The following is a 55,719-nucleotide window of genomic DNA, read 5'->3' as shown; positions in this document are numbered from 1 at the left end:
GGGCTCCATCTGAGCAATGATCACGGCGTTTTCGTCCAGCGCCCGCTGCATCAGCTGACGCTCGTCATCGCTGATCTCGTGGCCTTCGGCCAAACGCTCTTCCAGCGTGCCATACCCGGTGACATCCAGCGGCGCGGTTTCCGCCTGCTTCAGCACCGCGACCGTCTCGCGGACAGCCTCTGCCTCATCAATGCCGCTGGCAAATACCACCAGTCCGGCGCCTGTAGCATCCTTTGGCAAACCGTCGTTTTCCCGGCGCCCGATCTGGACGACCAGCGTGTAGATCTGTTGCTTTGAGGGTTTTTTTGCAGAAGCCATGCGGATCTAGTTAGTGCCTGGCGAAAGGCACCACAACGGCTTTTTCAACCAGCTCCTCGGGCGACCAGCCACCATAAGGTTGCCAGTCAAAAAACATCTCGTGCAGATGGCGTACGCCGGCAATGATGGGGACGCGGACCTCCGGGCGCAGTTTCAGGTAGCGGTCTGCCTGTTCCTGCCAGCGAAAGGCCATCCTGGCCTGGGCGTCGCGGGTTTCAATAGCATCCAGCAATATCAGAGCGGTACAGCCCGAATAACCGCAATGCTGCGGATCGAGCGACGCTTTCTCCACAACCTCGCATGGAAACCAGTCGCCGAATTCGGACAACACACAGCTGCCTTCAAGACAGTTTTCGAGCGCCCGGCGATGCACTCCTGCGGTTTCGGGCCCGGCAAAAGCGCATATTTCATCGCGTATCTCCGGCGACATTTCCCGGGCAATGCGGCGCAGCAGACGTTGCAGGTCGTCCCCGTCATAGGTCATCATTTTCTGGGCGGGTACGGGCTGTTCAGGTCCACTTTTGTGCAGACCCTGCAGCCGGCAAAACCCCTGCATCAGCGTAGCACGCACCGGAGACGGTCCTTCAAGATAACGATCGCGCAGGTTTTCCCAGTTGGTGGACAGGTCATCCGTCCCTGCGCCATTTTGCAAACGGTCGGCGATGAGCAGCGCGGTCGCCGTCAGAAACGGGCCAAGCGCCCGGTCGGGCGCATTTGCACATGCGACCAGGTCACGGTGAATGGCCCGAGCGTCCGAGGGCTTCATCCTGCAATTCTGATCAAAAACCACCTTGCGCAGCACCGCTTTTCCGCCCGGTGGCATGAGCTGCGACAGCTCGCCGAAACCGGTGCCTGCGACCGTTCTCAGATCTGCGAGAACCTGAAGAACCGGGAAAGACATCCGAGGCTGTGACTGGCGCATGTGATCCGACCTGATTTTGTTGTCAGGTCCGTGTAAAACAGCCATCCGGCGTTTTTCGGGAAATCCCGGGGCAATCCTGCCCCAGGTTTTAACGCCGGTTTACCATCAATCGCGCAGCAGCTCGTTGATGGATGTTTTGGAGCGCGTCTGTGCGTCCACTTTCTTAACGATCACAGCGCAGTAGAGGTTCACACCGTTTTTCGACGGCATGGAGCCTGCCACGACGACCGATCCGGCAGGAACCTCGCCATAGGTGAACTCGCCGGTTTCGCGGTCGACGATCTTGGTCGATTTGCCGATAAACACGCCCATGCCCAGCACAGAGCCTTCGCGCACGATGCAGCCCTCGACCACTTCAGAGCGAGCACCGATAAAGCAGTTATCCTCAATGATTGTCGGACCGGCCTGCATCGGCTCCAGAACGCCACCAATGCCGACACCGCCGGACAGGTGCACATTTTTGCCGATCTGTGCGCAGGAACCAACAGTGGCCCAGGTATCAACCATTGTGCCTTCGTCCACATAGGCGCCCAGGTTCACAAAAGATGGCATCAGCACCACGCCCGGCGCGATGAAAGCTGATTTGCGGACCACACAGTTCGGCACCGCGCGGAAACCGGCGGCCTTCCACTCGTCATCGCCCCAACCTGCGAATTTGCTGTCGACCTTGTCCCACCAGCCGGACCCCTGCGGGCCACCTGACTGCATTTCCATGTCCTTGATCCGGAACCCCAGCAAAACGGCCTTTTTCGCCCACTGGTTCACGTGCCAGTCGCCGCCGTCCTGCTTTTCGGCGACGCGCAGCGTGCCACTGTCCAGAGCAGCGAGCGTGTCTTCGATCGCGTCGCGGGTCTCGCCCGTTGTTGCCGGCGTGATGGTGTCGCGGGCCTCCCAGGCAGATTCGATCGCGGCTTCAAGCTGTGCGTTGGACATGGGCGGTCTCCGTTTTATGAAAATTTCAGGTTGTCGGGCCTATACAAGGCCGGAACCCGCTGTGCAATCGTTCGCGAAAAGCACAGGACTGTGAAGAATGATCCCGGCCCATTGCATAAGACGGCCTGACATGCGCCTCTGCAGGCAACCGGAATTTCGGAGAATACGATGACGAAACGACGCCACAAACACCCGCTGCGCGATGCGCATACCGACCGTGATGCAGCGCTCACGGTGCCCGATACGCCGCAGACCCGCGCCTCTGCATACAGGCTCGCCTTTACCGACCAGGACTTTATGTGCCGCGAGGAGTTACGGCCCGTCCGGCTGCAGCTGGAACTGCTGAAACCCGAGATGCTGCTGGACGCCCATAAAATCGCCAGCACGATTGTTCTTTTTGGCGGCGCACGTATCCCCCGGCCCGCGGACAAAGAAAAGGCGCGTACAAAAACACTGGCAGAACTGTCGCATTTCTATGATGAGGCCCGCGAGTTTGCGCGCCTGATGACTGTAAAAAGCCTCGAGAGCATGGGGCGCGAGAACGTTGTCGTAACCGGGGGCGGACCGGGCGTGATGGAGGCCGGCAACCGGGGCGCGATGGATGCGGGCGGTCATTCCATCGGGCTCAACATCGTGTTGCCGCATGAACAGGCGCCCAACGAATATGTCACGCCGGACCTGTGTTTTAACTTTCACTACTTTGCGATCCGCAAGATGCACTTTCTGATGCGCGCACGCGCGATCTGTGTCTTTCCGGGCGGTTTTGGCACGCTGGACGAGTTGTTCGAGACGCTGACACTGATCCAGACCGGTCGCATGCAGCGCGTGCCTGTCCTGCTCTTTGGCAAGGCGTTCTGGGACGGTATCCTGAACTGGGATGTTCTGGCAGACGCCGGGACGATTTCAGACGAAGACCTGGATCTGTTCCGCTTTGTGGAAAGCGCCGCCGAGGCGATGGATCTGATCGAAAACTGGGGAGAAGCGCCCGCCCGCGACAGCATTCCCGGTCGCGACTGAGAGAGGTCAGGCGCAGGCCAGCGGGCCTTCTTCCAGCTCTATACCGATCAGGCGTCTGAGGTCTGGCGGGCGGATCGCACCTACCACCAGGGTACGGCCCACCACGGTGCCCGGCGTGCCCGGAATTCCGAGCCGTCCGCCCAGATCGAGACCCTCCGCCAGTTTTTTCGCTACCCGGGCGCTGTCAAACTCCCGCCGCAGCATGTCGGGCAACAGCTCCAGCGCTTCTGCCATACGTCCGAGTGCTGCCGGGCCAGGCCGCAGACTGTACTGCCACAGATACCTGCGTGCGCGCTCCCCGGCACCCAGAAAACCAGCCGCAATTACCGCCTTGGCCGCCCTGTAGGATCCCGGACCGAGCAACGGCATTTCGTGCCAGATCAGCCGGACTGATGCGTCGTCAGCCGCCAGCGAGATCAGCCGCTCGTCCAGTGTTTTGCAATAAGGGCAGTTGAAATCGCTGAAAACTGCGACAGGCACTGTGCCTGGAGCCCAGACTGATGGCCCAAACAGAGCCTTGCAGGGGTTGCGCAGTGCAGGAGGGGCCGGATCAGCAGGTGCTGGCAGCCGGTCATCCAGACCCAGCAAAGCCACATTTCCAGATGACACCGCGCCGCCACTCATGCGTCGGAAGCCCGGAAAATCCGGAATCGGCGCAAAATCCAGGTCAGAGGGCAGACGGCGCAGGATCGGCGGCAAGGCAATCGCCGCAGCCATAGCCCCTCCGATCACCAGCGCGTCGCGGCGGCGCATTATTCGCCTGCCAGACCCGCGTCGGCCTCGATCTGACGGCGGGATTTCCGCGCCCGTTCGGTGGCGGATTTCAACTGTCCGCAGGCCGCCATAATGTCCTCGCCGCGCGGGGTTCGGATGGGCGAGGCATATCCTGCCTTGTAAATGATGTCTGCAAAGGCGCGGATGCGATTGTTTGAAGACCGCTTATACGGCGCGCCAGGCCATTCATTGAAAGGGATCAGATTGATCTTGGCAGGGATGCCGTCAATCAGTCTGATCAGACGCCGGGCATCCTCGTCACTGTCGTTCACCCCGTTGAGCATCACGTATTCAAAGGTGATCCGCTCGGAATTCCGTCCGCGCGGATAGGCTCGCAAGGCTGCCAGCAGCGTCTCGATGTTCCAGCGTTTGTTGATCGGCACCAGCCGGTCGCGCACCTCGTCCGTCGTTGCATGGAAACTCACGGCCAGCTGACAGCCGATCTCTTCTGCCGTGCGTTCGATCTCGGGCACCACGCCAGAGGTGGACAGCGTGATCCGGCGGCGCGAGAGCTGAATGCCCTGATCATCCATGGCGATTTTCATCGCGTCGCGCACGTTCTCAAAGTTGTAAAGCGGCTCGCCCATGCCCATCAGAACAATATTGCTCAGCAGGCGTGTTTCATCCTTTGGAGCACCGGGTTCGGGCCATTCGCCCAGATCGTCCCGCGCCACCAGAACCTGTCCGATAATCTCACCGGCGGTCAGGTTGCGCACCAGCTTCTGCGTGCCTGTATGACAGAACGAACAGGTCAGCGTGCAGCCGACCTGGCTGGAAATGCACAGGGTGCCACGCCCTTCTTCGGGGATGTACACCACCTCGACCTCATGGCCCCCGGCGATGCGCACCAGATATTTGCGCGTACCATCATCACTGACCTGACGGGTCACAACCTCCGGCACTTCGATCACGAACTTCTCTTTCAGATCAGCGCGGTAGGTTTTGGCCAGGTTGGTCATGGCATCGAAATCGCGCACGCCCCACTGGTAAATCCACTGCCAGATCTGACCTACCCGCATCTTTGCCTGCTTTTCGGGTGTGCCGGCCCCGATCAGCGCCGTGCGCATGGCATCGCGCGTCAGACCGACAAGGTTGACCGGCCCTTCCGGCAGTTTGCGCGGAATGGTGTGTACGTCCTGTGTGATCGGCGCGCTGGCAGACATCCTGAAAACCCCGGATTGCGTGGATGCGCCTCTATATAGAGGTTTCAGCGCGATTCAAAAGGAAAAGCCCGCACACAGGTAAATGTGACGCGGGCCTGTCCTGTGAAGTCTGACCAGAAAATCAGGAGCAGCGCTTCTCCGCATCCTCGACCGCAGCCGTAAACCCAAGCAGCGAGAAAGTATCTTTGGTTGTTGTGCCACGGCTTGAGACACCCGTCACAACCGCATTGGCGCCGCGCTTCATCGCGCTGACCAGTTTGGCGTCGTCGGACGGGCTCGCAGGCCAGGCCCATTCACCTTCGGTAAACATCGAGAAATCTGTACCACCGATGTTGATGCTGACCTGGCTGCCGTCCCGGAACGGATAACCGCCGGTAAAGGACACCTGTCCCGCCACATTGGACCCGGGCTGATACGACACCATCAGCAGGATCTGCCCGCGGTTGGCCGCGACAACACGACCGTCCCGTGTGTTGACCGTTTCCGTCGGCACCGAAACGCCCCAGCATTCCTTTGGATTGTCTTCGACAAAGACATTCCAGTCCGTCTTGGTTGCTACACGGTTGCTGCTCTGATCCTGAGCGGTCGCGGTCTGTGCGATCATCGCAAACGATGCAGCAAAACCTAAAATAGCAAATGAATTTCGCATGTTTACAGCCTCCAGCCGTATCTGACCTCAAGTGTTTCTGGATCTGGCGGCGTCCCTTTTTTCGGACACTCTCTTGCCAGTCCGGTTATTCTTCCCGACAAGGAGCACAATAACGCGAATTGCGCAGCCGCTGAAAGACCGATCAGCAGCTTTTCGCTGGAAAGTGAAGGAAAATATGACTCAACCTGTCGCAATGACCGAAATCTGGCGCGGGGACTTCCTCGAAAGTCTGCACACCGGCCACGCTGTGGTCTGTGATGCGAGCGGTGATATCGCCCGGGCCTGGGGCGATCCTGACCGTATTGTCCTGTCGCGCAGTTCGTCCAAAATGATCCAGGCGCTGCCGCTCATTAACTCCGGTGCGGCCGACAAGGCCGGCCTGACCACCGAGCACCTGGCGCTGGCCTGTGCCTCGCACAATGGGGCTGCAATTCACACGGACCGGGTGGCAAAATGGCTGGCGGCGCTGGAACTGGATGACGACGCCCTGCGATGCGGCCCCCAGGAGCCGGCGGATCTGCCTGCACGCGACGGGCTGATTAGTGCAGGTGACACGCCCTGCCAGAAACACAACAACTGCTCGGGAAAACACAGCGGCTTTCTGACGCTCAGCCGTCATCTGAAGGGCGGACCCGAGTACATCGAGACATCGCATCCGGTTCAAAAGGCCGTTCATGAGGCGTTTGAGCGCGTGACAGGCGAGACTTCTCCGGGATATGGCGTCGACGGGTGCTCGGCCCCGAATTTTGCGGGCTCTCTGCACGGCATGGCCCGCGCGATGGCGCACTTTGCCGCGAGCCCAGAAGGCAGCGCCGAAGCGCGCCTGCACGAGGCCATGCGCCTGCATCCGGAGCTTGTGGCCGGAGAGGGCCGCGCCTGTACCGGGCTGATGCGCGCGATGGGCGGCAGGGTCGCCATCAAAACCGGTGCCGAAGGGTTTTTCACCGCGATCATCCCGGAGAAAAAGATGGGCGTCGCGCTCAAGATCACCGATGGCACCACCCGCGCGGCGGAGTGCACGATGGCGGCCATTCTGGTGAAACTGGGCGTGTTAGAGCCTGATCATCCGGAAACCAGACGTTTCATGGATGCCCCGATCACCAACCGGGCGGACCGGCAGACAGGCTGGATCAGACCGGCAACGGCGCTGCGCTGATCACATCTCGATGACTTCGGCGACCTCGACAGACCCGGAACCATCGGCGACCATCGGGCAGCCTTTGGCCATGGAAACCGCATCCTCGACGGTGTCGGCGGACACCACGGTGTAGCCCGAAAGCGGGTTCGCTCCGCCGTGGTCCTCGACGCCATCCGCAGTGACCGTTTTTGACATGCCGACCGGATTACCCGGGATCACGACCGCTGGCCCCATGCCCTCGAACCAGGACTGCCAGGCGGCCATGGCCTTTTCGCCCGCTTCTTTTGTCTCGGGTATGGTGCCGCCGTGATAGGCGAAAATGTACTGTGGCATTTTGTTCCCTCCCTGTTTGGCTGCACCAACCATACCACAGATCGGGTGAGTCGCGGCTCAGGGGGTGATGAAATCCGCCTGGGCATAGCCCTGCAGGTACAAAAGCGCGGTCAGATCACCGTGATTGATCCGCACATCGCACTGCGCCGCGACGCTGGGTTTTGCATGCAGCGCAACCCCCGTTCCAGCGAGGCCAAGCATGCCCAGATCGTTGGCGCCATCGCCCACGGCGATCACATCTGCAGGCGTAATGCCCAGACGCGCGGTGATCTCGTTCAATGCGTCGACTTTGGCCTGTTTGCCCAGGATCGGCATGCCGACCGCGCCACTCAGAACGTCACCATCGGTCAACAGCGTGTTCGCGCGGTTCTCATCAAATCCCAGTTCGGCCGCCACAGCGCTGGTAAAGGCCGTGAACCCGCCAGAGACGAGTGCCGCGTGACCACCATGCGCCTTCATCGTGGCCAGTAATGTGGGGCCGCCCGGCATGAAGTCGATCCGCTCGGCCAGGACCTTGTCGATGATGCTGACAGGCAGACCTTTGAGCAGACCGACACGTTCGCGCAGCGCATCATTGAAATCCAGCTCTCCGTTCATTGCGCGGGCTGTGATGTCTTTGACCCGCGCGCCGACACCAGCCTCATCCGCCAGCTCGTCAATACATTCCTGCCGGATCATCGTGCTGTCCATATCCGCCAGCAGCATCCGTTTGCGGCGGGTTTCGGTTGGCTGGACGATCAGATCAACGCCCATCTGCTGCAGGTCCGTCCAGACGTCCCACCGGTTTGACGGCACCTCCGCGATGTCGAATTCCGCCGCAACATCGGGTGCGAGCCAGAGCACATCGCCCCCGCCCCAGGCATTGCGCAGGGCATCAACCGCCTGGGCGTCCAGCGCACGTGCATCAGGCGCGGACAAAAGAGTGACTGTGTACATCTGTGAAGTTTCCGATCCGCAACCAGCATGTCGCAAAAACACGACCCGGCGACGTATTAGTCCCCTTTTTGTGATTGCACCAGACAGCAGCGCCCCTTAAGTCCGAACGCGGGACACCCTTCCCCAACGAAGGGCGCTTATCTGGAAGGATAGCATCAATGGCTACTCAACAACCGGTCACGCGGCCGGCAAATCCGCGTTTTTCGTCAGGCCCCTGTGCCAAACCCCCCGCATATGATCTGAGCCGTCTGGCATCTGCCACCCTGGGCCGGTCACACCGTGCCGCCCCCGGCAAGGCAAAGCTGCTCGCCGCGATTGAGACCACACGCGAGATACTCGGCGTGCCTGCGGATTACAAAATCGGCATCGTACCGGCCTCCGACACCGGCGCCTTTGAAATGGCGATGTGGTCTCTGCTCGGTGAACGCCCGGCAGAGATGGTCGCCTGGGAAAGCTTTGGCGCGGGCTGGGTCACGGATGTGGCCAAACAGCTGAAAATTGAGCACAGCGTGCATACGGCAGACTACGGCGAGATCGTCGACATGGCCGCGCTGAACTATGACAACGACGTCTGCTTTACCTGGAACGGCACGACCTCGGGCGTGCGCCTGCCCTCGGGCGATGTGATCCCGTCGGACCGCGCGGGTCTGACCCTGTGCGACGCGACGTCTGCCGCCTTTGCGGTTGATCTGCCCTGGGACAAGCTCGATGTGACGACGTTCTCCTGGCAAAAGGTGCTGGGGGGCGAGGCCGCGCATGGCATGCTGATCCTCAGCCCGCGCGCCGTGGAACGGCTCGAAAGCTATACGCCACCCTGGCCCCTGCCCAAGATTTTCCGCCTGACCAAAGGTGGCAAACTGATCGATGGCATCTTTAGCGGGGCGACGATCAACACCCCGTCGATGCTCTGTGTCGAGGACTATCTGCTGGCGCTCGACTGGGCGAAATCGGTGGGTGGCCTGCAGGGGCTGATCGCACGGGCAGATGCCAATACGGCAGCCATTTCCGCCTTTGCAGAGACACATGACTGGATTGATTTCCTGGCTGTGGATCCGGCGACACGGTCCAATACGTCCGTCTGTCTGAAGTTCACCGATGACCGGATCACCGATGGTGCCGCCTTTGCCAAAGCTGTGGCGAAACGGCTCGCGGACGAGGACGTGGCCCTTGATATCGGTGCCTATCGTGACGCACCCGCCGGTCTGCGGATCTGGTGTGGTGGCACGGTCGAGACCGCCGATATCGAGGCGATGCTGCCCTGGCTGGCATGGGCGTTTGAGACCGAGATCGAAGCCCTCGCGGTGTCGGCGTAATCCACCGACGCGATACCGACAAAACACCGACGTAATACCGACATTCAGAAATGGAGCCCCAAATGGCCCCCAAAGTACTCATCTCCGACAAACTTTCGGAAGCCGCTGTTCAGATTTTCCGCGACCGCGGCATCGACGTGGATTTCCAGCCCGACGTGGGCAAGGACAAGGAAAAACTGGCCGCGATCATCGGCGATTATGACGGCCTGGCGATCCGCTCGGCCACCAAAGTGACCGAAAAGATCATCGCCGCCGCCACGAACCTCAAAGTCATCGGTCGCGCCGGTATCGGCACCGACAACATCGACAAGGATGCCGCCTCGCAAAAGGGTATCATTGTGATGAACACCCCCTTTGGCAACATGATCACCACTGCCGAGCACGCCATTGCGATGATGTTCGCCGTCGCCCGCCAGATCCCCGAGGCCTCCTCTTCCACCCACGCCGGCAAGTGGGAGAAATCAAAGTTCATGGGCACCGAGCTTACCGGCAAAACGCTGGGTGTTATCGGTGCTGGTAATATCGGTGGGATCGTCTGTGACCGTGCGCGTGGTCTGAACATGAAGGTTGTTGCCTATGACCCGTTCCTCGGGCAGGAGAAAGCCGACAAGATGAAGGTCGAAAAGGTCGATCTGGATGAGCTTCTCAAACGTGCTGACTTTATCACGCTGCATGTGCCCTTTACCGATCAGACGGCAAACATCCTGAGCCGTGAGGCCATCGCGAAAACCAAAAAGGGTGTGCGGATTATCAACTGTGCCCGCGGCGGTCTGGTGGACGAGGAAGCCCTGGCAGATGCGCTGAAATCGGGCCATGTCGCCGGTGCTGCATTTGATGTGTTTGCCCGGGAACCGGCAAACGAAAACCCGCTGTTCAACCTGCCCAACGTGGTCTGCACGCCGCACCTGGGTGCCGCAACGACCGAAGCGCAGGAAAACGTAGCGCTGCAGGTGGCCGAGCAGATGTCGGACTATCTGCTGACCGGTGCGGTCACAAATGCCCTGAACATGCCATCGGTCACCGCCGAAGAGGCCAAGGTCATGGGCCCCTGGGTCAGCCTGTCGGGTCATCTGGGGGCGTTCATCGGCCAGATGACGGACGAGCCGATCAAGGCCATCAACATCCTTTACGATGGCACCGTCGCCGAAATGAACCTGCAGGCGCTGAACTGCAGCGTGATTGCGGGCATCATGAAAAAGGTGAACCCGGACGTTAACATGGTGTCTGCGCCAGTCATCGCGCAGGAACGCGGCATTCAGGTCTCGACAACCAACCAGGCAAAGTCCGGTGCTTTTGATGGCTACATCAAAGTAACGGTGGTGACGTCCAAACGCGAACGCTCCGTTGCGGGCACCGTCTTTTCGGATGGCAAACCGCGCTTTATCCAGATCAAAGGCATCAACATCGACGCCGAAATCGGTGCGCATATGCTTTATACGACCAACACGGACGTACCAGGCATCATCGGGGCCCTGGGTCAGACCATGGGCGACAACGGTGTGAACATCGCGAACTTTACCCTGGGCCGTGCAGCAGCCGGTGGCGAGGCCATCGCCCTTCTTTATGTGGACGAGCCTGTCCCGGCAGAGGCGCGCGCGAAACTTGCGGAAACGGGTCTCTTTACGCAGATCAAACCGCTGCAGTTCGACGTCGCCTGACCGGGCAGCCATCTGCAGATCAGAGGCGTCCGTTTCACTGCGGGCGCCTTTTCATTTTTGCGCGTATGCGGCATGACGCCCACAAGGAGCCAGATTATGCCCAATCCTGTCTATGCCATCGGTGACATCCACGGTCAGTTCGAAGACCTGCAACGCGTTCTGGCGCTGATTGAGGCGGACGGCGGCAAAGACGCCGAGATTGTTTTTGTGGGTGATTATGTGGATCGGGGGCCGGACAGCAAAGCAGTGGTTCAACTGCTGCTGGACGCGCAGACGCAGGGCCGGCCCTGGCGCATGATCAAAGGAAACCATGACCGGTATCTGACACGGTTTCTGGATTTCCGCATCGTACATGACCCGGCCACCCGGCCCGATCTGTTCTGGTTGAACCCGCGTCTTGGGGGTGACAAAACCCTTGCCTCATACGGGGTGCAGGCCGAAGACGGTGGCCCTCTGGTCGAAATTCAGCAAGAAGCGATCGCGGCTGTGCCCCAGGCGCACCGGGATTTTCTGAACAACCTGCCGCTGACACATGCGCAGGGTGATCTGCTGTTTGTGCATGCAGGCATCCGCCCGAAAGTGCCGCTGGAGCGTCAGGTCGAGGATGATCTGCTGTGGATCCGCCAGCCGTTTCTGGAGCACCGCAAGTCATTTGGCCCGCTGATCGTGCATGGACATACGGCGCTGGATCATCCCGAACACGCGGGCAATCGGATCAACCTTGATGGGGGTGCGGGTTATTTCCGCCCGCTGCATGCCGCCGTGTTCGAGGGACGCGACTGCTGGCTGCTGTCAGACGACGGGCGGGTGCTTCTGACGCCATAAAGCGGTGAGAATCATCGCCCACCCCAGCAGCCCCTGGCTGTGCGCACTGAGGTTTGCCCGCCAGGAGAATGTCATCAGTTGTGCCAGCCTGCCGGGCCCCGGCGGATCACCAATCACGAGCTGTCGCGGCAGATCCTCAAACAGGAAACCGTAGTAGGTGTAGTAAACCTGCGGCGATAACCAGACGAACAAAACAAACAGAACAACCGCCGCACCCAGCCGCAACCACCATTTCCGTCCACGCGTCACCCGGCGCGTCGCCCACAGCATGAACAGACACAACAACGCAGACAACAACGCCAGGCCCACCTGACCCGTCTGCGTCAGCGAGAAGAAACTGTCCTCGGCGTATGTGGTCAGCGGGTCCAGTCCAGCACCACTTTCCCAGATTGTCCGGATCGCATCGTGGCAAATCCAGCCTCAAAATCATCGGCGGCAAAGCGGTGGGTGATTACCCTGCTGACGTCCAGCCCGTTTTGCAGCATCGCAATCATCTTGTACCAGGTCTCAAAGATTTCACGTCCGTAGACACCTTTGATCGTTATCGCCTTAAAGACAATATCGCTCCAGTCGACCGGGCTTTTGCCAGGCGGAATACCCAGCATGGCGATCCGCCCGCCCATCGTCATGGCCCCGACCATCTGGTCCAGCGCGCGCTGGTTGCCAGACATCTCCAAACCGACGTCAAAGCCCTGGGTCATCCTCAGATCAGAGACTGTTTGCGCCAGATCCTGTTCCGCCACGTTAACGGGCACCACGTCGGCGACCTCAGCGGCCAGCGCCAGACGATCTGCGTTGATATCTGTGATCACCACGTTGCGCGCACCGGCATGGCGCGCAACTGCTGCCGCCATGATCCCGATGGGCCCGGCACCTGTAACGAGCACATCCTCTCCGATCAGATCGAAACTCAGCGCTGTGTGCACGGCATTTCCCAACGGATCGAGGATTGCACCGATATCGTCAGAAATATCGTCGGGCAACGGCACCACGTTAAACGCAGGCAGGCACAGGTATTCCGCAAATGCCCCCTGCTCGTTCACACCGATGCCCCGCGTCGCCGGATCGAGGTGGAACTTGCCTGCACGGCTCTGGCGCGAGGTTTTCCCGATCAGATGGCCCTCGCCCGAGCACCGCTGCCCAATAGCAAGGTCGGTCACATCCCGACCCAGCTCGACGATCTCGCCGGCAAATTCATGGCCGGTGATCAGCGGCACGGGCACTGTTCCTGAGGCCCAGTCATCCCAGTTCCAGATGTGAATATCGGTGCCACAGATGCCCGTCTTTCTGATCCGTATCAGCACATCATCAGGGCCGGGTTCCGGCACGGGCGCATGGGTCATCCACAGCCCTTCGCGGGCGTGCAGTTTGCTCAGTGCTTTCATTTCATTGGTCATTTTATCACTCCACAGGCTTTGCCCGCGACCTCAAATGCAATCAGCGCCCGGTCCAGTTCCGCTCTGCTCAGGGCTGCATTCATCTGTGTGCGGATGCGTGCCTGACCACGCGGGACGACCGGGAAAAAGAACCCCGATACAAACACGCCTTCCTCGAACAGCCGTGCAGCCATATCCTGCGCCAACTGCGCTTCACCCAGCATCACCGGCACAATCGGGTGCGACCCGGGCAACAGGTCAAACCCCAGACGCTCCAGCCCGGCGCGCCAGTATGCAGTGTTCTCAACCAGACGCGCCCGCAGGTCGTCGCCCGCTTCCACCAGGTCCAGTGCTTTCAGACCCGCCGACACAATTGATGGGGGCAAAGAGTTGGAAAACAGATAAGGCCGCGCGCGCTGCCTCAGCAGGTCGATCACCGGTTGCGGGCCTGCGATGTAGCCACCGATGGCGCCGCCGAGGGCCTTGCCAAGAGTGCCCGTGACGATATCGGCCCGAATACCTGCCGCCGCCGGGGTGCCAGCCCCTTTCGGCCCGATGAAGCCTGTCGCGTGGCAGTCATCGACCATCACCATCGCGTCGTATCTGTCAGCCAGCGCCCGGATGTCCTGCAGCGGCGCCAGCGTGCCATCCATGCTGAACACGCCATCTGTCGCGATCAGGATAAACCGGGCACCTTCCTCGCGCGCGAGCTGCAACTGACCCTCCAGGTCGGTCATATCCGCATTGGCATAACGGTATCTTTTCGCTTTGCAGAGCCTGATACCATCGATGATGGAGGCATGGTTCAGCGCATCCGAGACCACGGCATCCTCTGGCCCCAGCAGCGGCTCGAACAGACCGCCATTGGCGTCGAAGCAGGCCGCAAACAGGATCGAATCGTCTTGGCCCAGGAACCCTGCAAGCCGCTGTTCAAGCTGGCGGTGAATATCCTGCGTGCCGCAGATAAACCGGACAGAGGCCATACCGAAACCGCGCGGTTCCATCGCATCACGGGCGGCAGCGATCAGATCGGGGTGATCCGCGAGACCAAGATAGTTATTGGCGCACAGGTTGATGACATCGCGATCGCCAACGGCAATCTGCCCGCCCTGCGGAGAGGTGATCATGCGTTCGCGTTTCATCATACCGTCGGCCTCGATCTGGCCGAGCGTTTCAGTGATGTGGTCGATATAGCGTTGCGTCATGACAGACTCCCTTCACAGGGACATCTAACATGACGGACAGTATTCCGAAATAGAAGAATTACACTTTAGCGGAAAAATTCCTGTTTACCGGAAATTCACGCATCCTGAACCACCAGAAATGCGCGGGCCGCGCCATGTTCGGCTGCAATGCGATGCGACACATCCGCGGCATAGCGGGCAGTGTCACCGGCACTGAGCGTGCTGGTACTTTCGCCACTGGTGACCTGCAGCTGCCCCTCAATCACTGTCAGATGCTCGCGCGCACCGCGTGTGTGTGGCTGACTGTCCAGCAAACCACCTGGTTCGAAAGACACCTCATAGACCTCGTGTTTACCGGCCTCTTCTGGCGGCGACAGAATACGAATGCGGCAGCCGGACCCCAGGTTATCAATGGTTGGTACCTCGCTGGCGCGCAGCGTTTCGATCTGAGGTTTCGCCACAGCACCATCCAGCAGACCCGCAAAATCCACCTGCAACGCGCGGGTAAGGTTCCACAGCGTGGCAATCGTGGGGCTGCTCTCTCCGCGTTCAATCTGGCTGACCATCGAGCGCGAAACGCCGGACAGTTTCGCAACCGCATCGAGGGAAAGGCCCTGATTGCGTCTGGCTTCTTTCAGGCGGGCGGGAAGGTGATTGAGTATGGCATCTGCAGAATCCGTCATATGAGCGGTTTCGCCGATATGGCGGAACCTGTCAACGCAGGCCTGACGGCACGTCGCGGCTGACATTGCCAGCGGCTTGACCCATAGTCGCTGCAAAAGCGGATGGAGAGACAGATGACCAACGATATCGTACTTCTGGACGGCGCGCGTACGGCGATCGGCACTTTTGGCGGATCTCTGGCGGGGACCACACCGATTGATCTGGGCACCGTGGTGGCGAAAGCTGCTCTGGAACGCTCGGGAGTCGACGGCGCACAGATCGGGCATGTCGCCTTTGGTCATGTCATCAATACCGAACCGCGCGACATGTACCTGAGCCGCGTTGCGGCCATGCAGGCTGGCGTGCCGGACACGACACCGGCCATGAACGTCAACCGCCTCTGTGGCTCCGGGGCCCAGGCCATTGTGTCGGTCATACAGTCCCTGATGCTGGGGGATGCTGACTTTGGTCTGGCCGGTGGTGCCGAGAACATGTCCCGCTCTCCCTTTATCATGCCGCAGCAACGCTGGGGCGCGAAGATGGGTGATGTCAAAAGTCTCGACATGATGCTGGGCGCGCTGAACTGTCCCTTTGGCACCGGTCATATGGGTGTGACGGCGGAAAACGTCGCGGCGGAACACGGCATCAGCCGTGCGGATCAGGATGCCTTTGCCCTGCAAAGCCAGGAACGCGCCGCCAGCGCCATCAGTGCCGGCCATTTCAAGAGCCAGATCGCACCGGTTGAAGTGCGTGTGAAACGCGACATGGTTGCCTTTGACACGGACGAACACCCCAAGGCCACCACGCGGGAAGCCCTGGCCGGGCTGCGCGCGGTGTTCCAGAAGGACGGGACCGTCACAGCTGGGAATGCCAGCGGTATCAACGACGGTGCCGCAGCGCTTGTGCTGGCAACAGCCGATGCGGCGGAAAAGGCCGGGCTGAAGCCGAAAGCGCGTATTCTGGGTTATGCCCACGCGGGCGTGCGCCCTGAGGTTATGGGCATCGGTCCGATCCCGGCAGTGGAAAAGCTGCTGGAAAAAACCGGGCTCAGCGCTGGTGATTTCGACGTGGTTGAAAGCAACGAAGCCTTTGCGGCCCAGGCATTGGCTGTATCGGGTGCGCTTGGCTTTGACGGGGCGCGCGTCAACCCGAATGGCGGTGCAATTGCGCTTGGTCACCCGGTCGGCGCGACCGGTGCGATCATCACGATCAAGGCGCTCTATGAGCTGGAGCGCACAGGTGGCAAACGCGGGCTGATCACCATGTGTATCGGCGGCGGACAGGGTATTGCCATCGCCATCGAGCGGCTCTGAACAGCATCTGCCCCTAGAAAAAGGCCAGATCGACCACAATCAGTGTCATGGCGCCGGAAATGCCGATCATGGTGCCCAGAACCACGGCACCGGCGACCCAGCGCAGCACGCTGCGGTCTTTGGCCGGGGGCTCCGGGTTGCCCTGGCGGATAAGGGCATTCTCGACAAGCGCGGGCAGGCGCGGACCAAACCGCCCCATGACACGTGCGGTTTTGGCAAAATCCATCAGGGCGGCTTTGGGGCCGATCGCCTTGGCGATGTAATCTGAAACGATGGGGCGCGCGACCTCCCAGATATTGATCTGTGGGTTCAGCGACCGCGCAACCCCCTCAACAACGACCATCGTACGCTGCAAAAGGATCAGCTCTGTGCGGGTCTCCATCCCAAAGCGCTCGGTCACCTCAAACAGATAGCTCAGCAGGCGACCCATAGAGATTTTGGTCGCATCCATGCCGAAAATCGGCTCGCCCACAGCGCGCAGAGCGCGGGCAAACTCATCAACATCCTTGTCAGCAGGCACATAGCCCGCTTCAAAATGAACCTCGGCTACACGTTTGTAATCGCGCCGGATAAAACCATAGAGAATCTCGGCATAGACACGGCGCGTATATTCATCGATGTGCCCCATGATCCCGAAATCATAGGCGACAATGTTTCCATTTGGCGCGACCTTGAGATTGCCCTGATGCATGTCCGCGTGGAAATAACCGTCCCGCAGCGCATGGTTGAGAAACAACTGCAGTACCCTGTCGCCCAGCACGACGCGGTCGTGACCGGCCGCATCAATCGCGTCGTTGTCGCCCATCGGCGCACCATCGGCCCAGTCCATCGTCATCACACGGCGCGCGGAATACTCCCATTTCACACCCGGCAGCTGGAAACCCTCATCACCGGCAGTGTTGGCGGCAAACTCGGCGGCAGAGGCGGATTCAAGCCGCAGGTCCAGCTCTCCCTGCACAACGCCGTCAAAGTGCTCGATCACTTCAATCGGGCGCAGACGGCGTGATCCGGGAGAGAAGAAATCAACCACCCAGGCCGCCAGGTAAAAGGCGTCGATGTCCTTGCGGAATGCCCGCTCGATTCCCGGGCGCAGCACCTTGACCGCAACAGATGTCCCGTCAGAGGCAAGCGTTGCCCTGTGCACCTGTGCGATGGAGGCTGCGGCCACCGGCTCGCTGAACTCTGAAAAGAGCTGATCAACCGGCATGCCCAGTTCGCGCGCCACCTCTGCCTTGGCCGCACCGACAGAAAAGGGCGGCAGTTTGTCCTGCAACACACGCAGCTGCAGCGCCATTTCGTCGCCAACCACGTCCGGGCGGGTCGATAGAATCTGACCAAATTTGATGTAGGCCGGGCCCAGCGCCGTCAGAGCACGGGTCACCGGCGGCATCGATACATCGCCCTTGTACCCCAGAAAGGTAAAGGGCAGCGCCAGAGTGCGGGCAACAATCCGCACAGGTGCCGGCGCGTCAAAGGCATCCAGAACGGCACGCATCGCACCCGTCCGCTGAAAGGTCGCACCGGTACGGATCAGCCGCCAGAGATTATGCGGGCCCCGCATGTCTCAGAGCTTCCAGCCAGAGTGCAGACAGGCAACGCCCATCGTCAGATTGCGGTACTTTGCATTCCCGAAACCTGCATCCCGTACCATGCCCAGAAACGTTTCCTGATCCGGGAAATTGCGGATCGATTCCACCAGATACTGATAGCTATCACGGTCTCCGGCAATCACCTGCCCCATGCGGGGAATGACGTTAAAGCTGTACAGGTCATAGGCTTTCTGCATCGCCGGGTTCGGCAGCTGGCTGAATTCCAGCACCATCAAACGCCCCCCGGGTTTCAGCACACGGAAGGCTTCGTTGAGGGCTTCCTGAGGCCGCGTCACATTCCGGATGCCAAAAGAGATGGTGTACACATCGAAGGTATTGTCAGCAAACGGCAGCGCCATCGCATCACCAGTGATCCAGTCCAGCTGATCCGCCATCTGTTCGGCTTCGGCACGTTTGCGCCCTTCGACCAGCATCGATTCTGTCAGGTCCAGAACAGTGGCATGGCCATAGCCCGCCCGCTTGAGAAACCGAAAGGAAATGTCGCCTGTGCCGCCTGCTACATCGAGCAGTTTCTGCCCGGCGCGCGGGGCCAGCCAGTCCATCATGGCGTCTTTCCAGATCCGGTGGACACCGCCGGACATCACATCATTCATGATGTCGTATTTGCTGGCCACAGAAGAAAAGACGCCCTGAACCAGACCTGCTTTGTCATCCTCTGACACAGTTTCAAATCCGAAATGTGTGGTTTTATCGTTCTGGTCAGCCATCTGGTCTTGTGATCCCTGCAATTCGCCCTTTGTTATAGAGCGCCAAAGGACAGGCACAATGCGGCCCTTTGGTCACACCACATAAACAGAGGCATATGGCAGCGTCAGACACAGAAACCTGGAACGAAACCCGGCTGGCAGGCTGGGGGAAATGGCTGCGGCTTATCCTGTCGTCCTGCCTCATTGTGCTGGCGCTGGCGGCTTTTTCCTTTGCGGATGAAGACCTGCGGGTTTCTGCCCTGGGCATTGTCATTTTCGGCGGGCTTCCGGCTGTAGCGCTCTGGCAGATACTGCGGGTTTTCCGCGGGCGCGTGATATGGAATGAAACGGGCATCCGGCAGGATGGTGTGTTTCTGCGGGGCCGCGTCTGCCAGTGGTCGGATTTGACAGCAACCGAGCGCAGCATGCACGAACGCGCGACCATTCTGGTGTTTCGTCGTCTGCGCCGCATGAGACTTTACTGGGCCTATGACGCCCACCAGGAACTGCGGGACCTGGCCGAAGGAAAGCTGAACGATGCCTGAACTGCCCGAGGTCGAAACTGTCCGCCGTGGCCTGACCCCCGCCATGCAGGGCGCGGTTATCACCCGCGCAGAGGTAAACCGCCCCGATCTGCGCTGGCCGTTTCCCGAACGGATGGCCGAGCGGCTGACCGGTGCGCAGGTTCTTGGGTTGCGCAGACGCTCCAAGTATATTCTGGCGGATCTCGACACCGCTGAGACCCTGCTCATTCATCTGGGCATGTCGGGCCGGATGCTGATTTCGGGTGATCCGCTGGGGCAGTTTGTGCATGAACACCCCGCCCCTGAAAAACACGATCACGTTGTCCTGCACATGGACAATGGCGCCCGCATTACGTTCAACGACCCCAGGCGTTTTGGCGCGATGGACCTGATGCAGACCGCAGGCGCTGAATCGCACAAGCTGCTTGCCGTGCTCGGGCCCGAGCCGCTGGGCAACGATTTTCATGAATCACATCTGATCGACGCCTTTCGCGGGCGCATGACGCCCGTCAAATCCGCCCTGCTGGACCAGAAAATCGTCAGCGGTCTGGGTAATATTTACGTTTGCGAGGCCCTGTTCCGGGCAAAAATTCATCCCAAACGAAAAGCTGGCCGCATTTCTGAACCCAGGGTTGCATCGCTGGTCCCGATCATTCGCCAGGTGCTGGCGGACGCGATTGATGCGGGGGGTTCCTCGCTGCGCGATTTCCGTCAAGCCGATGGAGAGCTTGGATATTTTCAGCACAGTTTTGATGTCTACGGGCGGGAAAATGACCCCTGCCGCGCCGCTGGCTGCCCCGGCGTCATCGGGCGAATCGTACAGTCCGGACGCTCATCTTTCTATTGTGCGCAATGCCAAAGATAGCTTGAAGTGCGCAGGCCGCATGGTATTGACTGCAATTTCCACGCAACAGAAGAGAGCTTTTCTGCATGGCCTACGAGACGATCATCGTTGATGTCGATAACCACGTCGCCCTGATCACGCTGAACCGGCCCGACGCGCTCAATGCGCTGAACGACCAGTTGCTGGGAGAGCTTGCCGACGCACTCGCAGGCGCGCAGGACAATGAAAAAGTCCGCTGCATCATCATTACCGGCTCGGAAAAAGCATTCGCCGCCGGCGCGGATATTGCGATGATGAAGGACAAGTCTTTTGTCGAAGCCTTTGCAGGCGATCTGTTCACACCAGAAACAGAGCAGATCATGCGGGTACGCAAACCGATCATTGCAGCTGTGTCCGGCTACGCCCTGGGCGGCGGATGTGAGCTGGCGATGATGTGCGATTTCATCATCTGTTCCGATACCGCGAAATTCGGCCAGCCAGAGATTAACCTGGGTGTTGTCGCGGGTCTGGGCGGCACACAGCGCCTGACACGGCTCGTCGGTAAATCCAAGGCGATGGACATGAATCTGACCGGCCGCTTCATGGATGCCGAAGAGGCCGAGCGTTCAGGCCTCGTGTCCCGTGTTGTGCCCTGCAAGAAACTGCTCGAGGAAGCGCAGAGCGCCGCTGTGAAAATTGCCGAAAAATCGACGCTTTCAGTGATGGTCGTGAAAGAGGCGGTCAACCGGTCCTATGAAACGACGCTGCGCGAAGGCCTGCTCTTTGAACGCCGCATGTTCCATTCGCTCTTTGCCACCGAGGACCAGCTCGAAGGCATGACCGCGTTCCTTGAAAAGCGCGAAGCGCAGTTCCGCGACAAGTAAACGTTCCGGATATCCGTCCGGTCAGGACAATCAGCCCAGGTTGTTCTGACGTCCATGTCTGCCACTTCACCAAAAGAGTTTTCAATGAAAACAGCCTTTCTCGCGCCGGTTTTTCTGGCACTTGCCGCCTGCACGGAGGTCAGTGAAACACCGAAGACAACTGAAACCTTCCGCCAAATTCCGGTAACAGACGACTTCACGGAGATGCGTCTGCGCTGGTCTTCCAATGTGCAGGTAAACAGAAGTGGACCGGCGGATTACTTTTATGCCTTCAAGACCATTGTCGCAGACGGGAAAATCGAGATCTGCGGCGCAGGAAGCTATTCAAAAAGCACTGGCACATCGGAATCCCGATCCGTTATGCGCGGGGCCAAAATTTTGCTCGAAGACAGGGTCATTCTGGAAGACCTCCGCTACTTTTCCAATCTCGGCACCAAAAGAAAACTGATCGGCGAGCAGGCGAATTGCCGGAGCACGGGTGTTGATGCACCCGCAGGCGGGTTCGGCGTTTCTCTGGTGACACCCGGCCGCCGGATTACCGGCTGATCCGGGGCATCCGGGGCGATTTGCCGTTTGGCCAGCCACCCGGCACGGTACGTGCAGCACAAAGAATTCGGTTTGCAAAATCTGGCGAACCCTCTATAGACCGCGCCAGACATGCGCGTGCAGCCCGCTCAGGCTAGAATCACCTCAGGGGTAACTGTGCCCTGTCCGGGTCCTGTGTTGCGCAATTGAACAGACAACGACGACCAAGGAAAAAGGTTTTTCACGCATGGCAAATTCGCCCCAGGCTAAAAAACGCGCCCGCCAGAACGAGGCACGTTTCCAGATCAACAAAGCACGCCGTTCGCGCATCCGTACGTACCTGCGCCGTGTAGAGGAAGCGATTGCTTCCGGTGACAAAGATGCCGCAACCGCGGCACTGCGCGCAGCCCAGCCCGAGCTGATGCGCGGCGTTACAAAAGGCGTCTTTCACAAAAACACAGCAGCGCGCAAAATGTCGCGCCTGTCTTCGCGGGTCAAAGCACTCGGCTGAAATCTGCTTTCAGTGAGTCTCAAAAAGCGCCGTTTTTGCGGCGCTTTTTTTTATGAAAATAAGGCTTCCGGGCATCTGACAGAGATTCTTTTCTGAAATTTCAGAGTCAAGAATGAAGTTCAGTTGCCGTGCCGCTCACGAACTTGCTACCAGTGTAGAGCGATTCATTTCGCCTTGGGGGGCGGGCCCTGAAAATCCTGCGGTGTTGCGACCGCTTTTATGGATTTCCGGGGACTGGGCACAGCAAAAGCCGTGCACTGTCTGCAAGCACCGTATGCCGGTTGTTTGCCCTGTCAAATATCAGAGGACGGTGAGTCCTGATCCGTTGAGCAGTCCGTTGTTCGGACAAAGGGTCAGACTCGCCAAATTCTAAAATGTCCGGCGGACACTCTCCTGTTCCTTTTGGAACGGGCCGGGTGAGTGTTGTCTGACGAAGGAACCGGGGAGGCAGCCAAAAATGGCGCTTTCTCTGAATGGGACAAACAAAGGAATACGGGTCGACTATGACTGACGAAATGTGGGGACAACTGAGGCAAAGACTGCGCAGGACCGTGGGGCAGAACAACTATACCACCTGGATCGAACCGATCCGGTTCCGCTCGGCTGCAGATGGCGTGGCACTTTTTGACGTGCCGACGAATTTTCTGGGGAACTATGTGAACCAGAATTTCGCAGAGGCCATTCTGCACGAAGTAAATACCGCCGCACCGGACATCCGGCGCCTGAAGTTCGCCGTCCCCGCTTCAGTTGCTGTTACCGCCGGTGCCCAGGAGGAAACCGCCATGGCGCCGGCCGAACGCCCCCGCACGACACACGGTACCGCCCTGACGACGGCTCCGCTGGACAAGCGCTTCACCTTTGAGACTTTTGTCGTCGGCAAACCGAATGAGCTGGCCCATGCAGCAGCCAAACGCGTGGCCGAAGGGGGCCCCGTAACGTTCAACCCGCTGTTTCTCTATGGTGGCGTTGGTCTGGGCAAAACGCACCTGATGCACGCCATTGCGCACGAGCTGCGCCAGAGCAAACCGGGCATGAATGTGCTTTATCTGTCGGCGGAGCAGTTCATGTACCGCTTTGTACAGGCCCTGCGTGACCGCAAGATGATGGACTTCAAAGAGATTTTCCGCTCTGTGGATGTGCTGATGGTCGATGACGTGCAGTTTATCGCGGGCAAGGGCAGCACACAGGAAGAGTTCTTCCATACCTTCAACGCTCTGGTTGACCAGAACAAGCAGATCATCATCTCCGGTGATCGCGCGCCCGGCGAGATCAAGGACATGGAAGAGCGGGTCAAATCCCGGCTGCAGTGCGGCCTGGTGGTTGATCTGCACCCGACCGACTATGAGCTGCGCCTCGGCATCCTGCAAAGCAAAGTCGAGCAGCAGCGCGCCAACTATCCTGATCTGGAGATCGATGAGGGTGTTCTGGAATTCCTGGCGCACCGCATTTCAACGAACGTGCGTGTGCTTGAAGGCGCACTGACACGGCTGTTTGCTTTTGCGTCGCTGGTGGGTCGTGAGATCAACATGGAACTGACGCAGGATTGCCTGTCCGACGTGCTGCGGGCTTCCGAGCGTAAAATCACGGTCGAGGAAATCCAGCGCCGCGTGTCGGACCATTACAACATCCGTCTCAGCGATATGATCGGCCCAAAGCGCCTGCGCAGCTATGCGCGCCCGCGCCAGGTTGCCATGTACCTGTGCAAACGCATGACCAGCCGGTCGCTGCCAGAGATCGGCCGCCGGTTTGGCGGTCGTGACCACACCACCGTGATGCATGGTGTCAAACGCATCGAAGAGCTCAAGGTTCAGGACGGACAGATCGCCGAGGATCTGGAACTGCTGCGCCGGGCGCTCGAAGAGTAGGTTTTCAAGGGCCTGGCGTGCCCCCTGCGGCGCGCCGGGCCTTGACGCCCTGCCCGTATCCTACGACAACTCGATAAAAGTCTTGTGAAGCCGGTCAAACAGGTTAATTTGCCTGTCCCGACTGTCGATAGGAAGTGGCACCATGAAGATCAGTATCGAACGCGCAGCTCTGCTCAAAGCCGTGTCTCAGGCACAGTCGGTTGTGGAGCGTCGCAACACCATTCCGATCCTCGCGAATGTGCTGGTCGAAGCTGAAGGCAGCGATGTCACCTTCCGCGCCACTGACCTCGATATCGAGGTTGTCGACAAAGCGCCGGCACAGGTGGAACGCGCCGGTGCGACCACCGTCTCTGCCACAACACTGCATGAGATCGTGCGTAAACTGCCCGACGGCGCGCTGGTCACCCTGTCCGCTGACAGCGCCACGGGCCGCCTGACAGTCGAGGCAGGACGGTCCAACTTCTCTCTGGCCACGCTGCCGAAAGAGGATTTCCCGGTGATGGCCTCCTCGGAATACGAGTCGAACTTTTCGGCCCCTGCTCCGGTGCTGCGCCGCCTGTTCGACAAATCCAAATTCGCAATCTCGACCGAGGAAACACGCTATTATCTGAACGGCGTGTATATGCATATCTCGGACGCAGAAGGCGGCCGGGTGCTGCGCTGCGTGGCCACCGATGGCCACCGCCTGGCACGGATTGATGCGGATCTGCCTGATGGCGCCTCCGAGATGCCCGGCGTGATTGTTCCGCGCAAAACCGTAGGCGAATTGCGCAAGCTGCTGGATGATGACGAGATGAAGATCGCAGTCTCTGTCTCGGAGACAAAAATCCGCTTTGCCACGCCGGATATCACTCTGACCTCGAAAGTGATTGATGGGACATTCCCCGACTATACCCGCGTGATCCCGCAGGGAAACACCCGCAAACTGGAAGTGGACGCCGCCGATTTCGCCAAAGCCGTCGACCGTGTGGCGACCGTCAGTTCGGAACGCTCGCGGGCTGTAAAGCTTCAGCTGGACGAAGACCGCCTGGTTTTGTCGGTGAATGCCCCCGATTCCGGTGCCGCCGAGGAAGAGCTGGCCGTGGCCTATGGCGACGAGCGGCTGGAGATCGGCTTTAACGCCAAATACCTTCTGGAGATCGCCAGCCAGGTGGATCGCGAGAACGCAGTGTTCCTGTTCAACTCCTCGGGTGATCCGACGCTGATGCGCGAAGGCAACGACCAGACGGCTGTCTATGTGGTCATGCCGATGCGCGTGTAAGGTTCCGCCCATTCCCCGCCCGGCGATGCAGGCATCGCCTGCCGGATCATGGACGGGGATATTTTCAGCCAGAAGAAGGTGGGAGCCATGGCGCTGTACCTCCCGGCCCTGACACTGTCCTATTTCCGCTCTCACAAGCTGGCGCGCCTGGTGCCAGATGGGCGGCCCGTGGCCCTTTTCGGGCCAAATGGAGCAGGCAAGACCAACATTCTGGAAGCTGTATCACTGTTTTCACCCGGGCGCGGGCTGCGCCGGTCCAGTGCCCAGGAAATGGCGCGCCGGCCCGAGGCCCTGGGATGGAAACTGTCCGGTACCCTGCAATCGATGCATCAGCTGCACGAAATCGAAATCTGGTCAGAAGAGGGCGCGGCGCGCCAGGTACGCATAGACGGAAAACCAGCAGCTCAGACGGCGCTGGGGCGGATTGCACGGGTGCTGTGGCTGGTTCCGTCCATGGACCGGTTGTGGATCGAGGGCTCTGAGGGGCGGCGCCGGTTTCTTGATCGGATGACGCTGAGTTTTGAGCCCGGCCATGCCGAGATGTCGCTGATCTGGGACAAGGCGATGCGGGAGCGCAACCGGCTTCTCAAAGACATGGTACGCGATGCCTCCTGGTACAACGCGCTGGAGGCCAGAATGGCCGGGGCGGGTGTCGTCATTGATGCAAACCGCCGGGCTGCCCTGCAACAGCTGGCAGAGGCGCAGGAAGACGCGGAAACCGCCTTTCCCCGCGCCGATCTGGAACTGGTGCAGGGCGAAGGAGGCATGCCTGTAACCCAGGAGGATCTGCGTTTGGCGCTGGCGGACAGCCGGGCACAGGATCTGGCCGCCGGGCGGACGCTGATCGGACCGCACCGCGCCGATATTCTGGGCACCTTTGCGGCCAAAGAAACCCTGGCGCGGGAGTGTTCCACCGGGGAGCAAAAAGCGCTGCTGGTCTCTCTGATCCTGGCAAATGCCCGTGCCCTGGCGCGGGATTTCGGCGCGCCACCTCTGCTGCTGCTGGACGAAGTGGCGGCGCATCTTGATCCGGAACGGCGCGCGGCTCTTTATGATGAGATTGCAGCCCTGGGCGCGCAGGCCTGGATGACCGGGACGGAAAAGTCGCTTTTTGACGCGATGGGCGCGCGCGCGCAGTATTTTGAAGTGACAGAGGCGAATGGCGCCTCTGAGACCTGTCTGGCATGACGATTTCTGCCACCGATCTGATGCTCTATGCGGGCGCGCTGATCATTCTGTTCCTGACGCCTGGGCCGGTCTGGCTGGCGTTGATGGCGCGGGCGCTGTCGGGTGGTTTTGCAGCCGCCTGGCCGCTGGCCCTGGGCGTTGCCATCGGTGACATTCTGTGGTCCCTGGTCGCGGTTCTGGGGATCTCTTGGATCCTGTCGGTATTCGATGTGTTTATGGCCGTTCTGCGGTGGGTGGCCTGCGGTGTGTTTATCATCATGGGGTTGCTCCTGATCCGTCATGCGGGCCAGAAAATCAGCACAGACAGCAGGCTGACACGGCCTGGGCTGTGGGCCGGTTTCATAGCCGGGATCATCGCCATTCTGGGCAATCCAAAGGCCGTTCTGTTCTACATGGGCGTGCTGCCCGGGTTCTTTGATCTGCGCGGGATTACCTGGGTGGATGTTGCCGCCATCATCGGGATGTCCGTCGTTGTGCCACTGGTCGGGAACCTGATCCTGGCGGCATGTGTCGGCAAAATCCATGGCGTGATCACACGCCCGGAGACGCTGCAGCGGATCAACATTCTGTCTGGCGCGGCACTCATTCTGGTCGGTGTGCTCATCCCCTTGCTCTGACACAAAATATTGTGTCTGTCGCGTGACATTGCCCCGAAAAAATCGTATAAAATCACAAAAATACGAAGGTGTGACCCGATGTCGGATACCGAGCAGACGCCACAGGAATATGGCGCCGATTCTATCAAAGTTCTCAAAGGGTTGGAGGCTGTCCGCAAGCGCCCTGGCATGTACATCGGTGATACCGATGATGGCTCTGGTCTGCACCATATGGTCTATGAGGTGGTGGATAACGGAATTGACGAAGCGCTGGCCGGTCATGCCGATGCTGTAACGGTCACAATCCATGACGATCACTCGGTTTCTGTCAGCGACAACGGTCGCGGCATTCCCGTCGGCATCCATGAGGAAGAAGGTGTCTCGGCTGCCGAGGTCATCATGACCCAGCTGCACGCTGGCGGTAAATTTGACAGCAACTCCTACAAGGTTTCAGGCGGCCTGCACGGGGTGGGTGTTTCGGTTGTGAACGCGCTGAGCGACTGGCTGGAACTGCGCATCTGGCGCGAAGGCAAAGAGCACGTCGCACGGTTCGAGGGTGGTTTTACGACAAAACATCTTGAAGTGGTCGGCGATACCGACCGTACCGGCACAGAAGTGCGGTTCATGGCCTCGACCGATACCTTTTCCAATCTCGAATACTCCTTTGAAACTCTGGAAAAACGGTTGCGCGAACTGGCGTTTCTGAACTCCGGTGTGCGGATCATCCTTGTCGATGAACGCCCGGCAGAAAACCTGAAGGCCGATCTGTTTTACGAAGGCGGTGTCAAGGAATTTGTCAAATACCTCGACCGGTCAAAAGCCTCTGTCATGCCAGAGCCGATTTTCATCACCGGCGAGCGGGACGACATCGGTGTCGAAGTCGCCATGTGGTGGAACGACAGCTACCATGAGAACGTGCTGCCCTTTACCAACAACATCCCGCAACGTGACGGCGGCACGCACATGGCGGGGTTCCGTGGCGCGCTGACCCGCACGATCAACAACTACGCCCAGTCCTCTGGTATTGCCCGCAAGGAAAAGGTGAGCTTTACCGGTGACGATGCACGCGAGGGTCTGACCTGTGTCCTGTCCGTCAAGGTGCCTGACCCCAAGTTCAGTTCGCAGACAAAAGACAAGCTGGTGAGTTCCGAGGTCCGCCCCGCTGTCGAGGGGCTGGTAAACGAAAAGCTGGCGGAATGGTTTGAGGAAAACCCGGCAGAGGCCAGGATCGTCGTTGGCAAGATCATCGAGGCCGCGCATGCCCGCGAAGCGGCACGCAAGGCCCGTGACCTGACCCGGCGCAAGACCGCGATGGATGTGAATTTCCTCGCCGGTAAACTCAAGGATTGTTCGGAAAAAGACCCCGCCAAAACCGAAGTATTCCTCGTCGAGGGGGACAGCGCCGGCGGCTCTGCCCAGACCGGGCGTGACCGGCAGACCCAGGCGATCCTGCCGCTCAAAGGTAAAATCCTCAATGTGGAGCGCGCGCGTTTTGACAGGATGCTGGGCAGCCAGGAAATCGGAAACCTGGTGATGGCTCTCGGCACGGGCATCGGCCGCGATGAATTCAACATCGACAAACTACGCTACCACAAGATCGTCATCATGACGGACGCCGACGTGGACGGTGCGCACATCCGGACGCTGTTGCTGACCTTTTTCTACCGGCAGATGCCAGAGCTCATTGAAAAGGGCCATCTCTATATTGCGCAACCGCCGCTCTATAAGGTGTCGCGCGGCAAGTCCGAGGTCTACCTCAAGGACGAATCCGCGATGGAGGAATACCTGATCCAGCAGGGTATCGACGGGGCGATCCTGAAGCAGGGCAATGGCGAGGAAATCACCGGTGCCGACCTGACCCGTGTGGTCGATCTGGCCCGCCAGATGCGCCGCGTGCTTGATGCGTTCCCGACACATTACCCGCGCCATATACTGGAGCAGGCGGCCATTGCCGGAGCCTTTGCACCGGGTGTTGTAGATGCCGATCTGCAGGGCACTGCAGACAAGGTTGCCGCCCGTCTGAACCTGATCGCCGAGGAATACGAACGCGGCTGGCAGGGACGTATCACCCAGGATCACGGCATCCGTCTGGCCCGTATTCTGCGCGGCGTCGAAGAGGTCCGCACACTGGATGGCCGTATTCTGCGCGGGGGCGAGGCGAAAAAGACCGGCAGCTTCACGCAGAGCCTTCAGGATGTGTATAACCTGCCCGCGACGCTGATCCGCAAGGACCGGACACAGATGATCTTTGGCCCGCTGGATCTGCTGGAGGCGATCCTGCAGGAAGGTGAAAAGGGTCTGTCCCTGCAGCGCTACAAGGGATTGGGCGAGATGAACCCTGACCAGCTGTGGGAAACCACGCTGGATCCCGACGCGCGCACGCTGCTGCAGGTACGGGTCGAGGATATGGCCGAAGCGGATGACCTCTTTACCAAGCTGATGGGCGATGTGGTGGAGCCGCGCCGCGAGTTTATCCAGCAGAACGCTCTGAGCGTGGAAAACCTCGATTTCTGATCATTAAGCGGCTGCTGCACCTGGAGCTTTTGTTGCGCGTTAACACAGCTTGCGGCGCGCGGCCGCCTCCCAGGTGTCTGCACCGAGGCTTTGGGGCGAGTACTCTCCGAAATTCGCACGAAACGGCAGCGCATCCGTCGTGCGCACCCCGTGATCCAGCGTGAAGCGCCAGGCCCGGTCCACGTTTTCCAGACGCGCAATTTCCGGATCATCGCTCCAGAGCAGTTCAACCGTACCAGTCAGCTGCAGTACGTCTCCGGTTTCAAAATCGGGAAACAGCAGACCCGCCCGCGGGTTCACCACGAAATTGCCGATGGTGTTAAAGAAGTTGTTGCCCGCATAGTCAGGCACGGTGATCGTGTTGCCCTCTGCCTTTACAAACCCGGGCAGGCCACCGCGGTGCGAAACATCCACACCGCGCGCCGCCGGATTTGCCGCCTGCCTGACGGCACTGGCGACAAAGAGTGTGTCCGCGCTGCGGATAAACGAGCGCATCTGATCATCCAGGTCGGTGACCAGAACAGACCCTGTTGTTTCAGCGGTCTCATCCACCGGGCGGACAAACCGTAAGTCGCGGGTCTGAATGTATTGCGGGCAGTTTCCAAAAGACTGGTCCACCCGCAGTGTGAACCAGCCTGCGTCCATCTCGGTCACATGCGCGTTCATGCGGTTACGACGCCGAGTGGATGGTTCAATGCCCAGCACCCCGACCGGCGCATCAAGCCGCAGCGCACCCGCCAGAGGATCACCTGAATGGGGCTTTGCCATGATGCCCAGATGTCTGTCGTCAGGAGACCGGATAAATCCCGTTCCACCGCTGACGACAGAGGCCCAGGGCTGGCCTTTTTCATCCACGCTGCCCATCACGACAAAGGGCAACTGCTCAAAAAATGTCCGGTGCTGATCGGGCATAAAAGGCCGGATGGCCCTGCGACCGATGACTGCCATACGATCGCGTTTGCCCGCGCGGTCCTGAGCTGCGAGTTCACCGGCATGAAAGGGTGACAGACCGATTTGATCATTGTTTTTCATGATGGACCTCGTTTGAGTTATGGGAAAAGGGCCCGTCCGAACGGCGTGTGCAGACAGGAACGGCGGTCAGTCGGCGCCGGCAGCTGCCAGCCCCACAGGCGTCACGGGCATCGGCACAAAGCCATCCAGCCTCTCGATACCAGCCAGCAGCCGGCGCACATTTGGATAAGGTTCAAGCGACACGTCGCCCTCGGGCGCGTGGGCTGTATAGCTGTAGATGGCGACATCCGCGATTGTCGGGCGCTCGCTCACCAGCCAGCTGCGACCCTCAAGATGCGCTTCCAGTTTGCCCAGGACGCGTGCTGCAACAGTCTGACAGAACTCACGGTTCAGCGGTGCGTTGAACACATTGATCAGCCGTGCCGCTGCCGGTCCAAAAGCCAGCTCACCTGCTGCAAGCGTCAGGAATTTTTGCACCTCTGCCTCGGCCTGGGGGTCGGTTGGCAGCCAGTCTTTGGCGTATCGGCGCGCGAGGTAGACCAGAATAGCATTGCTGTCGCTGATGACATTCCCGCCATCTTCAATGACCGGGACCTGGCCCATCGGATTCAGTGCCAGAAAGGCTTCTGATTTCTGGGCACCATTCGCAAGATCGACATTGATGATCTCGTGAGGGATACCTGCCAGGGCCGCAAAGAGCACCACGCGATGCGCATGGCCAGAGAGCGGAAAGCTGTGAATTCGAACGGTGTCGGACATTGTGTCATCCTTTGTCTGCGAGCGAGGGAAATTCCTGCAACACGACAGATAATAGAAACTGATAGCGGAGATAATGTTCCGGTTTATGGAATTACTATGAACGTCGTGTGGATTTTCGATGAACAGTGCGGGCCGGGTTAACGACCGGTTAAGCGACGGCGCGCCTGCCTGGCACATGCGAAACCGTTTTGCCCCAGTTTGGGCGGATCAATCCTCATGCATGGGAAATTCAATGGCCGACACTTCCAGCAGTCTCTCGCTCCCCTTTATTCTTCCCAACCAGGCTCAGAAGCATGTGACGCACAACGAAGCGCTGCGTATTCTGGATGTGGTCACCCAGCTTGCTGTGATCTCTGACGATCAGACGACGCCCCCCGGAACTCCGTCGGACGGCGCGCGCTATATCGTGGGCGATGCGGCCACCGGCGACTGGTCGGGCCGCGCCGGTGAAGTCGCGCTTTTTGAGAACAGCGCCTGGCGGTTTTTCGTGCCGCGCGCCGGATGGAGCGCCTGGGTATCGGCCCGCGAAACCCTGATCGTGCACGACGGTGCCGACTGGATCGATCTGGACAGCGACGAGCTGCAGGACATCGAAAGCTTTGGCCTTGGCATGACATCCCTGCCCACAGCCCCGTTTTCGGCCAAACTCAACGCAGCACTCTGGACCGCGCTTTATCAGGCGGATGGCGGTACGGGCAGCTGTGTCTCGACCCTGAACAAGGAGAATTCCACGGATGACCTCGGTTTCGTATTCCAGCAGAACTTTCAGACGCGCGGGCTGTTTGGCCTTTTTGGCAGCGACCGTCTTCGCCTGTCCACCTCGCCTGATGGCGCGGGTTTTTTTGACGGGCTGAGCATCGACACGGGCTCCGGCATCGTCGACCAGCCCAACCTACCGCGCTTCAAGGGTACCACCAGTTTCGACAACTACTGTGCCGCAAACAGCTGGATCACCGTGGCGATCAATACAACAGAGTTCAACGACCAGAATACCTTTGACGCAGGCACCAGCGCCTTTACCGCGCCGGTGGACGGGACGTATGTCTTTGGCGGCGGCCTGACATTCCGTGAAAACACCAGCACGCTGGTCGGTATCGCCGGACGCCTGATCCGCAACGGAACGGAAGAGATCAGCGGCTCGCGGGGCGAAATCACCGGGCCGCATATCTCGGAGCGGACAAATCTCAACATCCAGGGCATGGCCCTGCTGAACGCGGGCGACACGGTCGAGCTGCAGGGGCGTATCAGCGCGCAGGACGGATATTTCCTGGCAGGCAACACCGCATTCTGGGGGTACAAAGTGGGCTGATCCCAGCGCAGGCCGCGTGACACTGCCCGCACGTCCTGTAAAGAGGGCGTCATGCAGACGGAAACTCTCATTGTGGGCGGCGGTCTCGCCGGGCTGAGCCTGGCGGACAGGCTGGAACGCGCGGGCCATGACTGGCTTTTGGTGGAACGGGCAGCACACACAGGGGGACGTATAAGAACCAGGCGTTTTGGCGGCGTGCCTGTTGATCTTGGGCCCGCCTGGATCTGGCCCGGACAACCGCGTTCCGCAGCCCTTGCCGCACGCCTTGGCCTCGATGTGTTTGCGCAATACAGCACCGGCACCGGCCTTTTCCAGCGGTCGGGGGGCCAGGTGCAAAAGGGGTTTGGTGCAGGCTCTATGCAGGGCTCTTTACGTCTTTCAGGCGGGATGCAGGGCCTGACGGATGGCCTGACAGAGGCGCTCCCGGAGGCACGCATCCTGAAGGGTTGCCCTGTCCTGCACCTGGCGCGCGCGGCGCAGGGAATTGTCGCAGACACAGCAGACAAACAGATCACCGCACAGCGGGTGGTGATGGCCCTGCCACCCCGGATCGCAGCGCAGGACATCATCTTTGCCCCCGCCCTGCCGGAGCCTATGCAAAGGACAATGGCAGCCGTGCCCACGTGGATGGCCGGTCATGCAAAAATCGTCGCGGTCTGCGAACGCGCCTGGTGGCGCGAAGCGGGTCTCTCGGGTGATGCGATCAGCCAGCGCGGGCCGATGGTCGAAATCCATGATGCCTCGCCCGCAGATGGCAGTGGTTTTGCCCTTTTTGGCTTTGTCGGTGTCCCGGCTGCAGCGCGCGCCGAACACCAGGCAGAGATTCTTCATCTGGCGCAAGAACAACTGGTCGCGCTCTTTGGCCCGCAAATGGCAAAGGGCGTGACACTGCATATGGAAGACTGGGCGCAGAACCCTCATGTGGCGACTGCGGCAGATCACATTCCGCCGGCACAGCATCCGGCCTATGGCACCCCGCATGAACTGCGGGACGTCTGGGATGGTCGCATGATCTTTGCCTCATCCGAGATGGGCGAGGATTTCGGTGGCTTTCTCGAAGGCGCCCTGGAGGCGGCAGAACAGGCCGCCGCCCGGATACTCTGAGCTCAGTCGCCCTGCCATTCGGGCATGGGTTCCTTGGCGATAAAGGCATCGATGCCCGCGCGCGTATCGCGTGCCATCATGTTCTCTGCCATCGTCCGGCCTGCATAGTCATAGGCCTCTTCCAGCGTCATTTCCGCCTGAGCGTAAAAGGCGCGTTTACCCGTGCGCACCGCGACTGGTGCTTTGCTGACAATCTGTTCTGCCATGGCCCGGGCGGCGGTGCCCAGATCATCGGCCGGAACAACCCGGTTGATCAGACCCATGTCCGCCGCGCGCGCCGCCGGAATGAAATCCCCCAGCAACAGCATCTCCATCGCCTGTTTGCGGGTCACATTGCGCGACAGGGCCACCATCGGCGTCGAGCAGAACAATCCGATGTTCACGCCCGACGTGGCAAAGCGCGCATCCTCTGCCGCGACCGCCAGATCACAGGTGGCCACCAGCTGGCATCCCGCCGCTGTGGCAATCCCCTGCACTTCGGCAATGACGGGTTGTGGCAGCTTCACGATCGACAGCATCATCCGTGAACAGCGCGCAAACAGATCGTTGAAATAGGCCTGACCGCCATCCGCATCCTGCCGCCGCAGGGTCATTTCCTTGAGGTTGTGACCGGCACAGAAATGGTTGCCCGATCCGCGCAGGATCACAGCCTTGACCGCTGCGTTCTGCGCCAGCCCGTCCCAGGTTTCCTGCAGTGCCGCCAGGACCTCTTCCGACAGGGCGTTCATGGCCCGCGTGTTATTTATCGTGACGGTGGCGATGCCATCCGCAATGGAAAGAAGAACGGGACTGTCGATTTCGGACACGGGGGGTGCCTCCTGCCGCTGATTTTGTCCCGCGCAGGATGGCACCGCCAGCGTCAGGTTTCAAACGCTTATCCCCGGGCGCTTTGCCGGCCGTCGCGCAGGGTCGGACCGGGTGCAGTCCGGTTGCCCTGATGCCACAGAACATGCGGCACCGGATCCTTGCTCCGGAACAGAAAAAGCCGGGCAATCTGCCAGTAAGACCGGTAGGCATAACCGCCGTTCCGTTCCAGAAAAGCGGCGCGGCGCGCGCGATAAAACCCGCCCAGGCGGTACCAGGCCAGCTGCGGACAGGCATGGTGCACCGCATGCAGGTTGTTGTTGAGAAAGAGAAAAGCCAGAACGCCCCTGTCCTCGATGATCACGCTGCGGCAACGGGCGCGTTCATGGGCACGGTGCTCCAGAAAGGTGCGTATTTTCAGCACTGACAGGCTGGCCCAGGCCGCTGCCACATAGACCCACAGCGCCATGTCCGCCACCAGCACCCACCACAGGCCAACCGGCACCAGGCCGCCGAGATGAAAGAGCCAGGCCCGCAGAACAGCGCGGTCACCGCGCAGCGCAGCGCGCAGATCCGCCAGATAAAACGCGCCCGTGCTGATGGCAGGACCAATCAGCATCCGGCCCAGCAGTGTGTTGTTCGCCCGGTACACCGCCTGCCGCAGCGGCGTCCATTCCGCCCAGACGACAGGGTCCACAAAGTTGGTCTCCGGGTCGTCATAAGGGTCTGTCAGATTGGGGTCGTGATGGTGCGCCAGATGCGTGTCGCGGAACCGCAGATAGGGTATAAAAAGGCCAAGTGCGGGGAAAACCAGCGCCGTATTCAGCCGTGCATCCCGAAAGGGATGGCCATGCAGTACCTCGTGACTGAGCGAGGAATAAAGCGTCAGAACCAGCACCAGCAGAACACCGGACAGAGCAGGGCCCAAAGCCTGTGAATACATGGTGGTCAGCGCAAAACCGGCATAGCATATCGCCGCAACACCAAGTGTGGGCCATTCGGTGCGGGTGTTCTCAGGGCAGTCAGGAGCAGTCAATTTCCGGGTCTTTCGCAGGTATGGTCCGTGATCGGTCCAAAGCGATTTTCCTGCATCACGGCACCATCAGACAAGCGCATGAGTCTGCAACACAAAGATTACTTATGCGGCAAATAGGTATGTTTGTTGTATTTTCGTTTCAAAATTGCATATATGCGACATATGGATAAGCGCGATCTCTCTGTTCAGTTCCGCAAGCGGCTGCGGCAGGTTCTGGAGTCGCATGTCGAGGGCAAAGCCCATTTCATGGCGCAGACCGGGCTGGACCGCTCAGCGCTCAGCCAGTTCCTCAGCACCTCTTCTGACCGCCTGCCCCGCGCAGAGACCCTGCGGCGTATCGCGCAGACCAGCGGCGTGTCGGTGGACTGGCTGCTGTGTCTGGAGAACGCCCGCGAAGGCCGCCAGGAAGTCGCCGGCAGTGTCGAGATCGAGCGCGAAACCCTGGCCGATGGCTCCACCCCGCTGGATCAGTGGCGCAGCGAAGCCGCGGGTTTCAAACTGCGCTACGTGCCCTCGACCCTGCCGGATATGATCAGCCTGTCGCCCGAAACCATCACGGACGAGCCCGCGGATGCGCGTGGCGGAGGTGTGGAAAACGTGCTGGGGCATATCTCGCTCGATGACATGGATGTGGAAATTGCGATGCCCATCCAGACGCTGCAGGATCTTGCCGCGCGGTCCGGGCTGTGGCGGAACACCCCGGCCCGCCAGTGCCGTCACCAGCTGTTTCACATGGCGCGCATCTGCGAGCAGACGTATCCCGCGCTGCGTCTGCACCTCTATGATGGCAGCAAAACCTATTCCGCGCCCTTCACCGTCTTTGGCAAGCAGCGCGTGGCGCTCTATATCGGAGAGGCCTATCTGGTGGTCAGCAGCCCCGAGCAGGTGCGGGGCTTTGCGCGACAGTTTGACCGGCTGGTCCGATCCGCAATCGTCAGCTCGGATCAGGTCGGGCTGACGCTGGAACGTCTGGCGCAATCGGTCAAAACCTACTGACGCAACGCCTCAGGCATTGTTCAGCGTGGCACGCGCGATCACCACCTTTTGCACGTCAGAGGCCCCTTCGTAGATCCGCAGCGCCCGGATCTCGCGGTAGAGACGTTCCGGCACCGATCCGGTCTGCACCCCTTCGCCACCAAACAGCTGCACGGTTTTGTCGATGACCTGCTGCGCCTGGTCGGTGGCAAAGAGCTTGGCCATCGCCGCCTCGCGCGTGACCCGTTCCGCGCCGGTATCCCGCGTCCAGGCCGCGCGGTAGACCAGCAATGCAGCAGCATCCACATCCAGCGCCATGTCCGCAATATGGCCCTGCACCATCTGCATCTCTGACAGGGGCGCGCCGAATAATTCCCTTGTGCGCACCCGCTCCAGCGCCGCGTCCAGCGCGCAGCGCGCAAACCCCAGAGCCGCAGCCGCCACAGTAGAGCGGAAGACATCAAGCACGGACATCGCAATCCGGAACCCCTGCCCCGGCGCGCCGATCAGCGCCCCGGCATCCACCCGCACATTGTCAAACGACAGCCGCGCCAGCGGGTGCGGCGCCATCACCTCCAGCCGTTCTGCGACGTGCAGTCCGGGCGTATCCGCAGGCACCAGAAAGGCAGAGAGGCCCCTGGCACCCGGTGCCTCGCCGGTGCGGGCAAAGACGGTGTAAATATCCGCGATCCCGCCGTTGGAGATCCAGGTTTTCTCGCCGTTCAGCACAAACCCGTTGCCATCCTGCGCGGCAGACAGGGCAATATTTGCCACGTCAGAGCCTGATTTAGGCTCGCTCAGCGCAAAGGCGGACAGCGCCTCGCCCGCGCGCGTCCGGTGCAGCCAGGCGCGTTGTTCCTCACTGCCAAAGAGCGACAGTGCGCCCGTCCCCAGCCCCTGCATCGCAAAGGCAAAATCCGCGAGACCGTCGTGGCGCGCCAGCGTTTCGCGGATCAGGCACAGGCTGCGCACATCCAGCGCGCCGGGCGCGTCCGGGTCCACTGCAGAATGGGTCAGCCAGCCGCCCGCACCCAGCCGTGACACCAGATCGATACAGGCCGCATCCACGTCCCGGTGGTCAATCCCGGCCAGGTTTGTCCCGCACCAGGCGTCCAGCGCATCGGCCAGTTCCCGGTGGCGCTCCTCAAAAAACGGCCATGTCAGAAAACTGCGGTCACTCATCTGTATCTCTCCCCGCTGGCCGGTTCAGTCACCCTGAAACACCGGCTTTTCCCGCGCGACAAAGGCCTCATAGGCGCGGCGGAAATCTTCGGTCTGCATACAGATGGCCTGGGCCTGGGCCTCTGCCTCGATTGCCTGATCCAGCGTCATGTTCCATTCCTGGGCCAGCATAGTTTTTGTCATCATATGCGCAAAATTCGGACCTTCCGCGATGCGCTGCGCCAGGGCCACCGCCTCGGCCTCCAGCGCGTCAGGCCCGACCAGACGGTTGAAAAACCCCCAGCGTTCGCCTTCCTCTGCGCTCATCGAGCGCCCGGTATAAAGCAGCTCGGCGGCGCGCCCCTGCCCGATGATCCGGGGCAGCATGGCACAGGCACCCATATCACAGCCCGCCAGCCCGACCCGCGCAAAGAGAAACGCGGTCTTTGCCTGGGGCGAGCCGATCCTGAGGTCGGATGCCATGGCAATTATAGCCCCAGCACCGACACAGATTCCGTCAACGGCTGCGATCACCGGCTTGCCGCAGGCCAGCATTGCCTTGACCAGGTCACCGGTCATGCGGGTGAACTTCAACAGGTCCTTCATGTCCATGCCCACCAGCGGCCCGATGATGTCATGCACATCGCCGCCCGAGCTGAAATTGCCGCCATTAGAGCCAAAAACCACCGCGTTGATCTCCGGATCGTCGCGCAGGTCCCGGAACCAGTCGCGCAGCTCTGCATAGCTCTCAAAAGTCAGCGGGTTCTTGCGGTCGGGCCGGTCCAGCGTGACAACAGCCACCTCTCCCTGGCGCGTCAGGCGAAAATGTTCAGGCATCAGGTGTCATCCTCTGCTTTTTCTGCGATCCGGCCCAGGCGCGAATGAACGGTTGCCAGACCCTGCGCCCCGATGGGCGAGAGCAGCTCATCCACCCAGACCTCATGTACCGCCGCCATCTGATCAAACTGCGTGCGGCCCCGTTCTGTCAGAACAACCCGCATGGCGCGCCGGTCGCCCTCTACCGCGCGGCGCTCGACCAGTTCATCGGAAACCAACCGGTCCACAATACCGGTGACATTGCCATTGGAGACACGCAGCACACCGCTCAGATCACTCATCTTCATGCCCTCTTCACTGCGGCGCAGCGCGGCCATGACGTCAAACCGCGGCAGGGTAATATCCCATTCCAGGCGCATCCGCTCGCGCAGTTCCGCCTCGATCATACGGGTGACTTTGAGCATCCGCAGCCAGACACGCAGGCGGTCCTTGCTCAGATCAGAGGGGATTTGGGTCTGACCTGTCACATCACTTCTCCACCAGAGACAGACAACGCCTGGCCGGTCACAGCACTGGCACCATCCCCCGCCAGCCAGAGCACGGCATCCGCCACTTCTGCCGGATCAACAAACCGGCCCTGGGGGTTGCCTGCGGTCAGGGCGGCCTCGGCCACTGCGCGGCTGCGGCCTGTCTGCTGCATGATATTCTCCACCGTTTCCTGCAGCATCGGCGTGTCGGTGAACCCCGGGCAGACCGCGTTCACGGTCACGCCGGTCTGCGCCAGTTCCAGCGCCAGAGACCGGGTCAGCCCGACAACCGCATGTTTTGCCGCCACATAGGCACTGACATAGGCGTATCCCTTCAGCCCCGCGGTCGAGGCGACAGAAATCAGCCTGCCGCCCCCCGCCTTTTTCATCGCAGGCAGGGCCGCGGCACAGATGTTGAACACACCAAACAGGTTCACGTCCAGCATGGCCTGCAGGTCGCCACCGTTCATCCGGTGAAATGGTTTCGAAACCGCAGCACCTGCATTGGCCACCACGATCTGCGGGTGCCCGGCGGCGGCGATCATCGCTTCGCAATCGGCGGGGCGGGTCACATCCCCTGTCACGGTGCGCATGCCCGCGTGGGTTCTGGCCGTCTGCTCCAGAACATCGGCGCGCCGTCCGCTGATCCAGACCTCTGCGCCTGCTCCGGCCAGCGCCCGGGCAATCGCGGCCCCAACGCCCGTGCCGCCGCCCGTGACCAGGGCGCGCTTTCCGCTCAGGTCCGTCATACGCGCAGGTCCCCCTCGGCGGCTTCCTTGTCGGCCAGCCGCCAGGCCTGGTCGCGCCCGGCCTGATAGGGGGCAGGCCAGCTTTCTGCCCGGTCACCCAGCGCGGTTGCCGTACGCAGGAGCCAGTAGGGATCAGACAGATGCGGACGCGCCAGACACACCAGATCGGCCCGCCCGGCCATCAGAATGGAATTCACATGATCCGCCTCGAAAATATTGCCCACGGCCATGGTCGGCAGGCCGGTTTCGTTGCGGATACGGTCCGAAAACGGCGTCTGGAACATGCGGCCATAGACCGGCTGGGCCTCGGCCGAGGTCTGTCCGGCGGACACGTCACAGATATCCACGCCGTGCTCCTGGAACGCCCGCGCAATGGCCACCGCGTCCGCAGGGGTGATGCCCGTCTCGCCCATCCAGTCGTTGGCCGAGATGCGCACCGACATGGGCCGGTCTGCAGGCCAGGCCGCCCGCATGGCGTCAAACACCTCCAGCGGATAGCGCAGTCGGTTTTCCAGCGACCCGCCATATGCGTCCGTGCGCCGGTTCTGCAAGGGCGTGATAAAACCCGAGATCAGATAGCCATGTGCGGCGTGCAGCTCGATCATATCAAAACCGGCGCGCGCGGCACGTTCGGTCGCCTGGACGAACTGCGCCTTTACCCGGTCCATGTCGTCGCGGGTCATGGGCCGCGGGGTCGCATTCCGCCCGGTCCAGGGCACGTCAGAGGCGGCGATCAGCGGCCAGTTTCCATCGTGCAGCGGCGCGTCCATCTCCTCCCATCCGACCTGGGTAGAGCCCTTGGCCCCGGCGTGGCCGATCTGCAGACAGACCTTTGCGTCACTTTCGGCGTGGATGAAATCCACGATCCGTTTCCAGGCCGCTTCCTGAGCGTCGGTCGCGATACAGGGACACCCCGGCGTGATGCGCGCATCGTCACTGATACAGGTCATTTCCGTGTAAACCAGCCCCGCGCCGCCCTTGGCACGCTCGCCGTAGTGCACCAGATGCCAGTCGGTCGGCAGACCGTCCACGGCCTTGTACTGCGCCATCGGCGAGACCACGATCCGGTTTTTCAGCGTCATCTCCCGCAACCGCCAGGGCGCAAACATCGGGTGCCGCACAGGGGCGTTCTCTCCCACACCGGCCTCCGTCTGAAACCAGCGCTCTGCCGCCCTGAGCCAGTCCGGATCCCGCGCACGCAGATTCTCGTGGCTGATCCGCTGCGACCGGGTGAGCAGGGAGTAATTGAACTGCACCGGGTCCAGATGCAGATACCGTTCGACCTCCTCGAACCACTCCAGCGAATTGCGCGCCGCCGACTGCAACCGCAGCACTTCGATGCGCCGTTCATCCTCATAGCGGGCAAAGGCGGCAGCCCTGTCCGCTTCCTCCGTCAGGCAATCTGCCAGGGCCACCGCTGATTCAAGCGCCAGTTTGGTGCCGGAGCCGATGGAAAAATGCGCCGTCGCAGCAGCATCGCCCATCAGCACGATGTTGTCATGGTGCCAGCGCTCGCAGAGCACGCGCGGGAACTGAATCCAGGCAGATCCGCGCACATGGTTGGCGTTTGACATCAGAGCATGACCGTCCAGATGCTGCGCAAAAATCGCCTCGCAGGTGGCAATGCTTTCTTCTTTGGACATCTCGCCAAAGCCCCAGGCCGCCCAGGTCTCCTCGCTGCATTCCACGATGAAAGTCGCCGTGTCAGGGTCGAACTGATAGGCATGGGCCCAGACCCAGCCATGCTGTGTTTTCTCAAAGATAAAGGTAAAAGCGTCGTCAAATTTCTGGCGCGTGCCCAGCCAGGTAAACTGGCATTTCCGGATGTCTGTCTGCGGGCGGAAAGAGTCGCTGAATTCCTGCCGTGTGCGGGAGTTCAGCCCGTCGGTCGCCACCACCAGATCATAATCTGCCGCCAGGGCCGCAGCACTCTCCACCGGGCTTTCAAACTGCAGATCAACCCCCAGCTCGCGCGCACGCTCCTGCAGCAGGATCAGCAGCTGCCGCCGCCCGATGCCACAAAACCCGTGGCCGGACGACACGGTGCGCACACCCTGGTGGATCACCGCAACATCATCCCAATAGGCAAAGTGGCTGCGGATCAGCGCAGCACTTTTGGGGTCATTGTGTTCCAGGTTGCCAAGCGTTTCGTCAGACAGAACCACACCCCAGCCAAAGGTGTCATCCGGACGGTTGCGTTCGAAAACGGTGATCTCATGCGCCGGATCCCGCAGCTTCATCGAGATCGCAAAATAGAGGCCGGCCGGACCGCCTCCCAGACAGGCTATTCTCATGGGGCACCCGCGATTGATTCACGCGGTCCAGCCTATCCGACACTCAGATTGTTTCAAGCATAAAATTTTTATGTATAAAATTATTTTGCCACCAGGAAACTTTCCATCCGGGGCCGCATTTCTTCAGGCCAGGGCACCGGACGTCCGGTCTTCATATCAACCGATACCAGCACCGGGGTCGCGGTCATCCGCAGTTCGTCGCCGCAATGCGCCTCGACCATCAGATGCGCCGAGGTACGGCCCAGTTTCTGCAAGGTCAGCCGCCATGTCAGCACATCGCCCATGCGGCTCGGAGCGGAAAATTCCGCACCAATAGAGACAGTTGGCACCCCATGACCCCGTTTCAGATGCATCTGCGCAAAGGAATAACCCAGGCCTGCTTCGTGCCATTCCTCCACGGTCTGGTTCACCATCTCAAAGTAACGCGGATAGAAAACGATCCCCGCCGGGTCACAGTGCTGGAAAAGAACTTTTATGTTGTGCTGGAAAATGTTGCTCATCTCCTCCATGTGAGCCCCGGCCCGCCGGTATTCAAGGGCGGCGCTCTGCCGCAAGGTCCGCAAGGATCGGACAATCGGGCCGGTCATTCCCGGCGCAGGCATCAATCAGATGTGCCAGCGTGTCCCGCATGTCGGTCAGTTCGGCGCGTTTGCGGTCGATCTCTTCCAGATGCGCGCGGGCGATGGTTTTCACATCCGCACTGGCGCGGTCCCGGTCACTGTAGAGCTGCAGCAGGCTGCGGCAGGCCTCTATGGAGAACCCCAGCGACCGCGCGCGCCCCAGAAAGGCCAGCCTGTGGCGGTCGGTCTCGCTGAACCAGCGGTAGCCATTGCCTTTCCGGCCCGGGGTGATCAGGCCGATGTCCTCATAATACCGGATGGTTTTCACCGGCAGCCCGGTGGCTGTTGCAACGTCGCTGATGTTCATACCGGATCTCCTGACAGGCGTCTCAGACGCAGCGCATTGCTCAGCACGAAAACACTCGACAGGGCCATGGCGCCAGCGGCCAGCATGGGCGACAGCAACCAGCCCGTCAGCGCAAAAAACACACCCGCCGCCACCGGGATCAGCGCCACGTTATACCCAAAGGCCCAGAAAAGGTTCTGCCGGATGTTCCGCATGGTCTGTTCAGACACATGGATGGCGCGCAACACGCCCAGCGGATTGCCGGACATCAGCACCACATCCGCCGCCTCGATTGCCACATCTGTGCCTGTGCCGATGGCGATACCTACATCGGCAGCAGCCAGTGCCGGGGCGTCATTGATCCCGTCCCCGACAAAGGCGAGCGTGCCCGGGGTGCCGCGCAGGCGGTGCAGGGTCTCGGTCTTTTCCGCGGGCAGAACCCGGGCCGCGACCGTATCAATGCCCAGCTCTGCGGCAATAACCGATGCGGCTTCCTCGCTGTCACCGGTCACCATCGCCACCCGCACACCGCGTTTTTTCAGCCCCGCAATCAGTGCTCCGGCCCCGGGGCGGATGGCATCGGACACGGCCAGCAGCGCCAGGGGCTGCCCGTCAGACGCAGCATAAAATACCGTCTGGCCGCGGGCCTCGCAGGTGGTGCGGTCACTGTCAAAGCCGCTGACATCCACGCCCTGCTCCTGCATCATCCGCGCAGACCCGATCAGGATCCGGTGGCCTTCCACCATGCCGGTAATCCCCATGCCATCCTGAGCTGCAATCTCCGAAGCAGCGGGCAGGTCCAGCGCTGCCTCCTGCGCGGCCGCCAGGATCGCCCGGGCCAGCGGGTGCTCGGACCGTGCCTCCAGTGCTGCAATCAGGGCCAGGGCCCGGTCTTTCTCAAACGTCGGGGCCACAGACAGCGACTGCAGCACCGGGCGTCCTTCGGTCAGGGTGCCGGTTTTGTCAAAAACCACCACATCCACTGCGGCCAGCGATTGCAGGGCGTCGCCCTTGCGGAAAAGCACGCCCATTTCAGCCGCGCGGCCAATGGCCACCATCACAGAGGTCGGTGTCGCCAGCCCCATCGCACAGGGGCAGGCAATGATCAGAACCGAAACACCCGCCACCAGCGCATAGGACAGCACCGGTGCCGGCCCCAGCACCAGCCAGGCCAGCACGGTTACCAACGCGACCGCCAGAACCGCAGGCACGAACCACAGCGTGATCCGGTCCACCAGCGCCTGCACCGGCAGTTTCGAACCCTGCGCGGACTGGACCAGCCGGATGATACCCGCCAGAACCGTGGCCTCGCCCACCGCTGCGGTCTCCAGCGTGACACTGCCCGAGCCATTGACCGTCCCGCCGGTCATCGCATCGCCCGGGCGCTTTTCGACGGGCAGCGGCTCTCCCGATATCATCGCCTCGTCCGCGGTTGTTGTGCCTTCGATGATCACCCCGTCCACCGGCACACGTTCGCCCGGACGCAGCAGCACATGATCCCCGGTGCGGATCTGCTCCACCGCGATTTCGGTTGCCTGGCCATCGCGCATCACCTGGGCTGTAGGCGGGCGCAGACCAACCAGCGCGCGGATCGCAGCACCCGTCCGCCCGCGCGCGCGGGCCTCCAGCCAGCGCCCGGTCAGGATCAGCGTGACAATCACCGCTGCCGCCTCGAAATACACGCCCTGCGACATCGCGGGGAAAAGCCCCGGCGCCAGCATGACCACCACCGAATAGATCCACGCCGCCGAAGTACCCAGCGCCACAAGACTGTTCATGTCCGGTGCGCCTTTGATCAGCGCGGGAAAGCCATCGGCAAAAAAGCGACGCCCGGGCCAGGCCAGCACCAGCGTGGTCAGCACCCCCTGGATCAGATGGTTCGTGTTTCGCCCGATCATCTCGCCCAGCTGCGGGAAAATATGGCTGCCCATCGCCAGCACAAAAACCGGCAGGGTCAGCACGGCAGCAACCAGCGTCATGCGCTGCAGGTCGCGCCCCGCGGCCTCCAGCCGTGCGCCCAGTTCTGCGGCATCTGCCTCTGCGCGGCGTGCGGGATAGCCTGCGTCATTCGCAGCGCGGATCAGCGTGCCCACCGAGGCATCCCCCGTCACGGTCGCGGTATCGGTTGCCAGGTTCACGGAGACCTCTGTCACACCGGTCACCGCCGCCAGGGCACGGTCCACCCGCCCCACACAGGAGGCACAGTTCATTTTCTCGATGGAAAGCGTAACGGTCTGGGACACGGGGCGCGGCACCTTTGCAGGAGAGTTACCCTCTACATAAGGGTTCCAGTCACTGGAAGGTCAAGGACCGCGCGTCGCTTTTCAGACTTTGGCGTCTTCTTTGCCGGTGGCCTCACCGGTATCGCCTGTGCCGTCATCTGCGTCAGGTACCAGTTCCGCGTCCTCGATCCCGTCGTCAACCGTGGTTGCGGGCACCGTTCCGGCTGCTGTGCCATCCGCCAGTGCGCCAACAATCAGCGGCAGCATCTGCACACCGCCCGGCATGGCCATTTCCGCATCCGGCGGACGTTTCCAGGCCAGCGTGTCAAAGCTCTCGCAATTCTCGCAGATCGGGCCCCATTCGGCATGGATATGCTGGCAGTTGTCACAGATCCACTGCGGGCCGCGTGACACGGTCACCGCACGGGCCAGCCAGCCACGGACAATCGCATCATCCGCGCCCTCGCCCCGTTCAATCGCCGCCATCAGCGTGACAGAACGCGCGGTCGGATCGCTTTCCGCCAGATCACCCAGCGCGCGCCGGGCCTCGGGGAAATCCTCATTGGCGATATGCAGCTCCGCCAGCAGCATTTTCGTCTCCGGGTTGTCCGGCGCGGTCCGCGTGAGCGCCATAAACCGCTTAAGCCGCTGCGCCGGGGTTTCATCCGGTTCAATTTCGGCAAAGGCGGCCGCCAGATCCGGGTGCGGCTGGACAGCCCAGGCTTTTTTCAGCAGACGCATGGCCAGTTTCGGCTTTTGCTGTTCGATATAGCTGCGCGCGGCCATTGCGGCGGCGGGCACCAGATCGGGCGAGAGCTTGCTGGCCTCGATGGCCTTTTCCTGCACCTCAATCGAGCTTTCATCAGACAGGATTGTTTTGGCCTCGGACAGGGCCAGGACCGCATCGCGGCGGCGGTGCACGTCGCGCGGCAGGCTGCCATGTTTCAGCTTGGCACTCAGGGTCTGCCGCGCACCGGCCCAGTCTTCTTTCTGGGCCTGAAGCCGCAGCAGAACGTCCTGTGTTTCCTCATGCTTTGGCTTGATGGCAAAAGCCTTCTCCGCCAGTGCCAGCGCGGTATCCGTATCCCCGTCCTCCAGCTTCTGACGCATGATCCCGCGCACACCGACAAAACGTGTGGCACTGTTGGCCACCAGCTTTTTATAGGTTTCCTCCGCTTTGCGACGGTCGCCCGCCATCTCGGCGGCCTGAGCGGTCAGCAGATTGGTCAGCTCTGGTTTGTTGAGGTATTTGTCGGCCTTGGCCGCTTTGCTCATCGCAACGCGCCCCTCGCCGCTGGCCAGCGCCATCAACCCTTCGGACAGGGCGTCAAACCCTTTGCGCTCGCGGTTGCGGTCAAAATACCGCGACAGGGCGGTCTCGTCCCCGTTCAGGAACCGCCAGGTCGCCACCAGCAGCGACAACAGTTTGAGCAGGATCCAGACCGCAACCACCAGGGCGATCACGGCAATCACCGACTGCAACGGACCGAATGTATATTCGCTGCCCATCACGGTGATCTGAACACCACCTTCGCTTTCCAGCAGATACCCGGCGCCCAGCGCCATTGCAGCCACCGCGGCGACGAACAGGATTATCTTAATCAGAGACCACAACATATTCGTCTTCCTCAGTTACTTTGCAGGCTGTCAGAGAGCGTACTGGCCGCATCCCGTGCAGCACTGCGGGCTTCGGCGGCACTCAGCCAGTCCTGCATGGCGGCGCGCGCAGGTTCAGGCAGGGCCTGCATTTCGCTCAGCGCCGTGCTCAGGTCGCCCTGACGTACCGCCGCCTCTGCGCGGGACAGAACCGCATCCGGGTCATTGCCCTCGCGCGGTGTGATGGACCGGGCACTCAGCTGACGGCGCAGAAATCCGCCAATGCCCTCAACCTCGCTCTCGGGCACTTCCGACCGCGCAGCAGACAGGGCCCGGCGTGCGGCATCAGGAAAGCTTTCGCGCAGGGCGGCCATTGTCGGCACCCCTTCGGCAGCGGCTGTTTTCAGCGCCTCAGGCACCTCGACCGGCACCACTTCTTCCAGCGCGTCCAGCTCCGGCGCAAAGGCCTCGCCGGTGTCTACCGCCGTCACAACGCGGGTCAGCGCGGCCTGGGCCAGAATGCGCTGTGCTTCACTGCGCGCCGCATTGGCCGCATCATCCGCGCGGGCATTCAGGGCCGCAATCTCTGCCGTCTGTGCTTCCAGCGCCGCCTGTTGCGCATCCAGTACAGACTGCAGAGCGGCAATATCTTCCGATCCGACATCAGGCTGCGGCGCATCCACAGCGACCGGGCGCGCTTCGAGCGCATCAATACGCGCGGTGATACCCTCGATGCTGGTGTTGATGGCATCCAGCGCCTCGTTCACCGAATCCAGATCAACCGGTGTTTGTGGTTCGGGCACAGGGCGCGCTTCCAGCTCGGCCAGCCGGGCGTCCTGCGCACCGGCAGCTGCCTCCAGCCCCGCCATCTGCGTTTCAACCTCGGTCAGATCCACCGAACCACGCTGCATCGACGCGGGCAGCCAGGCGTCGAGCTGATCGCCGCGTCCGGCAATAAACCCGATCATCGCTGCGATCACACCGCCAAAAACCGCAGGCCACATGCTGCCGCGCTCAATCACTTCCTGGCGGACGGGCACGGGCTGGGTCTGCTGGGGTTCGGGCTCTGGCTCCGGTTCCGGGGCTGTCTCTTCCCGGGCGTCCTCCGCTTCGGCGGCCGCTGCTGCCTCCGCATCGGTCACATCATCTGTGGTGTCCCCGGCCTCGAGGATCTCACCGTCCAGGATCTCCTCCTCCGGCTGCACAGCATCAGGTCGCGTGTCAGCGTCCGCCTGCGCCTCCTTTGCCTGATCATCCGTGTCAGATGTATCCGCCTCTTTTGCGTCCAGTGGCTCTGGGGCATCGTCCGGGGCGGTCTCCGCCTCTGTGCCGGCGCTCTCTTCAGCGGCGTGCGCGGTTTCGGCGGTTTTCTCCGCTTCCGGCGCGTCGCCTGTGCTGTCTTCCTTTGGCTCGGTAACCTCTTCTGTCCCGGTTCCGGCACGCAGGTCTTTGTCTTCGGTCTTGTCGTCCGATTTGCGTGATTTGGCCAAACTATCCACCCCTGAATCGATTCTCCGCCCGCAGGCAGCACCCGGAAAGCATACTCCGCCGCCTGTTTACCCTCAACCCGGACGGGCGTCCGACACCAGGTTTTCTATACAGGCGATCACAGACTGCGCATCCGGCCACGCCGATATTAACTGTTGCGCAAAAGGGGCTTGTCCAGTGGCGCGCGCCACGGCGGCGCTCAGAAACACCGCCCGGACAGCCCGGGGTGCCGCACATTCAGCTGCAAAATGCGCAGCCGTCCGGGGTGAAAAAAGCGGCACGATCACCGGACCACCCCGGCCCAGCGCGGCCTGCGCAGGCGCGCTCAGCGGCAAGAGCGGCTGATCATAGACGGCAACGCGGCGGATGTTCAGACCGGCGGCAGCCAGCTTTTCCGCCACATCGCCCCGGGTGTGCACACCGCTGAAATGCACGATTCGTCCCGCCGGGGCCCCCCGCGTCAGTCTCGCGACCAGCGCACGGGAATCGGCACCGGCCCCGACCGCGTCCCAGCCCGCTGCACGCGCCTGCGCCGTTGTCGCATCACCCACACACCAGGCCCGGCGCCCTGCAGGCGGCGGCCCGTGGCGCACCCCGTTGGCGGAGGTGAAAACAGCCGCATCCGCCGGGTCGCTGCCTTCACTGAATGGTACGGGCACGATCCCCAGCAGCGGGCTGTGGATGATCTCCAGCCGGGCGCGCAGCTCTTCTGGCAGTATTTTGACAAACGCCTCTGCAGCCCCCTCCGGCCTGGTCAGAATCATCGGCACCCGCGCGTTCACCATGGCCCCCCGCCATTGTTTAACCCTGCCGCCGGTGTTACCTGCGGCCCATTGATCATGCAACGGGAACGCGATGTGACCACCCCCTGCACCCTCCTCGCCATAGAGAGCAGCTGTGATGATACAGCCGCCGCCATCCTGCGCCGGGATGACACGGGGCAGACCCGTATTCTGTCCTCGGTTGTGCGCTCGCAGACCGGGCTGCACGCGGCCTTTGGAGGTGTGGTGCCCGAGATTGCCGCCCGCGCCCACGCCGAGGCGCTGGACATCTGTGCCGAAGAGGCCCTGAGTGCGGCGGGCCTCACCATCCGTGACATCGACGCCTTTGCCGTCACCGCAGGCCCCGGGCTGATCGGCGGCGTGGTCTCTGGTGTGATGTGCGCCAAGGGGCTGGCGATGGCCACGGGCAAACCGCTTTACGGGGTCAACCACCTGGCCGGGCACGCGCTGACCCCCCGGCTGACCGATGCGGTGCCCTATCCCTATCTGATGCTGCTCGTCTCCGGCGGGCACTGCCAGTTTCTGCTGGTGACCGGGCCGGACGGGTTTCAGCGTCTGGGCGGCACCATCGACGACGCCCCGGGCGAGGCCTTTGACAAAGTCGCGCGGCTGCTTGGCCTGCCCCAGCCCGGCGGGCCATCGGTGGAGGACCAGGCCAGGGCGGGCGATCCCGCGCGTTTCTCCCTGCCCCGGCCTCTGCTCGATCGTCCCGGCTGTGATCTCTCTTTCTCCGGGCTCAAGACGGCGGTGCTGCGCACCCGCGATGCGGTGGCCGCTGAAAAAGGCGGGCTGACCCGGCAGGATGTGGCCGATCTCTGTGCCGGGTTTCAGGCCGCAGTCTCTGATGTACTGGCCGAAAAAACCCGCCGCGCGCTGGCGCTGTGCCGCGCGCAGACCGAGGCACCTCTGACGCTCTGTGTGGCAGGGGGCGTTGCCGCAAATCAGTCTCTGCGCCGCGCATTAGAGACTGTAGCAGCAGAAAGCGATGCCGCCTTTACCGCGCCGCCGCTGGCGCTCTGTACGGACAATGCCGCAATGATCGGCTATGCCGCTCTGGAGCAGATGGCGCTGGCCCCGCCTGCGGATATGACCCTCTCTGCCCGGCCCCGCTGGCCGCTGGATCAAAGCAGCCCGGCAATGCTGGGCAGCGGTAAAAAGGGCGCCAAGGCATGAGTGTTTCGGTTCTGGGATCAGGCGCATTCGGCACCGCTCTGGCGCTCTCGCTCGCCGGTCAGATGCCTGTCACCCTCTGGGCCCGCGATGCCGGCCACGCACAGCAGATGCAGACCGAGCGCTGCAACCGCCGCAGGCTGGGCGATTTTGCTTTTCCGGAAACTCTGACCGTCACTGACGATCTGCACAGCACCGCGCAGGCCGACACGCTCCTGCTCGCCCTGCCCCTGCAACAGCTGCGCGGGTTTCTGACCGGCGCGGGTGACGCTCTGAGCACACAGACCCTGGTCGCCTGCTGTAAAGGGATGGAGCTGCGCAGCGGTGCAGCCCCGCATGAAATCATCGACCAGACCCTGCCCCATGCAACACCGGCCATTCTCACCGGCCCCGGCTTTGCCCGGGACATCGCCGCCGGGCTGCCCACAGCCATGACGCTGGCCTGCGCCGACCCGGGCCAGGCCTCCCGCCTTCAGGCGCTGCTCTCTGGCGCGACCCTGCGCCTTTACCGCAGCACCGACATGACGGGGGCGGCACTGGGCGGTGCGCTGAAAAACGTGGTGGCCATTGCCTGCGGTGCGGCCATGGGCGCGGGCCTGGGCGAAAGCGCACGTGCAGCACTGATGACCCGCGGCAATGCCGAAATGGCGCGCCTTGCTGAGCGGCGCGGTGCCGATCCGGCCACCCTGTCGGGCCTGTCGGGCTTTGGCGATCTGGTGCTCACCTGCACCTCGGAACAGTCGCGGAATTATCGCTATGGCCTGGCAATCGGTGCAAGCCGGTCCTTTGACCAGAACACGACCGTCGAGGGGGCAGCAACCGCCCTTGCCATGCACAGTGTTGCACAGGAAAATGACCTCGACCTGCCGATCACATCCGCGGTAGCCGGTCTTGTGGAAAACCGTCTTGATGTGGCAGAGGCGATGTCGCGCCTGCTGTCGCGCACCCTGAAAGAGGAATAATGAGATGCTGATCGCCCTGATTGCCCGTGACAAACCCGGCGCGCTGAGCCTGCGCCAGGAAAACCGGCCCCTGCACGTCGAATACCTCAAATCCGGACCCGCCGTGCAACAGGCCGGGCCGCTGCTGGACGGTGCCGGGCAGATGTGCGGCTCGCTCATTGTGCTCGATGTGGCCGATATGGCCGAGGCCGAGGCCTGGGCGGCGAATGATCCCTATGCCAGGGCCGGGCTTTTTGAAAAGGTCGAGCTGATCCCCTGGAACCGGGTGATCGGCTGATGGCGTACTGGCTGTTTAAATCCGAACCTTCCACCTGGAGCTGGGACGACCAGGTCGCCAAAGGGGACGCCGGAGAGGAATGGGACGGCGTGCGCAACTATCAGGCACGCAATTTCATGCGCGAGATGAAAAAGGGCGATCTGGGCTTCTTCTACCACTCGCAAAAGGAAAAATCCGTGGTCGGCATTGTCGAGGTCATCGCAGAGGCGCACCCCGACAGCACCACCGACGATGACCGCTGGGAATGTGTGGACATCAAAGCGATCAGGCCGGTGAAAACGCCCGTCACCCTCGACCGGATCAAAGAAGAGCCAGCGCTTGCTGACATGATCCTGGTGCGCAATTCGCGCCTGTCGGTCCAGCCTGTCACCGCCGCCGAATGGGACGTGGTCTGCAAGCTGGCCGGAATTTCAGACTAGGCCGGGCCCGGTTTTCCGGGCACCATGCAGGCATCAAAAACTGCAGGGAGCGGGATTATGGGATTTTTGAGCGTCCTGGCGGCAGGGATCGCCGGTTTTGCCTTTGGCGCGGTCTGGTACACGGTGCTGGCCGATAAATGGATGGCGGCCTCGGGTGTGCCGCTGGATGAAAACGGTGTGCCGGCCAACCGGTCGGACCCTGTACCCTATGTCACGAGCCTGCTGGGCGCCATTCTTGTGGCCGGAATGATGCGGCATGTGTTCCAGTTGAGCGGGATCGACACTGCAGGCAAGGGGCTGATTTCCGGGCTGGGCATCGGGCTCTTTCTGGTCAGCCCCTGGATCGCGACCTTTTACAGCTTTGGCGCGCGGCCAAAATCACTGATCCTGATCGACGGGGGCTATGCCACCTTCGGCTGTGCCGTGATCGGGCTGGTACTGATGCTGCTGTAACTGGAAAAAGGGTTCCGGCACACCGCCAGAACCCCTTTTCACCCCATCGCGCTCCCATACCCACGCGTGTCTCTGAAACTGGTCCTGGCCATACTGGCCGGATGCCTCATACATACCCGCAGTGCGCGAAAAACCCAAGCAATCAATAGATTAAATACAACTCAAATGGAAAACGCCCCACTCAGAGCGGGGCGTTCCAATCAGAAAAGTCCACTGATATCAGCTGTAAACGGACTCTTTGCCGAAGTGTTTGGTCAGCATGTAATAGACAACCGCACGGTATTTGTTGCGCTCGGATTTGCCGTAGGTCTCGATCACCTTGTTGATCGCTTCCATCAGCTCCGGACCATCCGCGAGGCCAAGCTTCTTCATCAGGAAATTGTTTTTCACTGTTTCCAGCTCTGATGCCTGGCTGCCCGCAACCGTGGAGGCGTCGGCGTCATAGATCGCCGGGCCGCAGCCAATGGTCACTTTTGTCAGCAGATCCATGTCCGGCGACATGCCGCATTTGTTTTTCAGGTCATCCGCATACTGCGCAATCAAATCGTCCCGTTTACCCATAATAGGTCTCCCACCTTAAATTTCAGACCGCTCCCCGCGATCCCGGATGAGACTAATGATATATCTTCTTTCACAAAAGGGTGTTTTTCAGAAAGAAATTCCCCTGTGCGGGGAACCGCCGGTAACATTCTTCTGCCGCGTCGCAAATCACTCGGAACAGGGGACCGGTCTGCGCCGGGAAATGCGGTGCCGTCAGGTGCCGGGCGGGGCCACCAGCAGCCACAGCCAAACGCCGACCAGCGCCAGCGGCACACCAAGCCCGCCGACAAGGCCCATCCGCGGAATCATCGGGCTGTGGGGCAGTATGATATCAAATGCCTGCGGGTTCTGGTCACCGGCATAGGCGCCCTGTTCCGCCTTGGCCCGCCACTGGCGGCTGCGCCAGACGGCCGCCAGAACAGAGATCAGCACAAGCGCGCAGATCACGACGCCCAGAACCGGAATGACAGGGTAATAGACCGACGCGCCAATGCCGCCCTGCCGGGCCCCCAGCGTCAGCGGTACAAAAAGAAAGGCCTGGCTGGTGACCAGCCAGTTGACGCGCGCGTTGATCAGCGACAGCTCAAACTGGATCTCGCTGCGGATATAGCGGTAGATCGCATCGTTTTCCGCCGAGCGTTCCACGCGCGCGTCCTGCATATCAGTACCGGTAGTGTTCCGGCTTGAACGGGCCTTCGGGCTTCACACCGATATAAGCCGCCTGGTCCTTGTCCAGCTGGGTCAGCTTCACACCGATCCGGTCCAGATGCAGGCGCGCGACCTTTTCATCCAGATGCTTGGGCAGGATGTAGACGTCGTTTTTGTACTCATCGCCTTTGGTCCACAGCTCGATCTGCGCCAGAACCTGGTTGGTGAAAGAGGCGGACATCACAAACGACGGGTGGCCGGTGGCATTGCCGAGGTTCAGCAGACGGCCCTCGGACAGCAGGATCAGACGGTTGCCATTCGGCATCTCGATCATGTCCACCTGTTCCTTGATGCTGGTCCACTTGTGGTTCTTCAGCGCGGCAACCTGGATTTCATTGTCAAAGTGGCCGATGTTGCCGACAATCGCCATGTCCTTCATCTCGCGCATGTGCTCGATGCGGATCACGTCCTTGTTGCCCGTGGTGGTGATAAAGATATCCGCCGACCCGACGACATCTTCCAGCAGCACAACCTCAAAGCCGTCCATCGCGGCCTGCAGCGCACAGATCGGATCCACTTCGGTGACCTTCACGCGGGCACCGGCACCGCGCAGAGAGGCCGCCGAGCCTTTGCCCACATCGCCGTAGCCCATCACAACGGCAACCTTGCCCGCCATCATGGTGTCTGTTGCACGGCGGATGCCGTCGACCAGCGATTCCTTGCAGCCGTATTTGTTGTCGAACTTCGACTTGGTCACGGAATCATTCACGTTGATCGCGGGGAAGGGCAGCTGGCCTTCACGCACCAGTTCATACAGACGGTGCACACCGGTTGTTGTCTCTTCGGAAACACCGACGATCTGGTCGCGCATTTTCGTGAACCAGCCGGGGCTTGCTTCCATACGCTTTTTGATCTGCGCCTTGATCGCAACTTCTTCCTCGGATCCAGGGACGGGGATGATCTCTTCGCCAGCCTCAGCGCGCGCGCCCAGCAGGATATACAGCGTCGCGTCACCACCGTCGTCCAGGATCAGGTTCGGGCCTTCCTCAAACAGGAACGACTTGTCCAGATAGTCCCAGTGCTCTTCCAGGCTCTGACCCTTGATCGCAAAGACCGGCGTACCACCTGCCGCAATCGCCGCCGCAGCATGGTCCTGGGTGGAGAAGATGTTGCACGAAGCCCAGCGCACATCTGCGCCCAGCGCCACCAGTGTCTCGATCAGAACAGCGGTCTGGATCGTCATGTGCAGCGAGCCAACGATGCGCGCGCCCTTCAGCGGCTTGCTCTCACCATATTCTTCGCGCAGCGCCATCAGGCCCGGCATTTCCGTCTCGGCAATGTCGAGTTCCTTGCGGCCGTATTCTGCCAGCGCGATGTCTTTTACAATATAGTCATTGGCCATGTTCAAAGGGTCCTGTTCCTACGGGTTTTGCGGGCAGATAACACCACCGATACGGCAACACAATGCGACACCACCTACCGCAGGTAACGAATCCTGAACGCGGGCCAGGCCGGACTGTTTGAATCCCGGACAAGCCGCCGCTACACCGGGCAGGAGGGAAGGGGACGAGGTATGGCAGCAAAACCCAGAGCGTGGCAGCGGATGTTATCGGGCCGCAGGCTTGACCTGCTGGACCCGACGCCGGTGGACATCGAGATCGAGGATATCGCCCACGGGCTGGCCTTTGTTGCCCGCTGGAACGGGCAGACGGTGGGGGATTATGCCTATTCCGTCGCCGAGCATTCCCTTTTGACAGAGACGATTTTCAACCGGATCGCGCCCAGAGCACCGGCAAAATGGCGGCTGGCCGCCCTGCTGCATGACGCGCCCGAATATGTGATCGGCGACATGATCTCTCCGGTCAAGGCGGCGGTCGGCCCGGGGTATGGCGCGCTGGATGACCGGCTGATGGCGGCGGTGCATCTGCGTTTTGGCCTGCCTGCCAGCCTGCCGGTCGCCGTGAAAAAGCAGATTAAAAAGGCCGACAAGATCAGCGCCTGGATGGAGGCCGTACAGATCGCCGGTTTCTCCGAGACCGAAGCCTCAAAGTTCTTTGGCAAGCCCGACCCGGCCCTGATGCAGGGTCTGTCCATTGTGCTGCGCCCGCCGGTGGAAACCCGCCAGGCGTTCACCGCCCGTCACGCCGAATTGCTGGAGGAGATGGGATGATCAACGTTCGCCCGGCGATGGCGCTGGATACCGGGTCTATGGCGCGTCTGCTGAACGCCATCATCGAAAAGGGCGGTACAACGGCGCTGACCCGGCCCGTCACCGGCGCGGATATCG

At 61.2% G+C, this 55,719-nt stretch carries 58 protein-coding genes (2 of these 58 only partly in view); 26 read left to right on the top strand and 32 right to left on the bottom strand.

The genetic code is table 11. From position 1 onward, the window contains the following. The 3 genes in view from Q1A34_RS08950 to dapD are tightly spaced (at most 60 nt apart) and all read right to left on the bottom strand, a layout consistent with a single transcriptional unit that may run on beyond the window. Positions 1-318, bottom strand: the 5' portion of a protein-coding gene (locus tag Q1A34_RS08950; RefSeq protein ID WP_300033176.1) for a hypothetical protein. It extends 24 nt beyond the left edge of the window; 318 of the gene's 342 nt are visible here — the first part of the coding sequence; the start codon lies at positions 316-318; its stop codon lies off the left edge, out of view. 10 nt (positions 319-328) lie between these two features. Continuing rightward, on the bottom strand, positions 329-1,285 hold the full coding sequence (locus tag Q1A34_RS08945; RefSeq protein ID WP_300033175.1) for a hypothetical protein: 957 nt from the start codon (positions 1,283-1,285) through the stop codon (positions 329-331). A 60-nt stretch (positions 1,286-1,345) separates the two neighbouring features. Then, positions 1,346-2,173, bottom strand: a complete 828-nt coding sequence (dapD, locus tag Q1A34_RS08940) for a 2,3,4,5-tetrahydropyridine-2,6-dicarboxylate N-succinyltransferase (protein WP_300033174.1) — start codon at positions 2,171-2,173, stop codon at positions 1,346-1,348. A 168-nt stretch (positions 2,174-2,341) separates the two neighbouring features. Between dapD and Q1A34_RS08935 the strand changes: the two genes are divergently transcribed. Beyond that, entirely contained in the window at positions 2,342-3,190 is an 849-nt protein-coding gene (locus Q1A34_RS08935) for a TIGR00730 family Rossman fold protein (protein WP_300033172.1), read from the top strand. A 6-nt stretch (positions 3,191-3,196) separates the two neighbouring features. Here Q1A34_RS08935 and Q1A34_RS08930 read toward each other — a convergent pair whose 3' ends face one another. The 3 genes from Q1A34_RS08930 to Q1A34_RS08920 form a co-directional block, all read right to left on the bottom strand. Next, the gene (locus tag Q1A34_RS08930) at positions 3,197-3,943 is read right to left on the bottom strand and encodes a DsbA family protein (RefSeq protein WP_300033170.1); all 747 of its coding nucleotides are present in this window, start codon (positions 3,941-3,943) and stop codon (positions 3,197-3,199) included. After that, the gene (gene rlmN, locus Q1A34_RS08925; RefSeq protein WP_300033169.1) at positions 3,943-5,127 is read right to left on the bottom strand and encodes a 23S rRNA (adenine(2503)-C(2))-methyltransferase RlmN; all 1,185 of its coding nucleotides are present in this window, start codon (positions 5,125-5,127) and stop codon (positions 3,943-3,945) included. The genes Q1A34_RS08930 and rlmN overlap by 1 nt, the downstream gene beginning before the upstream one ends. Positions 5,128-5,248: 121 nt before the next feature. Then, positions 5,249-5,776, bottom strand: a complete 528-nt coding sequence (locus Q1A34_RS08920) for an invasion associated locus B family protein (RefSeq protein WP_300033167.1) — start codon at positions 5,774-5,776, stop codon at positions 5,249-5,251. A gap of 175 nt (positions 5,777-5,951) precedes the next feature. On the opposite strand from Q1A34_RS08920, the gene Q1A34_RS08915 reads away from it, so the two are divergent. Then, positions 5,952-6,932, top strand: coding sequence for an asparaginase (locus tag Q1A34_RS08915; protein ID WP_300033165.1), 981 nt, complete (start codon positions 5,952-5,954; stop codon positions 6,930-6,932). Here the strand turns inward: Q1A34_RS08915 and Q1A34_RS08910 are convergent, their stop codons facing one another. Together Q1A34_RS08910 and serB are read right to left on the bottom strand one after the other, a co-directional pair. Continuing rightward, a complete protein-coding gene (locus tag Q1A34_RS08910; RefSeq protein ID WP_300033163.1) occupies positions 6,933-7,247 on the bottom strand; it encodes a hypothetical protein in 315 nt (104 codons plus the stop codon). 57 nt (positions 7,248-7,304) lie between these two features. Continuing rightward, complete coding sequence (gene serB, locus Q1A34_RS08905; protein WP_300033161.1) at positions 7,305-8,183, bottom strand: phosphoserine phosphatase SerB; 879 nt, start codon at positions 8,181-8,183, stop codon at positions 7,305-7,307. A 158-nt stretch (positions 8,184-8,341) separates the two neighbouring features. Here serB and Q1A34_RS08900 point away from each other — a divergent pair, with 158 nt between their 5' ends. From Q1A34_RS08900 to Q1A34_RS08890, 3 genes are all read left to right on the top strand, one after another. Then, complete coding sequence (locus Q1A34_RS08900; protein WP_300033159.1) at positions 8,342-9,496, top strand: phosphoserine transaminase; 1,155 nt, start codon at positions 8,342-8,344, stop codon at positions 9,494-9,496. 62 nt (positions 9,497-9,558) lie between these two features. Then, on the top strand, positions 9,559-11,154 hold the full coding sequence (gene serA, locus Q1A34_RS08895) for a phosphoglycerate dehydrogenase (RefSeq protein WP_300033157.1): 1,596 nt from the start codon (positions 9,559-9,561) through the stop codon (positions 11,152-11,154). A 96-nt stretch (positions 11,155-11,250) separates the two neighbouring features. Then, positions 11,251-11,979, top strand: coding sequence for a metallophosphoesterase family protein (locus Q1A34_RS08890; RefSeq protein WP_300033155.1), 729 nt, complete (start codon positions 11,251-11,253; stop codon positions 11,977-11,979). Here the strand turns inward: Q1A34_RS08890 and Q1A34_RS08885 are convergent. From Q1A34_RS08885 to Q1A34_RS08870, 4 genes are all read right to left on the bottom strand, one after another. Beyond that, on the bottom strand, positions 11,947-12,288 hold the full coding sequence (locus tag Q1A34_RS08885; RefSeq protein ID WP_300033153.1) for a hypothetical protein: 342 nt from the start codon (positions 12,286-12,288) through the stop codon (positions 11,947-11,949). The two genes, Q1A34_RS08890 and Q1A34_RS08885, sit on opposite strands and share 33 nt — an antisense overlap. A gap of 47 nt (positions 12,289-12,335) precedes the next feature. Next, a complete protein-coding gene (tdh, locus tag Q1A34_RS08880) occupies positions 12,336-13,376 on the bottom strand; it encodes an L-threonine 3-dehydrogenase (protein ID WP_300033152.1) in 1,041 nt (346 codons plus the stop codon). After that, positions 13,373-14,560, bottom strand: coding sequence for a glycine C-acetyltransferase (locus Q1A34_RS08875; protein WP_300033150.1), 1,188 nt, complete (start codon positions 14,558-14,560; stop codon positions 13,373-13,375). Before Q1A34_RS08875 ends, tdh begins: the two co-directional genes overlap by 4 nt. A gap of 95 nt (positions 14,561-14,655) precedes the next feature. Next, positions 14,656-15,222: an XRE family transcriptional regulator gene (locus tag Q1A34_RS08870; RefSeq protein ID WP_300033148.1), complete on the bottom strand. Its 567-nt coding sequence runs from the start codon at positions 15,220-15,222 to the stop codon at positions 14,656-14,658. 114 nt (positions 15,223-15,336) lie between these two features. Here Q1A34_RS08870 and Q1A34_RS08865 point away from each other — a divergent pair, with 114 nt between their 5' ends. Next, complete coding sequence (locus Q1A34_RS08865) at positions 15,337-16,515, top strand: acetyl-CoA C-acyltransferase family protein (protein ID WP_300033146.1); 1,179 nt, start codon at positions 15,337-15,339, stop codon at positions 16,513-16,515. Positions 16,516-16,528: 13 nt separating this feature from the next. Here Q1A34_RS08865 and ubiB read toward each other — a convergent pair whose 3' ends face one another. Both ubiB and ubiE read right to left on the bottom strand, forming a co-directional pair. Further along, positions 16,529-18,076, bottom strand: coding sequence for a 2-polyprenylphenol 6-hydroxylase (gene ubiB, locus Q1A34_RS08860; protein ID WP_300033144.1), 1,548 nt, complete (start codon positions 18,074-18,076; stop codon positions 16,529-16,531). Positions 18,077-18,079: 3 nt separating this feature from the next. After that, a complete protein-coding gene (gene ubiE, locus Q1A34_RS08855) occupies positions 18,080-18,832 on the bottom strand; it encodes a bifunctional demethylmenaquinone methyltransferase/2-methoxy-6-polyprenyl-1,4-benzoquinol methylase UbiE (RefSeq protein ID WP_300033143.1) in 753 nt (250 codons plus the stop codon). A 95-nt stretch (positions 18,833-18,927) separates the two neighbouring features. Between ubiE and Q1A34_RS08850 the strand changes: the two genes are divergently transcribed. The 10 genes from Q1A34_RS08850 to gyrB all read left to right on the top strand — a co-directional run bounded on the left by Q1A34_RS08850 (position 18,928) and on the right by gyrB (position 29,502). Beyond that, the gene (locus tag Q1A34_RS08850; RefSeq protein WP_300033142.1) at positions 18,928-19,356 is read left to right on the top strand and encodes a hypothetical protein; all 429 of its coding nucleotides are present in this window, start codon (positions 18,928-18,930) and stop codon (positions 19,354-19,356) included. Further along, positions 19,349-20,200, top strand: a complete 852-nt coding sequence (mutM, locus tag Q1A34_RS08845; RefSeq protein WP_300033141.1) for a bifunctional DNA-formamidopyrimidine glycosylase/DNA-(apurinic or apyrimidinic site) lyase — start codon at positions 19,349-19,351, stop codon at positions 20,198-20,200. The genes Q1A34_RS08850 and mutM overlap by 8 nt, the downstream gene beginning before the upstream one ends. 65 nt (positions 20,201-20,265) lie before the next feature. Next, positions 20,266-21,042, top strand: a complete 777-nt coding sequence (locus Q1A34_RS08840) for an enoyl-CoA hydratase (protein WP_300033139.1) — start codon at positions 20,266-20,268, stop codon at positions 21,040-21,042. 84 nt (positions 21,043-21,126) lie between these two features. Next, on the top strand, positions 21,127-21,588 hold the full coding sequence (locus Q1A34_RS08835) for a hypothetical protein (protein WP_300033138.1): 462 nt from the start codon (positions 21,127-21,129) through the stop codon (positions 21,586-21,588). Between the two features lie 226 nt (positions 21,589-21,814). Then, on the top strand, positions 21,815-22,078 hold the full coding sequence (gene rpsT / locus Q1A34_RS08830) for a 30S ribosomal protein S20 (protein WP_300033136.1): 264 nt from the start codon (positions 21,815-21,817) through the stop codon (positions 22,076-22,078). 503 nt (positions 22,079-22,581) lie between these two features. Beyond that, entirely contained in the window at positions 22,582-23,943 is a 1,362-nt protein-coding gene (dnaA, locus tag Q1A34_RS08825; protein ID WP_300033134.1) for a chromosomal replication initiator protein DnaA, read from the top strand. A 142-nt stretch (positions 23,944-24,085) separates the two neighbouring features. Continuing rightward, a complete protein-coding gene (gene dnaN, locus Q1A34_RS08820) occupies positions 24,086-25,204 on the top strand; it encodes a DNA polymerase III subunit beta (protein ID WP_300033132.1) in 1,119 nt (372 codons plus the stop codon). A gap of 87 nt (positions 25,205-25,291) precedes the next feature. Continuing rightward, positions 25,292-26,392, top strand: coding sequence for a DNA replication/repair protein RecF (recF, locus tag Q1A34_RS08815; RefSeq protein ID WP_300033130.1), 1,101 nt, complete (start codon positions 25,292-25,294; stop codon positions 26,390-26,392). Beyond that, positions 26,389-27,009, top strand: a complete 621-nt coding sequence (locus Q1A34_RS08810; protein ID WP_300033128.1) for a LysE family translocator — start codon at positions 26,389-26,391, stop codon at positions 27,007-27,009. The genes recF and Q1A34_RS08810 overlap by 4 nt, the downstream gene beginning before the upstream one ends. Before the next feature lie 78 nt (positions 27,010-27,087). Next, a complete protein-coding gene (gene gyrB / locus Q1A34_RS08805) occupies positions 27,088-29,502 on the top strand; it encodes a DNA topoisomerase (ATP-hydrolyzing) subunit B (RefSeq protein WP_300033127.1) in 2,415 nt (804 codons plus the stop codon). A gap of 39 nt (positions 29,503-29,541) precedes the next feature. Here the strand turns inward: gyrB and Q1A34_RS08800 are convergent, their stop codons facing one another. Continuing rightward, positions 29,542-30,534 carry a pyridoxamine 5'-phosphate oxidase family protein gene (locus Q1A34_RS08800; protein WP_300033125.1) on the bottom strand — a complete coding sequence of 331 codons (993 nt, stop codon included), beginning with the start codon at positions 30,532-30,534 and terminating at the stop codon, positions 29,542-29,544. A gap of 66 nt (positions 30,535-30,600) precedes the next feature. Further along, the gene (locus Q1A34_RS08795; protein WP_300033123.1) at positions 30,601-31,233 is read right to left on the bottom strand and encodes a glutathione S-transferase family protein; all 633 of its coding nucleotides are present in this window, start codon (positions 31,231-31,233) and stop codon (positions 30,601-30,603) included. A 232-nt stretch (positions 31,234-31,465) separates the two neighbouring features. Here Q1A34_RS08795 and Q1A34_RS08790 point away from each other — a divergent pair, with 232 nt between their 5' ends. Together Q1A34_RS08790 and Q1A34_RS08785 are read left to right on the top strand one after the other, a co-directional pair. Then, entirely contained in the window at positions 31,466-32,542 is a 1,077-nt protein-coding gene (locus tag Q1A34_RS08790; protein ID WP_300033121.1) for a DUF2793 domain-containing protein, read from the top strand. A 51-nt stretch (positions 32,543-32,593) separates the two neighbouring features. After that, complete coding sequence (locus Q1A34_RS08785) at positions 32,594-33,646, top strand: FAD-dependent oxidoreductase (protein ID WP_300033119.1); 1,053 nt, start codon at positions 32,594-32,596, stop codon at positions 33,644-33,646. Between the two features lie 2 nt (positions 33,647-33,648). On the opposite strand, the gene Q1A34_RS08780 is transcribed toward Q1A34_RS08785, so the two are convergent. Together Q1A34_RS08780 and Q1A34_RS08775 are read right to left on the bottom strand one after the other, a co-directional pair. After that, a complete protein-coding gene (locus Q1A34_RS08780) occupies positions 33,649-34,452 on the bottom strand; it encodes an enoyl-CoA hydratase (protein ID WP_300033117.1) in 804 nt (267 codons plus the stop codon). Between the two features lie 68 nt (positions 34,453-34,520). Next, complete coding sequence (locus Q1A34_RS08775; protein WP_300033114.1) at positions 34,521-35,486, bottom strand: fatty acid desaturase; 966 nt, start codon at positions 35,484-35,486, stop codon at positions 34,521-34,523. Between the two features lie 162 nt (positions 35,487-35,648). On the opposite strand from Q1A34_RS08775, the gene Q1A34_RS08770 reads away from it, so the two are divergent. Next, entirely contained in the window at positions 35,649-36,482 is an 834-nt protein-coding gene (locus Q1A34_RS08770; RefSeq protein ID WP_300033112.1) for a transcriptional regulator, read from the top strand. 9 nt (positions 36,483-36,491) lie between these two features. Here the strand turns inward: Q1A34_RS08770 and Q1A34_RS08765 are convergent, their stop codons facing one another. From Q1A34_RS08765 to Q1A34_RS08715, 11 genes are all read right to left on the bottom strand, one after another. Beyond that, positions 36,492-37,643 (bottom strand): acyl-CoA dehydrogenase family protein, encoded by a 1,152-nt coding sequence (locus Q1A34_RS08765; protein WP_300033110.1) that lies wholly within the window; start codon positions 37,641-37,643, stop codon positions 36,492-36,494. 24 nt (positions 37,644-37,667) lie between these two features. Then, positions 37,668-38,459, bottom strand: coding sequence for an enoyl-CoA hydratase family protein (locus Q1A34_RS08760; protein WP_300033108.1), 792 nt, complete (start codon positions 38,457-38,459; stop codon positions 37,668-37,670). Next, positions 38,459-38,863 carry a MarR family transcriptional regulator gene (locus tag Q1A34_RS08755; protein WP_300034097.1) on the bottom strand — a complete coding sequence of 135 codons (405 nt, stop codon included), beginning with the start codon at positions 38,861-38,863 and terminating at the stop codon, positions 38,459-38,461. Before Q1A34_RS08755 ends, Q1A34_RS08760 begins: the two co-directional genes overlap by 1 nt. 59 nt (positions 38,864-38,922) lie before the next feature. Then, positions 38,923-39,675 (bottom strand): SDR family NAD(P)-dependent oxidoreductase, encoded by a 753-nt coding sequence (locus Q1A34_RS08750; protein WP_300033107.1) that lies wholly within the window; start codon positions 39,673-39,675, stop codon positions 38,923-38,925. Beyond that, positions 39,672-41,969, bottom strand: a complete 2,298-nt coding sequence (locus Q1A34_RS08745) for a bifunctional salicylyl-CoA 5-hydroxylase/oxidoreductase (RefSeq protein WP_300033105.1) — start codon at positions 41,967-41,969, stop codon at positions 39,672-39,674. The genes Q1A34_RS08750 and Q1A34_RS08745 overlap by 4 nt, the downstream gene beginning before the upstream one ends. Before the next feature lie 80 nt (positions 41,970-42,049). Then, the gene (locus Q1A34_RS08740; RefSeq protein WP_300033103.1) at positions 42,050-42,469 is read right to left on the bottom strand and encodes a thioesterase family protein; all 420 of its coding nucleotides are present in this window, start codon (positions 42,467-42,469) and stop codon (positions 42,050-42,052) included. 31 nt (positions 42,470-42,500) lie between these two features. Continuing rightward, positions 42,501-42,896, bottom strand: a complete 396-nt coding sequence (gene cueR, locus Q1A34_RS08735; RefSeq protein WP_300033102.1) for a Cu(I)-responsive transcriptional regulator — start codon at positions 42,894-42,896, stop codon at positions 42,501-42,503. Beyond that, positions 42,893-45,118 carry a heavy metal translocating P-type ATPase gene (locus Q1A34_RS08730; protein ID WP_300033100.1) on the bottom strand — a complete coding sequence of 742 codons (2,226 nt, stop codon included), beginning with the start codon at positions 45,116-45,118 and terminating at the stop codon, positions 42,893-42,895. The genes cueR and Q1A34_RS08730 overlap by 4 nt, the downstream gene beginning before the upstream one ends. Positions 45,119-45,199: 81 nt before the next feature. Next, positions 45,200-46,714, bottom strand: coding sequence for a heme biosynthesis HemY N-terminal domain-containing protein (locus Q1A34_RS08725; protein WP_300033098.1), 1,515 nt, complete (start codon positions 46,712-46,714; stop codon positions 45,200-45,202). An 11-nt stretch (positions 46,715-46,725) separates the two neighbouring features. After that, a complete protein-coding gene (locus Q1A34_RS08720) occupies positions 46,726-48,192 on the bottom strand; it encodes a COG4223 family protein (RefSeq protein ID WP_300033097.1) in 1,467 nt (488 codons plus the stop codon). 63 nt (positions 48,193-48,255) lie between these two features. Further along, positions 48,256-48,966 carry a uroporphyrinogen-III synthase gene (locus Q1A34_RS08715; RefSeq protein WP_300033095.1) on the bottom strand — a complete coding sequence of 237 codons (711 nt, stop codon included), beginning with the start codon at positions 48,964-48,966 and terminating at the stop codon, positions 48,256-48,258. Between the two features lie 54 nt (positions 48,967-49,020). Between Q1A34_RS08715 and tsaD the strand changes: the two genes are divergently transcribed. The 5 genes from tsaD to Q1A34_RS08690 are packed head-to-tail and all read left to right on the top strand — an operon-like array spanning position 49,021 to position 52,244. Next, positions 49,021-50,136, top strand: coding sequence for a tRNA (adenosine(37)-N6)-threonylcarbamoyltransferase complex transferase subunit TsaD (gene tsaD, locus Q1A34_RS08710; RefSeq protein WP_300033093.1), 1,116 nt, complete (start codon positions 49,021-49,023; stop codon positions 50,134-50,136). After that, entirely contained in the window at positions 50,133-51,095 is a 963-nt protein-coding gene (locus Q1A34_RS08705; RefSeq protein WP_300033091.1) for an NAD(P)H-dependent glycerol-3-phosphate dehydrogenase, read from the top strand. The genes tsaD and Q1A34_RS08705 overlap by 4 nt, the downstream gene beginning before the upstream one ends. A 4-nt stretch (positions 51,096-51,099) precedes the next feature. Further along, positions 51,100-51,372: a YciI family protein gene (locus Q1A34_RS08700; RefSeq protein WP_300033089.1), complete on the top strand. Its 273-nt coding sequence runs from the start codon at positions 51,100-51,102 to the stop codon at positions 51,370-51,372. Next, positions 51,372-51,791 carry an EVE domain-containing protein gene (locus Q1A34_RS08695; protein WP_300033088.1) on the top strand — a complete coding sequence of 140 codons (420 nt, stop codon included), beginning with the start codon at positions 51,372-51,374 and terminating at the stop codon, positions 51,789-51,791. Before Q1A34_RS08700 ends, Q1A34_RS08695 begins: the two co-directional genes overlap by 1 nt. Before the next feature lie 57 nt (positions 51,792-51,848). Then, positions 51,849-52,244: a DUF1761 domain-containing protein gene (locus Q1A34_RS08690; RefSeq protein ID WP_300033086.1), complete on the top strand. Its 396-nt coding sequence runs from the start codon at positions 51,849-51,851 to the stop codon at positions 52,242-52,244. A gap of 219 nt (positions 52,245-52,463) precedes the next feature. Here the strand turns inward: Q1A34_RS08690 and Q1A34_RS08685 are convergent, their stop codons facing one another. The 3 genes from Q1A34_RS08685 to ahcY form a co-directional block, all read right to left on the bottom strand. Next, positions 52,464-52,805 carry a DUF2853 family protein gene (locus tag Q1A34_RS08685; RefSeq protein WP_300033084.1) on the bottom strand — a complete coding sequence of 114 codons (342 nt, stop codon included), beginning with the start codon at positions 52,803-52,805 and terminating at the stop codon, positions 52,464-52,466. Between the two features lie 192 nt (positions 52,806-52,997). Further along, entirely contained in the window at positions 52,998-53,444 is a 447-nt protein-coding gene (locus tag Q1A34_RS08680) for a hypothetical protein (RefSeq protein ID WP_300033082.1), read from the bottom strand. 1 nt (position 53,445) lies between these two features. Further along, positions 53,446-54,834, bottom strand: coding sequence for an adenosylhomocysteinase (gene ahcY / locus Q1A34_RS08675; RefSeq protein WP_300033080.1), 1,389 nt, complete (start codon positions 54,832-54,834; stop codon positions 53,446-53,448). A 171-nt stretch (positions 54,835-55,005) separates the two neighbouring features. Here ahcY and Q1A34_RS08670 point away from each other — a divergent pair, with 171 nt between their 5' ends. Both Q1A34_RS08670 and Q1A34_RS08665 read left to right on the top strand, forming a co-directional pair. After that, a complete protein-coding gene (locus Q1A34_RS08670) occupies positions 55,006-55,602 on the top strand; it encodes an HD family hydrolase (protein WP_300033078.1) in 597 nt (198 codons plus the stop codon). Further along, a protein-coding gene (locus Q1A34_RS08665) for a GNAT family N-acetyltransferase (RefSeq protein WP_300033076.1) crosses the window boundary here: on the top strand, positions 55,599-55,719 show its 5' portion. 365 nt of this gene lie beyond the right edge of the window; 121 of the gene's 486 nt are visible here — the first part of the coding sequence; the start codon lies at positions 55,599-55,601; its stop codon lies off the right edge, out of view. The genes Q1A34_RS08670 and Q1A34_RS08665 overlap by 4 nt, the downstream gene beginning before the upstream one ends.

It is taken from the genome of uncultured Roseobacter sp. (assembly GCF_947491795.1).
Lineage (GTDB): Bacteria > Pseudomonadota > Alphaproteobacteria > Rhodobacterales > Rhodobacteraceae > Roseobacter.
The sequence above is the reverse complement of the archived record's forward strand: the minus strand, read 5'-3'. Positions and strand labels throughout refer to the sequence as shown.

Coding starts and splice junctions, on each gene's coding strand:
- Q1A34_RS08725 (WP_300033098.1), bottom strand. CDS start 46,714: ATGTTGTGGTCTCTGATTAAGATAATCCTGTTCGTCGCCGCGGTGGCT.
- Q1A34_RS08705 (WP_300033091.1), top strand. CDS start 50,133: ATGAGTGTTTCGGTTCTGGGATCAGGCGCATTCGGCACCGCTCTGGCG.
- Q1A34_RS08760 (WP_300033108.1), bottom strand. CDS start 38,459: ATGCCTGAACATTTTCGCCTGACGCGCCAGGGAGAGGTGGCTGTTGTC.
- ahcY (WP_300033080.1), bottom strand. CDS start 54,834: ATGGCCAATGACTATATTGTAAAAGACATCGCGCTGGCAGAATACGGC.
- Q1A34_RS08810 (WP_300033128.1), top strand. CDS start 26,389: ATGACGATTTCTGCCACCGATCTGATGCTCTATGCGGGCGCGCTGATC.
- Q1A34_RS08700 (WP_300033089.1), top strand. CDS start 51,100: ATGCTGATCGCCCTGATTGCCCGTGACAAACCCGGCGCGCTGAGCCTG.
- Q1A34_RS08910 (WP_300033163.1), bottom strand. CDS start 7,247: ATGCCACAGTACATTTTCGCCTATCACGGCGGCACCATACCCGAGACA.
- Q1A34_RS08875 (WP_300033150.1), bottom strand. CDS start 14,560: ATGACGCAACGCTATATCGACCACATCACTGAAACGCTCGGCCAGATC.
- Q1A34_RS08790 (WP_300033121.1), top strand. CDS start 31,466: ATGGCCGACACTTCCAGCAGTCTCTCGCTCCCCTTTATTCTTCCCAAC.
- serB (WP_300033161.1), bottom strand. CDS start 8,183: ATGTACACAGTCACTCTTTTGTCCGCGCCTGATGCACGTGCGCTGGAC.
- Q1A34_RS08900 (WP_300033159.1), top strand. CDS start 8,342: ATGGCTACTCAACAACCGGTCACGCGGCCGGCAAATCCGCGTTTTTCG.
- Q1A34_RS08750 (WP_300033107.1), bottom strand. CDS start 39,675: ATGACGGACCTGAGCGGAAAGCGCGCCCTGGTCACGGGCGGCGGCACG.
- dnaN (WP_300033132.1), top strand. CDS start 24,086: ATGAAGATCAGTATCGAACGCGCAGCTCTGCTCAAAGCCGTGTCTCAG.
- serA (WP_300033157.1), top strand. CDS start 9,559: ATGGCCCCCAAAGTACTCATCTCCGACAAACTTTCGGAAGCCGCTGTT.
- Q1A34_RS08930 (WP_300033170.1), bottom strand. CDS start 3,943: ATGCGCCGCCGCGACGCGCTGGTGATCGGAGGGGCTATGGCTGCGGCG.
- Q1A34_RS08680 (WP_300033082.1), bottom strand. CDS start 53,444: ATGCAGGACGCGCGCGTGGAACGCTCGGCGGAAAACGATGCGATCTAC.
- cueR (WP_300033102.1), bottom strand. CDS start 42,896: ATGAACATCAGCGACGTTGCAACAGCCACCGGGCTGCCGGTGAAAACC.
- rlmN (WP_300033169.1), bottom strand. CDS start 5,127: ATGTCTGCCAGCGCGCCGATCACACAGGACGTACACACCATTCCGCGC.
- Q1A34_RS08935 (WP_300033172.1), top strand. CDS start 2,342: ATGACGAAACGACGCCACAAACACCCGCTGCGCGATGCGCATACCGAC.
- Q1A34_RS08865 (WP_300033146.1), top strand. CDS start 15,337: ATGACCAACGATATCGTACTTCTGGACGGCGCGCGTACGGCGATCGGC.
- Q1A34_RS08835 (WP_300033138.1), top strand. CDS start 21,127: ATGAAAACAGCCTTTCTCGCGCCGGTTTTTCTGGCACTTGCCGCCTGC.
- mutM (WP_300033141.1), top strand. CDS start 19,349: ATGCCTGAACTGCCCGAGGTCGAAACTGTCCGCCGTGGCCTGACCCCC.
- Q1A34_RS08715 (WP_300033095.1), bottom strand. CDS start 48,966: ATGGTGAACGCGCGGGTGCCGATGATTCTGACCAGGCCGGAGGGGGCT.
- ubiE (WP_300033143.1), bottom strand. CDS start 18,832: ATGGCTGACCAGAACGATAAAACCACACATTTCGGATTTGAAACTGTG.
- Q1A34_RS08745 (WP_300033105.1), bottom strand. CDS start 41,969: ATGAGAATAGCCTGTCTGGGAGGCGGTCCGGCCGGCCTCTATTTTGCG.
- Q1A34_RS08755 (WP_300034097.1), bottom strand. CDS start 38,863: ATGCTCAAAGTCACCCGTATGATCGAGGCGGAACTGCGCGAGCGGATG.
- Q1A34_RS08795 (WP_300033123.1), bottom strand. CDS start 31,233: ATGTCCGACACCGTTCGAATTCACAGCTTTCCGCTCTCTGGCCATGCG.
- gyrB (WP_300033127.1), top strand. CDS start 27,088: ATGTCGGATACCGAGCAGACGCCACAGGAATATGGCGCCGATTCTATC.
- Q1A34_RS08785 (WP_300033119.1), top strand. CDS start 32,594: ATGCAGACGGAAACTCTCATTGTGGGCGGCGGTCTCGCCGGGCTGAGC.
- Q1A34_RS08870 (WP_300033148.1), bottom strand. CDS start 15,222: ATGACGGATTCTGCAGATGCCATACTCAATCACCTTCCCGCCCGCCTG.
- Q1A34_RS08690 (WP_300033086.1), top strand. CDS start 51,849: ATGGGATTTTTGAGCGTCCTGGCGGCAGGGATCGCCGGTTTTGCCTTT.
- ubiB (WP_300033144.1), bottom strand. CDS start 18,076: ATGCGGGGCCCGCATAATCTCTGGCGGCTGATCCGTACCGGTGCGACC.
- Q1A34_RS08770 (WP_300033112.1), top strand. CDS start 35,649: ATGGATAAGCGCGATCTCTCTGTTCAGTTCCGCAAGCGGCTGCGGCAG.
- rpsT (WP_300033136.1), top strand. CDS start 21,815: ATGGCAAATTCGCCCCAGGCTAAAAAACGCGCCCGCCAGAACGAGGCA.
- dnaA (WP_300033134.1), top strand. CDS start 22,582: ATGACTGACGAAATGTGGGGACAACTGAGGCAAAGACTGCGCAGGACC.
- recF (WP_300033130.1), top strand. CDS start 25,292: ATGGCGCTGTACCTCCCGGCCCTGACACTGTCCTATTTCCGCTCTCAC.
- Q1A34_RS08670 (WP_300033078.1), top strand. CDS start 55,006: ATGGCAGCAAAACCCAGAGCGTGGCAGCGGATGTTATCGGGCCGCAGG.
- Q1A34_RS08850 (WP_300033142.1), top strand. CDS start 18,928: ATGGCAGCGTCAGACACAGAAACCTGGAACGAAACCCGGCTGGCAGGC.
- Q1A34_RS08890 (WP_300033155.1), top strand. CDS start 11,251: ATGCCCAATCCTGTCTATGCCATCGGTGACATCCACGGTCAGTTCGAA.
- Q1A34_RS08840 (WP_300033139.1), top strand. CDS start 20,266: ATGGCCTACGAGACGATCATCGTTGATGTCGATAACCACGTCGCCCTG.
- tdh (WP_300033152.1), bottom strand. CDS start 13,376: ATGACCAATGAAATGAAAGCACTGAGCAAACTGCACGCCCGCGAAGGG.
- Q1A34_RS08695 (WP_300033088.1), top strand. CDS start 51,372: ATGGCGTACTGGCTGTTTAAATCCGAACCTTCCACCTGGAGCTGGGAC.
- dapD (WP_300033174.1), bottom strand. CDS start 2,173: ATGTCCAACGCACAGCTTGAAGCCGCGATCGAATCTGCCTGGGAGGCC.
- Q1A34_RS08765 (WP_300033110.1), bottom strand. CDS start 37,643: ATGAGTGACCGCAGTTTTCTGACATGGCCGTTTTTTGAGGAGCGCCAC.
- Q1A34_RS08945 (WP_300033175.1), bottom strand. CDS start 1,285: ATGGCTGTTTTACACGGACCTGACAACAAAATCAGGTCGGATCACATG.
- Q1A34_RS08800 (WP_300033125.1), bottom strand. CDS start 30,534: ATGAAAAACAATGATCAAATCGGTCTGTCACCCTTTCATGCCGGTGAA.
- Q1A34_RS08685 (WP_300033084.1), bottom strand. CDS start 52,805: ATGGGTAAACGGGACGATTTGATTGCGCAGTATGCGGATGACCTGAAA.
- tsaD (WP_300033093.1), top strand. CDS start 49,021: ATGCAACGGGAACGCGATGTGACCACCCCCTGCACCCTCCTCGCCATA.
- Q1A34_RS08915 (WP_300033165.1), top strand. CDS start 5,952: ATGACTCAACCTGTCGCAATGACCGAAATCTGGCGCGGGGACTTCCTC.
- Q1A34_RS08740 (WP_300033103.1), bottom strand. CDS start 42,469: ATGAGCAACATTTTCCAGCACAACATAAAAGTTCTTTTCCAGCACTGT.
- Q1A34_RS08920 (WP_300033167.1), bottom strand. CDS start 5,776: ATGCGAAATTCATTTGCTATTTTAGGTTTTGCTGCATCGTTTGCGATG.